Annotated in this window: 61 protein-coding genes (2 of these 61 only partly in view); 29 read left to right on the forward strand and 32 right to left on the reverse strand. The window is 60.6% G+C overall.

The window, feature by feature from the left end; translation table 11 throughout:
• The 3 genes in view from KL786_RS12795 to KL786_RS12805 are tightly spaced (at most 30 nt apart) and all read right to left on the reverse strand, a layout consistent with a single transcriptional unit that may run on beyond the window.
• Positions 1-338 carry the start of a fimbria/pilus outer membrane usher protein gene (locus KL786_RS12795; protein ID WP_215517830.1) on the reverse strand. It extends 2,284 nt beyond the left edge of the window, so 338 of the gene's 2,622 nt are visible here — the first part of the coding sequence; the start codon lies at positions 336-338; its stop codon lies off the left edge, out of view.
• A gap of 30 nt (positions 339-368) precedes the next feature.
• Positions 369-1,115 (reverse strand): fimbrial biogenesis chaperone, encoded by a 747-nt coding sequence (locus tag KL786_RS12800; RefSeq protein ID WP_215517831.1) that lies wholly within the window; start codon positions 1,113-1,115, stop codon positions 369-371.
• A gap of 18 nt (positions 1,116-1,133) precedes the next feature.
• On the reverse strand, positions 1,134-1,697 hold the full coding sequence (locus KL786_RS12805) for a fimbrial protein (RefSeq protein ID WP_215517832.1): 564 nt from the start codon (positions 1,695-1,697) through the stop codon (positions 1,134-1,136).
• Between the two features lie 349 nt (positions 1,698-2,046).
• On the opposite strand from KL786_RS12805, the gene KL786_RS12810 reads away from it, so the two are divergent.
• Positions 2,047-3,582, forward strand: a complete 1,536-nt coding sequence (locus KL786_RS12810) for an EAL domain-containing protein (protein WP_215517833.1) — start codon at positions 2,047-2,049, stop codon at positions 3,580-3,582.
• Between the two features lie 205 nt (positions 3,583-3,787).
• Positions 3,788-4,153 carry a histone-like nucleoid-structuring protein, MvaT/MvaU family gene (locus KL786_RS12815; RefSeq protein WP_029294664.1) on the forward strand — a complete coding sequence of 122 codons (366 nt, stop codon included), beginning with the start codon at positions 3,788-3,790 and terminating at the stop codon, positions 4,151-4,153.
• A gap of 201 nt (positions 4,154-4,354) precedes the next feature.
• Here KL786_RS12815 and KL786_RS12820 read toward each other — a convergent pair whose 3' ends face one another.
• Positions 4,355-4,891 carry a DUF4946 domain-containing protein gene (locus KL786_RS12820; RefSeq protein WP_252193713.1) on the reverse strand — a complete coding sequence of 179 codons (537 nt, stop codon included), beginning with the start codon at positions 4,889-4,891 and terminating at the stop codon, positions 4,355-4,357.
• A 199-nt stretch (positions 4,892-5,090) separates the two neighbouring features.
• Between KL786_RS12820 and gloA the strand changes: the two genes are divergently transcribed.
• Positions 5,091-5,612, forward strand: coding sequence for a lactoylglutathione lyase (gloA, locus tag KL786_RS12825; RefSeq protein ID WP_215517835.1), 522 nt, complete (start codon positions 5,091-5,093; stop codon positions 5,610-5,612).
• A 117-nt stretch (positions 5,613-5,729) separates the two neighbouring features.
• On the opposite strand, the gene ahpF is transcribed toward gloA, so the two are convergent.
• The 3 genes from ahpF to KL786_RS12840 all read right to left on the reverse strand — a co-directional run bounded on the left by ahpF (position 5,730) and on the right by KL786_RS12840 (position 9,042).
• Positions 5,730-7,283: an alkyl hydroperoxide reductase subunit F gene (gene ahpF, locus KL786_RS12830; RefSeq protein ID WP_215517836.1), complete on the reverse strand. Its 1,554-nt coding sequence runs from the start codon at positions 7,281-7,283 to the stop codon at positions 5,730-5,732.
• Positions 7,284-7,413: 130 nt separating this feature from the next.
• Positions 7,414-7,977, reverse strand: coding sequence for an alkyl hydroperoxide reductase subunit C (gene ahpC, locus KL786_RS12835; RefSeq protein ID WP_010210361.1), 564 nt, complete (start codon positions 7,975-7,977; stop codon positions 7,414-7,416).
• Between the two features lie 132 nt (positions 7,978-8,109).
• On the reverse strand, positions 8,110-9,042 hold the full coding sequence (locus tag KL786_RS12840) for a site-specific integrase (RefSeq protein WP_215517837.1): 933 nt from the start codon (positions 9,040-9,042) through the stop codon (positions 8,110-8,112).
• Between the two features lie 196 nt (positions 9,043-9,238).
• Between KL786_RS12840 and KL786_RS12845 the strand changes: the two genes are divergently transcribed.
• Positions 9,239-10,246, forward strand: coding sequence for a DNA-binding protein (locus KL786_RS12845; RefSeq protein ID WP_215517838.1), 1,008 nt, complete (start codon positions 9,239-9,241; stop codon positions 10,244-10,246).
• Here the strand turns inward: KL786_RS12845 and gorA are convergent, their stop codons facing one another.
• Together gorA and galU are read right to left on the reverse strand one after the other, a co-directional pair.
• Positions 10,247-11,605: a glutathione-disulfide reductase gene (gorA, locus tag KL786_RS12850; protein ID WP_215517839.1), complete on the reverse strand. Its 1,359-nt coding sequence runs from the start codon at positions 11,603-11,605 to the stop codon at positions 10,247-10,249. It abuts the gene before it with no gap.
• A gap of 101 nt (positions 11,606-11,706) precedes the next feature.
• Positions 11,707-12,546 carry a UTP--glucose-1-phosphate uridylyltransferase GalU gene (gene galU, locus KL786_RS12855; protein ID WP_029294645.1) on the reverse strand — a complete coding sequence of 280 codons (840 nt, stop codon included), beginning with the start codon at positions 12,544-12,546 and terminating at the stop codon, positions 11,707-11,709.
• A 309-nt stretch (positions 12,547-12,855) separates the two neighbouring features.
• On the opposite strand from galU, the gene KL786_RS12860 reads away from it, so the two are divergent.
• Both KL786_RS12860 and KL786_RS12865 read left to right on the forward strand, forming a co-directional pair.
• Positions 12,856-13,041, forward strand: coding sequence for a hypothetical protein (locus tag KL786_RS12860; protein ID WP_032860603.1), 186 nt, complete (start codon positions 12,856-12,858; stop codon positions 13,039-13,041).
• 145 nt (positions 13,042-13,186) lie between these two features.
• A complete protein-coding gene (locus KL786_RS12865; protein ID WP_065943270.1) occupies positions 13,187-13,468 on the forward strand; it encodes a YgdI/YgdR family lipoprotein in 282 nt (93 codons plus the stop codon).
• A gap of 9 nt (positions 13,469-13,477) precedes the next feature.
• Here KL786_RS12865 and KL786_RS12870 read toward each other — a convergent pair whose 3' ends face one another.
• From KL786_RS12870 to KL786_RS12885, 4 genes are all read right to left on the reverse strand, one after another.
• On the reverse strand, positions 13,478-13,708 hold the full coding sequence (locus KL786_RS12870) for a hypothetical protein (protein WP_032860607.1): 231 nt from the start codon (positions 13,706-13,708) through the stop codon (positions 13,478-13,480).
• A 74-nt stretch (positions 13,709-13,782) separates the two neighbouring features.
• Positions 13,783-14,706 (reverse strand): c-type cytochrome, encoded by a 924-nt coding sequence (locus KL786_RS12875; protein ID WP_032860609.1) that lies wholly within the window; start codon positions 14,704-14,706, stop codon positions 13,783-13,785.
• Complete coding sequence (locus KL786_RS12880; protein ID WP_215517840.1) at positions 14,703-15,353, reverse strand: c-type cytochrome; 651 nt, start codon at positions 15,351-15,353, stop codon at positions 14,703-14,705. Before KL786_RS12880 ends, KL786_RS12875 begins: the two co-directional genes overlap by 4 nt.
• 183 nt (positions 15,354-15,536) lie before the next feature.
• On the reverse strand, positions 15,537-15,887 hold the full coding sequence (locus KL786_RS12885) for a hypothetical protein (RefSeq protein ID WP_029294633.1): 351 nt from the start codon (positions 15,885-15,887) through the stop codon (positions 15,537-15,539).
• Positions 15,888-16,099: 212 nt separating this feature from the next.
• Between KL786_RS12885 and KL786_RS12890 the strand changes: the two genes are divergently transcribed.
• The 10 genes from KL786_RS12890 (at position 16,100) to KL786_RS12935 (ending at position 24,964) form a co-directional block, all read left to right on the forward strand.
• Positions 16,100-16,402 (forward strand): DUF1883 domain-containing protein, encoded by a 303-nt coding sequence (locus tag KL786_RS12890; protein WP_003173824.1) that lies wholly within the window; start codon positions 16,100-16,102, stop codon positions 16,400-16,402.
• A 29-nt stretch (positions 16,403-16,431) separates the two neighbouring features.
• On the forward strand, positions 16,432-16,599 hold the full coding sequence (locus KL786_RS12895) for a hypothetical protein (RefSeq protein ID WP_090293131.1): 168 nt from the start codon (positions 16,432-16,434) through the stop codon (positions 16,597-16,599).
• A gap of 32 nt (positions 16,600-16,631) precedes the next feature.
• The gene (alkB, locus tag KL786_RS12900; protein ID WP_215517841.1) at positions 16,632-17,300 is read left to right on the forward strand and encodes a DNA oxidative demethylase AlkB; all 669 of its coding nucleotides are present in this window, start codon (positions 16,632-16,634) and stop codon (positions 17,298-17,300) included.
• Between the two features lie 86 nt (positions 17,301-17,386).
• Positions 17,387-18,463: a bifunctional DNA-binding transcriptional regulator/O6-methylguanine-DNA methyltransferase Ada gene (gene ada / locus KL786_RS12905; RefSeq protein WP_215517842.1), complete on the forward strand. Its 1,077-nt coding sequence runs from the start codon at positions 17,387-17,389 to the stop codon at positions 18,461-18,463.
• 82 nt (positions 18,464-18,545) lie between these two features.
• The gene (locus tag KL786_RS12910) at positions 18,546-19,610 is read left to right on the forward strand and encodes an NAD(P)H-dependent flavin oxidoreductase (RefSeq protein WP_215517843.1); all 1,065 of its coding nucleotides are present in this window, start codon (positions 18,546-18,548) and stop codon (positions 19,608-19,610) included.
• Between the two features lie 109 nt (positions 19,611-19,719).
• Positions 19,720-20,472: a molybdate ABC transporter substrate-binding protein gene (modA, locus tag KL786_RS12915; RefSeq protein WP_215517844.1), complete on the forward strand. Its 753-nt coding sequence runs from the start codon at positions 19,720-19,722 to the stop codon at positions 20,470-20,472.
• The gene (gene modB, locus KL786_RS12920; protein ID WP_215517845.1) at positions 20,473-21,153 is read left to right on the forward strand and encodes a molybdate ABC transporter permease subunit; all 681 of its coding nucleotides are present in this window, start codon (positions 20,473-20,475) and stop codon (positions 21,151-21,153) included.
• Between the two features lie 5 nt (positions 21,154-21,158).
• Positions 21,159-22,238: a molybdenum ABC transporter ATP-binding protein gene (modC, locus tag KL786_RS12925; RefSeq protein WP_215517887.1), complete on the forward strand. Its 1,080-nt coding sequence runs from the start codon at positions 21,159-21,161 to the stop codon at positions 22,236-22,238.
• Positions 22,239-22,544: 306 nt separating this feature from the next.
• Positions 22,545-24,179, forward strand: coding sequence for an ABC-F family ATP-binding cassette domain-containing protein (locus KL786_RS12930; RefSeq protein WP_215517846.1), 1,635 nt, complete (start codon positions 22,545-22,547; stop codon positions 24,177-24,179).
• A gap of 80 nt (positions 24,180-24,259) precedes the next feature.
• Positions 24,260-24,964 (forward strand): YoaK family protein, encoded by a 705-nt coding sequence (locus KL786_RS12935; RefSeq protein WP_215517847.1) that lies wholly within the window; start codon positions 24,260-24,262, stop codon positions 24,962-24,964.
• A 137-nt stretch (positions 24,965-25,101) separates the two neighbouring features.
• Here KL786_RS12935 and KL786_RS12940 read toward each other — a convergent pair whose 3' ends face one another.
• From KL786_RS12940 to KL786_RS12960, 5 genes are all read right to left on the reverse strand, one after another.
• Entirely contained in the window at positions 25,102-25,455 is a 354-nt protein-coding gene (locus tag KL786_RS12940) for a hypothetical protein (protein WP_215517848.1), read from the reverse strand.
• Between the two features lie 39 nt (positions 25,456-25,494).
• Positions 25,495-25,806 carry an AzlD domain-containing protein gene (locus KL786_RS12945; RefSeq protein WP_215517849.1) on the reverse strand — a complete coding sequence of 104 codons (312 nt, stop codon included), beginning with the start codon at positions 25,804-25,806 and terminating at the stop codon, positions 25,495-25,497.
• Entirely contained in the window at positions 25,803-26,498 is a 696-nt protein-coding gene (locus KL786_RS12950; RefSeq protein WP_032860728.1) for an AzlC family ABC transporter permease, read from the reverse strand. The genes KL786_RS12945 and KL786_RS12950 overlap by 4 nt, the downstream gene beginning before the upstream one ends.
• A 117-nt stretch (positions 26,499-26,615) precedes the next feature.
• Positions 26,616-27,311, reverse strand: coding sequence for an alpha/beta hydrolase (locus tag KL786_RS12955; RefSeq protein ID WP_215517850.1), 696 nt, complete (start codon positions 27,309-27,311; stop codon positions 26,616-26,618).
• A 117-nt stretch (positions 27,312-27,428) separates the two neighbouring features.
• Entirely contained in the window at positions 27,429-27,644 is a 216-nt protein-coding gene (locus KL786_RS12960; protein ID WP_003212603.1) for a hypothetical protein, read from the reverse strand.
• A 176-nt stretch (positions 27,645-27,820) separates the two neighbouring features.
• On the opposite strand from KL786_RS12960, the gene KL786_RS12965 reads away from it, so the two are divergent.
• The 9 genes from KL786_RS12965 to KL786_RS13005 all read left to right on the forward strand — a co-directional run bounded on the left by KL786_RS12965 (position 27,821) and on the right by KL786_RS13005 (position 36,148).
• Positions 27,821-28,177, forward strand: a complete 357-nt coding sequence (locus KL786_RS12965; RefSeq protein ID WP_215517851.1) for a metalloregulator ArsR/SmtB family transcription factor — start codon at positions 27,821-27,823, stop codon at positions 28,175-28,177.
• A gap of 18 nt (positions 28,178-28,195) precedes the next feature.
• Positions 28,196-29,479, forward strand: coding sequence for an arsenic transporter (locus tag KL786_RS12970; protein ID WP_215517852.1), 1,284 nt, complete (start codon positions 28,196-28,198; stop codon positions 29,477-29,479).
• 12 nt (positions 29,480-29,491) lie between these two features.
• On the forward strand, positions 29,492-29,962 hold the full coding sequence (locus tag KL786_RS12975) for an arsenate reductase ArsC (protein WP_215517853.1): 471 nt from the start codon (positions 29,492-29,494) through the stop codon (positions 29,960-29,962).
• Between the two features lie 12 nt (positions 29,963-29,974).
• Positions 29,975-30,661 carry an arsenical resistance protein ArsH gene (arsH, locus tag KL786_RS12980; RefSeq protein WP_215517854.1) on the forward strand — a complete coding sequence of 229 codons (687 nt, stop codon included), beginning with the start codon at positions 29,975-29,977 and terminating at the stop codon, positions 30,659-30,661.
• Positions 30,662-30,778: 117 nt separating this feature from the next.
• Positions 30,779-31,390, forward strand: coding sequence for a LysE family transporter (locus tag KL786_RS12985; protein ID WP_215517855.1), 612 nt, complete (start codon positions 30,779-30,781; stop codon positions 31,388-31,390).
• Positions 31,391-31,699: 309 nt separating this feature from the next.
• Positions 31,700-31,984, forward strand: coding sequence for a hypothetical protein (locus KL786_RS12990; protein WP_083204843.1), 285 nt, complete (start codon positions 31,700-31,702; stop codon positions 31,982-31,984).
• A gap of 208 nt (positions 31,985-32,192) precedes the next feature.
• Positions 32,193-34,907: a magnesium-translocating P-type ATPase gene (gene mgtA, locus KL786_RS12995; protein ID WP_215517856.1), complete on the forward strand. Its 2,715-nt coding sequence runs from the start codon at positions 32,193-32,195 to the stop codon at positions 34,905-34,907.
• 61 nt (positions 34,908-34,968) lie between these two features.
• Positions 34,969-35,316, forward strand: coding sequence for a DUF2493 domain-containing protein (locus KL786_RS13000; RefSeq protein ID WP_215517857.1), 348 nt, complete (start codon positions 34,969-34,971; stop codon positions 35,314-35,316).
• A gap of 25 nt (positions 35,317-35,341) precedes the next feature.
• Positions 35,342-36,148, forward strand: a complete 807-nt coding sequence (locus tag KL786_RS13005) for a PA4824 family protein (protein WP_215517858.1) — start codon at positions 35,342-35,344, stop codon at positions 36,146-36,148.
• A 294-nt stretch (positions 36,149-36,442) separates the two neighbouring features.
• Here the strand turns inward: KL786_RS13005 and KL786_RS13010 are convergent, their stop codons facing one another.
• The 3 genes from KL786_RS13010 to KL786_RS13020 all read right to left on the reverse strand — a co-directional run bounded on the left by KL786_RS13010 (position 36,443) and on the right by KL786_RS13020 (position 38,572).
• Complete coding sequence (locus KL786_RS13010; protein ID WP_215517859.1) at positions 36,443-37,174, reverse strand: DUF533 domain-containing protein; 732 nt, start codon at positions 37,172-37,174, stop codon at positions 36,443-36,445.
• 239 nt (positions 37,175-37,413) lie between these two features.
• On the reverse strand, positions 37,414-37,590 hold the full coding sequence (locus KL786_RS13015) for a DUF2188 domain-containing protein (RefSeq protein ID WP_065943284.1): 177 nt from the start codon (positions 37,588-37,590) through the stop codon (positions 37,414-37,416).
• 73 nt (positions 37,591-37,663) lie between these two features.
• The gene (locus KL786_RS13020) at positions 37,664-38,572 is read right to left on the reverse strand and encodes a LysR substrate-binding domain-containing protein (RefSeq protein ID WP_215517860.1); all 909 of its coding nucleotides are present in this window, start codon (positions 38,570-38,572) and stop codon (positions 37,664-37,666) included.
• 107 nt (positions 38,573-38,679) lie between these two features.
• Between KL786_RS13020 and KL786_RS13025 the strand changes: the two genes are divergently transcribed.
• The gene (locus KL786_RS13025; protein ID WP_215517861.1) at positions 38,680-39,282 is read left to right on the forward strand and encodes a glutathione S-transferase family protein; all 603 of its coding nucleotides are present in this window, start codon (positions 38,680-38,682) and stop codon (positions 39,280-39,282) included.
• 18 nt (positions 39,283-39,300) lie between these two features.
• Here KL786_RS13025 and KL786_RS13030 read toward each other — a convergent pair whose 3' ends face one another.
• A complete protein-coding gene (locus KL786_RS13030) occupies positions 39,301-39,612 on the reverse strand; it encodes a hypothetical protein (protein ID WP_032860640.1) in 312 nt (103 codons plus the stop codon).
• A gap of 112 nt (positions 39,613-39,724) precedes the next feature.
• Here KL786_RS13030 and KL786_RS13035 point away from each other — a divergent pair, with 112 nt between their 5' ends.
• Positions 39,725-40,528, forward strand: a complete 804-nt coding sequence (locus tag KL786_RS13035) for a helix-turn-helix domain-containing protein (protein ID WP_215517862.1) — start codon at positions 39,725-39,727, stop codon at positions 40,526-40,528.
• 237 nt (positions 40,529-40,765) lie between these two features.
• Here KL786_RS13035 and KL786_RS13040 read toward each other — a convergent pair whose 3' ends face one another.
• From KL786_RS13040 to KL786_RS13055, 4 genes are all read right to left on the reverse strand, one after another.
• A complete protein-coding gene (locus tag KL786_RS13040) occupies positions 40,766-43,603 on the reverse strand; it encodes a TonB-dependent receptor (RefSeq protein ID WP_215517863.1) in 2,838 nt (945 codons plus the stop codon).
• Positions 43,604-43,700: 97 nt separating this feature from the next.
• The gene (locus KL786_RS13045; protein WP_215517864.1) at positions 43,701-44,666 is read right to left on the reverse strand and encodes a FecR domain-containing protein; all 966 of its coding nucleotides are present in this window, start codon (positions 44,664-44,666) and stop codon (positions 43,701-43,703) included.
• Positions 44,663-45,169 (reverse strand): sigma-70 family RNA polymerase sigma factor, encoded by a 507-nt coding sequence (locus KL786_RS13050; RefSeq protein ID WP_215517865.1) that lies wholly within the window; start codon positions 45,167-45,169, stop codon positions 44,663-44,665. Before KL786_RS13050 ends, KL786_RS13045 begins: the two co-directional genes overlap by 4 nt.
• 75 nt (positions 45,170-45,244) lie before the next feature.
• Positions 45,245-46,270 (reverse strand): LLM class oxidoreductase, encoded by a 1,026-nt coding sequence (locus tag KL786_RS13055; protein WP_215517866.1) that lies wholly within the window; start codon positions 46,268-46,270, stop codon positions 45,245-45,247.
• A 151-nt stretch (positions 46,271-46,421) separates the two neighbouring features.
• On the opposite strand from KL786_RS13055, the gene gcvA reads away from it, so the two are divergent.
• Complete coding sequence (gene gcvA / locus KL786_RS13060; protein WP_215517867.1) at positions 46,422-47,306, forward strand: transcriptional regulator GcvA; 885 nt, start codon at positions 46,422-46,424, stop codon at positions 47,304-47,306.
• Positions 47,307-47,345: 39 nt separating this feature from the next.
• Here the strand turns inward: gcvA and KL786_RS13065 are convergent, their stop codons facing one another.
• From KL786_RS13065 to eutH, 3 genes are all read right to left on the reverse strand, one after another.
• The gene (locus KL786_RS13065) at positions 47,346-48,197 is read right to left on the reverse strand and encodes an urea carboxylase-associated family protein (protein ID WP_215517868.1); all 852 of its coding nucleotides are present in this window, start codon (positions 48,195-48,197) and stop codon (positions 47,346-47,348) included.
• A gap of 181 nt (positions 48,198-48,378) precedes the next feature.
• On the reverse strand, positions 48,379-48,735 hold the full coding sequence (locus KL786_RS13070; RefSeq protein WP_215517869.1) for a DUF1937 family protein: 357 nt from the start codon (positions 48,733-48,735) through the stop codon (positions 48,379-48,381).
• Positions 48,736-48,791: 56 nt separating this feature from the next.
• Positions 48,792-50,036 (reverse strand): ethanolamine utilization protein EutH, encoded by a 1,245-nt coding sequence (gene eutH, locus KL786_RS13075; protein WP_032860651.1) that lies wholly within the window; start codon positions 50,034-50,036, stop codon positions 48,792-48,794.
• 400 nt (positions 50,037-50,436) lie between these two features.
• On the opposite strand from eutH, the gene KL786_RS13080 reads away from it, so the two are divergent.
• The gene (locus KL786_RS13080; RefSeq protein ID WP_215517870.1) at positions 50,437-51,216 is read left to right on the forward strand and encodes a DeoR/GlpR family DNA-binding transcription regulator; all 780 of its coding nucleotides are present in this window, start codon (positions 50,437-50,439) and stop codon (positions 51,214-51,216) included.
• 3 nt (positions 51,217-51,219) lie between these two features.
• On the opposite strand, the gene KL786_RS13085 is transcribed toward KL786_RS13080, so the two are convergent.
• The 3 genes in view from KL786_RS13085 to KL786_RS13095 are tightly spaced (at most 25 nt apart) and all read right to left on the reverse strand, a layout consistent with a single transcriptional unit that may run on beyond the window.
• On the reverse strand, positions 51,220-52,635 hold the full coding sequence (locus KL786_RS13085) for an FGGY family carbohydrate kinase (RefSeq protein ID WP_215517871.1): 1,416 nt from the start codon (positions 52,633-52,635) through the stop codon (positions 51,220-51,222).
• Positions 52,636-52,660: 25 nt separating this feature from the next.
• Entirely contained in the window at positions 52,661-53,899 is a 1,239-nt protein-coding gene (locus KL786_RS13090; RefSeq protein ID WP_215517872.1) for an NAD(P)/FAD-dependent oxidoreductase, read from the reverse strand.
• Positions 53,886-54,658 carry the 3' portion of an NAD(P)/FAD-dependent oxidoreductase gene (locus tag KL786_RS13095; RefSeq protein ID WP_215517873.1) on the reverse strand. 637 nt of this gene lie beyond the right edge of the window, so 773 of the gene's 1,410 nt are visible here — the last part of the coding sequence; its start codon lies off the right edge, out of view; its stop codon occupies positions 53,886-53,888. Before KL786_RS13095 ends, KL786_RS13090 begins: the two co-directional genes overlap by 14 nt.

The following is a 54,658-nucleotide window of genomic DNA, read 5'->3' on the forward strand; positions in this document are numbered from 1 at the left end:
ACCTTGTTTTGCACGACACCCAGCCGAGCCAGCAGCGGCCAGTCCAGGCACGGGCTCACATCGTCCTGGCCGGGAAGCTCGATAAACGCCAACTCATGACGCCCGGCTGGCTGGCCATTGAGCCGCACATCAACGCGATACGTGCCGGGCGCCAGGCTGTCGTGGCGGTTGAAACGAGAAATATCGACTCCCGGTACCAGACCACTGGAAAACGCTTCCAGGTCAAAGGTAACCGAAGACGCCAGGGCCTCAGGGCAGATAAAAGCCGTAAGGAACTGGCTGAACCCTACGATGACGCAAAGACACAGGGCAGAACGCCTGCCCTCCCACAGTTGCATGTAAAAAAACATAAGTCAGACTTCAAGTCGCTAAAGGGGTGCCCAGCGGGGTGCCGAGAACCCACCGAAATCGTCGATGTACTGGAACTGCACCCGTGCATCGGCGGGCACCACCTGCATCAGGGGAGGCAGAGCAAGGTCCAGGCTGGCAAAGGGCGCGACCATGCCTTGTTGGTCAGTCGCAACCACCTGCCCGCCCATCACCAGCGCCACCTCATGAAACGTCACATGGAATGGCGTCGGGTTGAACACCCGCAGCGCCGCCTGTTTGCCGGTACGCAAGGTCCAGGTCAGTTGCTCGGGTGCATCCTGGGAGTTGCCTGACAAACCCTGGGGCCGGAAAAACACCTTGGTGCGAATGCGAAAGGCAAAACGCAACTGGTTCTGGCGCGCTTCGTCTGCGCTGGCTGGCGGAGACCGCGTCTGGGGCGGCACCTCCAGCACGTTGAGCCAGAACAGTGACTCCTTGTCGCCGGGCAACGACTCCTGGGTGTAGGCCAGGCGTATGGCCTGGCTCTTGCCCGGGTCCAGGCGAAACACCGGTGGGCTGATGCTAAATGGCACATCACTGTGTTCAGCCGTCAGTTGTGCATTACCCACATCCATCCACACCTGGACCAGACGTGCAGCCTGCTGGTCATCGTTGCTCACCCGTACGGTGATTTCCCGACGCGGCTCGGCATAGATCTGGCGCGTGCCACTGATGATCACCCCGGCCTGCGCCTGCGCGAAGGCCAGGCACAGGCAAATCGCAAGGGGCAGACGTACGCAAGGCATGGTTCGCGCCCTCGCTTGTCAGGGAAAGATCACCGAATACTGCACCGCCGTACTCACCAGCCCTACTCCCGCCGCACCGCCAGTGGCAATGTAACGCGCAGCAAAGGGCAAGGTCGCCAGCCCGCCTGTGACAGTGGCGGTGGTCGAGGCATGGCCGGTACGCAAATCCATCGGCTGCAGGGTTGCGCCGTCGAGAATCTGTACTTCTACTTTGGCGGCGGCGGTTTTTGCGGCGGTATTGCGCAAGTTGCCCGTGGCCGGGTTGATGGCCGGGCTGGTGCTTTCATACAGCACGGCAACCTTGGTCGCATCTGCGCAACTGGCGCCACCGCCTACGTAGATAAAGAACGGCTTGGAACTGGCAGTCGCGCCCGCCGTCGACAGGGCACTGGCTTGTACCTTGTCCAGGACGACCGGGAAGTTTGCCCCGGAGCCGGCGACACCGCCGGTTCCGCCACTGATCGTGCAGGTGGTGCCGGTAACTTCACCCGTGAGGGTAATGGTGCCATCGGCGGCACAGGCCACAGAGACGACGAAGCCACTAGCAAGCAACATGACCATCGCCAGGAGGTTGTTTTTCATTACGCAAGTTTCCTAAGTGTTAAGCAGATGCCTCGTCACACGACGCGCAGGCACAAGCCCGCCCGCCAGATTCGGGCTTAGTGATGCAAAAGGGATTGGATCTTGAAGGGTAGGCTGCTTACCAGGACAGATACTGTTCCAAGCAATAACGCAATGGACCAAACAGCCTTTCCTCGTCAAAATGTGTTGCAAAGTTTGGCAAGGTTAAAAAACACACACAACTGGCCAAGTGGCTAGGTCCGCGCGCGAAGCATGCTTATTTCCATAGGCCAACTATCCTCCTGATACTCGACGTATTGCCTGTAGCCATTGCCAGGCGTCTCCCCTCACTTCGCTACAGGCTGCATAAATGCCACTCACCGTCAAAGGCCCGCGCAAACGCGCCGCCCGCTACTTGATCACTGCCCTGTGCGGCCTGCTGCCGATACTGCTGGGGGTGATCATCCTGTACATGCAGGCCCAACGCACCCTGGAGCAAAGTACCGAGCAGACGGCCATCGAGGCCGTGCGCCAGTTCGACCTGATGCTCGACAACACCGCCCTCGCTGCCCAGGACCTGTTGCCACTGGCAGGCAAGGACTGTGACAACGCGGCGCAACTGGCGCTTCGCGAGCAAGTCACCCGACGCCCGTTTGTGCGCGCAACCACGCTGTCCTGGCAAAAAACCATTTATTGCAGCTCGTTGTTTGGCGGCGCGTATGTATCACCGGTCAACCCTGACGACTACGTCAATGGCCGCCTGTGGCTGATGAATGGCAACCCGGTCACGCCCAATACTGCGCTGCTGGTGTACCGCTTGGTGGACGGTGACAAGGCCGCGTTTGCCTCAATTGACGGCTACCACCTGAAGAACGCCCTGCGCCTGATCAGTCGTTATGCTGACTTGGTGTTGCAGGTCGGGCCCAATTGGCTGGGCAGCGACGGCAAAGTCCACAGCACCGCGCTGCCGGTATTTGCCGTGGCCCATCACCAACTCGGCTCCCAGCGTTACGCCTATAGCGTGGAAGCCGGGATGCCCGAAGGTGAAGTGTGGCGCTACATGGAAGCGCGCTACCCGCCCCTGTTCAGCCTTTTGGTGTTCTTTGGCGTGCTGGCAGGCGTGCTCGCGCACTGGCTGCAAAAACGCTCCTACGCGCCCACCCATGAACTGCAGCGGGCGCTGGGCGCCAATGAATTCGTCGCGTATTACCAACCGGTGGTTCGCGGCGACACCCGGCAATGGGCCGGCTGTGAAGTATTGATGCGCTGGCAGCATCCCAAGGAAGGCCTGGTGCGCCCGGACCTGTTTATCCCCCTGGCCGAGCACTCCGGGCTGATCGTGCCCATGACCCGCGCCTTGATGCGCCAGGTCGCCACACAACTGGCACCCCATGCCGCCCGCCTGGGCGACAACTTCCATGTGGGGATCAATATCACCGCCAGGCATTGCCAGGACCTGGAGCTGGTGCAGGACTGCCGGGAGTTCCTTGCAGCCTTCAAGCCGGGCCAGGTCCTGTTGACGCTGGAGTTGACCGAGCGCGAACTGATCGAACCCACCGACGTGACTCGCCAACTGTTCCAGGCCCTGCACGAACTGGGCGTGCTGATCGCCATAGATGACTTCGGTACTGGCCACTCCAGCCTGGGTTATTTGCGCAACTTCAATGTTGACTACTTGAAAATCGATCAAAGCTTTGTCGCAATGATCGGCGTCGACGCACTATCGCGGCATATACTCGACAGCATCATTGAATTATCCGGCAAGCTTGACTTGGGCATCGTGGCAGAAGGTGTGGAAACCCAAGAGCAATGTGACTATCTGGCGGCGCAAGGTGTGGACTTCTTGCAGGGCTACCTGTTTGGCCGCCCGGTACCTTTTGACGCCTTCATTAAGTCTTTGCAGTGAAATTGAATATCCATCTAGCAGGTGAATGAAATATTGTTATTTATACAAAAGACATGATTTACTCGTGACTCATTAACTACTACAATTTTTCCTGCCTGCGCTGAATCGGCAGGAGAGCCACTTTTTACCGAGTCACGCTGAGGCTCTTGGCTTATAGCTTTGTTTGCAGTTGGTATCAGCCAAATACACTATTGGAGTAAAGATTTTGTCCAGACTCGCCGAATTTCGTGCAGCAGAAAAAGCCCTTCAAGAACAGCTCGCCCAGCTGGAATCCCTGAAGAACGACGCTGGTTTGAAGAAAGAAATCGAATTTGAAGAAAAACTTCAAGGGCTGATGAAAACCTACGGCAAGAGCCTGCGCGACATCATTTCCATCCTTGATCCAAACCCAGGCAAATCGGGCATCCAGGTAGCGGCCGCACCAAAAACCCGCCGCGCACGCGTGGTCAAGGTGTATCACAACCCGCACACTGGTGAACTGATTGAAACCAAGGGCGGCAACCACCGCGGCCTGAAGGCCTGGAAAGAACAGTATGGCGCAGCCACTGTAGACTCCTGGCTTCGCGGCTAATACTGGCGCACTAATAAAAAGCCCTGCAGACGCAGGGCTTTTTTGTTTTTGCGCTTCGCTTTCAAACCCTGCGGGTTTCGAAAGTGAATTTTGAAATACATTCCAACGGGTAAAAATCCGCCCAGCGGGCGCTGAGCGCCAATGCCTGATAGTTGTGCGCTAATCGTCACTGAGCCAGGCTAGGCATCTAGCCTTCACCCATCAAAGTTTCAAGCTTGCGCGCACCGAACTGACTTCTTCCTTACTCGCCTCATAAGCATCAGCTTGTCCGGCGTATGAAAAAACATAAGCCTTATTCGTATCAACAGCGCCCACCAGTGTTTGCGAGAGCACATGCCGACCGTTCTCGGTAACGACGCAGGTAGTTTCCAGCGCCTCAAGGCGACTTAACGTGGTCGAGTGCATCTTGTTACAAACACTTTGATAGCCACTGCGGGCAAAGTCCTTCTGGATAGACTTGCGCATCTGGAGCAGCACACCTTGCAGATTGACCACATGCCCAGGCTCGATCGGTGTACCCGTCAGCTCCATGACCATCTGTGTCTCGCCGTTTTCATTGTTCTTTATTGCACGCTGGCGAGACACCGGTGACGGCGTGGCCGCTGCGTCGGCATCCGGCACCACTTCTTCTACCTGCCAGCCGCTAGGCCAATGAATCTCGGGATCTGCCGCCAGTACAGCGGTGCTGGCCAAGATCAGGCACAAGGTGCTCAACAGCGGTTTGTTCGATCGGCTCATTGCGAAAAACACTCGAAGTTCAAGCCGTAAAGTTTGAGCCTGCGCATGGGATGGTCGCAAGGCCCGCGTAAGCTTTTTCATTTGGCGCGGCCAGCGCGGCTTGCGTATCATGGCCCGGCTGCACGGATGCCTGTCAGCCGCAAGCCAAAGGACCGCTCAAGTCACGAGCTGCGTCTGCCCCATTTTTTCTGGAGGGCCCATGAGCCTGCACGAATTGAATACCTTCCCGGGCGTCACCGCCCAACCCGACACCGCCACTTCGAACTTCGTGTTCAACCACACCATGCTGCGGGTCAAGGACATCACCCAGTCGCTGGACTTCTACACTCGCGTCCTGGGGTTCTCCCTGGTTGAAAAACGCGACTTCCCGCAAGCTGAGTTCAGCCTGTACTTCCTTGCCCTGGTCGACAAGGCACAGATCCCCGCCGATGCCGCCGAACGCACCCAGTGGATGAAGTCGATCCCGGGCATCCTGGAACTGACTCACAACCACGGCACCGAAAACGACGCGGACTTCGCCTACCACAATGGCAACACCGACCCGCGCGGTTTTGGCCATATCTGCATTTCGGTGCCGGATATCGTTGCGGCCTGTGAGCGCTTTGAAGCGCTGGGCTGTGACTTCCAGAAGCGCCTGACTGATGGCCGCATGAAAAGCCTGGCGTTTATCAAGGACCCGGATGCCTACTGGGTCGAAATCATCCAGCCAGCGCCGCTGTAAACATCCACAAAAGCTGCACCCACAAAAAACACCCCGTGAAAGCGTAGCCCTCACAGGGTGTTGGGGGTGACCATCTCATTAACCCATGATCGCTCATGGGTTTTTTAGTTGCTGGCCTTACGCCCGGATCAGGTGATCAAAAGCACTCAGGGAAGCCTTGGCGCCCTCACCCACCGCAATCACGATCTGCTTGTACGGCACCGTAGTAACGTCACCGGCGGCGAATACGCCGGGCAGTGAAGTCTCGCCACGGGCATCGACAATGATTTCGCCACGGGGTGACAGCTCCACCGTGCCTTTGAGCCAATCGGTGTTGGGCAGCAAACCGATCTGCACAAAGATGCCTTCCAGGTCGATGGTCTTGAACTCGCCGGTATCGCGGTCCTTGTAGGCCAGGCCGGTGACTTTCTGGCCATCACCCTTGACCTCGCTGGTCAGCGCGCTGGTGATCACGTCAACGTTTGGCAGGCTGTAGAGCTTGCGCTGCAACACGGCGTCGGCGCGCAACTTGCTGTCGAACTCCAGCAAGGTCACGTGGCTGACAATACCGGCCAGGTCGATGGCCGCTTCCACGCCGGAGTTACCGCCGCCGATCACCGCAACACGCTTGCCCTTGAACAGCGGGCCATCGCAATGCGGGCAGAAGCATACGCCCTTGGCCTTGTATTCCTGCTCGCCCGGCACCCCCATTTCGCGCCAGCGCGCACCGGTCGCCAGGATCACGGTCTTGGACTTGAGAGTCGCGCCGCTCTCGAAGCGAATCTCATGCAACTCGCCGGAATTTTTCGCCGGTATCAGGCTGCTGGCACGCTGCAGATTCATGATGTCCACGTCGTACTGACGCACGTGGGCTTCCAGGGCGCTTGCCAGTTTCGGGCCTTCGGTTTCCTGCACCGAGATGAAGTTTTCGATGGACATGGTGTCCAGCACTTGCCCACCAAAACGCTCGGCGGCCACACCGGTGCGGATACCTTTGCGCGCGGCGTAGATCGCAGCCGCAGAACCGGCTGGGCCACCACCGACGACAAGTACATCGAAGGCGTCCTTGGCGCTGATTTTTTCGGCAGCCTTTTCGATGCCGCTGGTATCCAGCTTGGCGAGGACTTCTTCCAGACCCATGCGACCCTGGCCGAAGTTCACGCCGTTGAGGTAGACGCTGGGCACCGCCATGACCTGGCGCTCGTCGACTTCAGCCTGGAACAGCGCACCATCGATAGCGACGTGGCGGATGTTCGGGTTGAGCACCGCCATCAGGTTCAGCGCCTGGACCACGTCCGGGCAGTTCTGGCAGGACAGCGAGAAGTAAGTCTCGAAGTTGAACTCACCTTTGAGGCTGCGAATCTGTTCAATCACTTCGACACTGGCCTTCGAGGGGTGGCCACCGACTTGCAGCAGGGCCAGCACCAACGAAGTGAATTCATGCCCCATGGGGATACCGGCAAAACGCAGGCTGATATCGGCACCCGGGCGATTGATGGAGAACGACGGCTTGCGCCCGTCATTACCATCGGTGTTCAGGGTAATCAGCGTGGTGAGGCTGGTTACGTCCTGCAAAAGAGCAAGCATTTCCTGGGATTTCGCACCGTCGTCGAGGGAGGCGACGATCTCGATCGGCTGGGTGACCCGTTCCAGGTATGACTTCAACTGAGCTTTAAGATTGGCGTCCAACATACGGGCGATTTCCTATTAATTCGGTTTATTGCAGACAAAAAAACGCCCGAGCGAATCTCGCCCGGGCGTTTCGTGGGCGGATGCAGCTTACTTAGTCGGTGCGCAACACCGCCCTTGATACTTCACAGACTTAGATCTTGCCGACCAGGTCCAGGGACGGAGCCAGGGTAGCCTCGCCTTCTTTCCACTTGGCTGGGCACACTTCGCCTGGGTGGGCAGCGACGTACTGGGCAGCCTTGATTTTGCGCAGCAGCTCGGAAGCGTCACGGCCAACGCCGCCGTCGTTCAGCTCAACGATCTTGATCTGGCCTTCTGGGTTGATCACGAAGGTGCCACGGTCTGCCAGGCCAGCTTCTTCGATCAGTACGTCGAAGTTGCGGGAGATGGTCAGGGTCGGGTCGCCGATCATGGTGTACTGGATCTTGCCGATGGCTGGCGAGGTGTTGTGCCAGGCAGCGTGGGCAAAATGGGTGTCGGTGGACACGCTGTAGATCTCGACGCCCAGTTTCTGGAATTCGGCGTAGTTGTCAGCCAGGTCTTCCAGTTCGGTTGGGCAAACGAAAGTGAAGTCGGCTGGGTAGAAGAATACGACAGACCACTTGCCTTTCAGGTCAGCGTCCGACACGTCTACGAAGTTGCCGTTTTTGTAAGCGGTCGCTTTGAACGGTTTTACTTGGCTGTTGATGATAGGCATCGTTGACTCTCCGTCAGGGGTTAGTAAGTTGATGAGTGAATCCTACCCAGTCTCATCGCCGATGGCTCATTGGCAAACCTGATGCTGCCGATTGGTTTTGGCTATCAACACACTGTATTAATAGAAGAAATCTTAAAGCAGCGGATCGCGGGCCTGAGTCATGCCAAGAAAGGGCGTCGCTTCAACATAGCGCATGGCTGACTTCATGTCCTTCCAGCCGACATACGTCATCAACGACTTCAAATCCCAGCCGCTGCGATGAGCCCAGGTGGCAAAGCCACGGCGCAGGGAGTGACTGGTGTACTGCTCGGCGGCAATGCCTGCACGCTCAAGGGCCTGGCGCAGCAACGGGATCACGCTGTTGGCATGCAACCCCTCCTCCCCCAGATTGCCCCAGCGATCAATCCCGCGAAACAGCGGGCCACGCACCAGGGCCGAGGCACTCAGCCATTCAATGTAGGCCTGCACCGGGCACAGGCGCAGCAGCGCCGGGGTTTGATAAGTGCGCCCAAGGTTTTCACGATCACTCTTGCTGCGCGGCAAGTACAGGGTGATGCCCGCGCCCTGCACCGCCTGCACGTGTTCGATCTGCAGCCGGCACAACTCATCGCTGCGAAAGCCGCGCCAAAAGCCCAGCAGGATCAATGCCGTGTCGCGCTTGGCGCGCAACCAGCCCGGGCGATCGCCGGCCGCTCGGGCTTGCTCGCCTTCGCGTTCCAGCCAGCCAACCACCTGTTCCAGGTGCTGGAGCTGCAAGGGTTCGGCCTGTTTTTCCTGGGCGGGATGCAAGGCGCGAATCCCCTTGAGCACCTTGCGCACTACCGGCGCCTTGGTAGGGTCGGGAAAACCCTGGCTGGAATGCCATTGCGCCAGCGCCGACAAGCGCAGTTTCAGGGTATTGACCGATAACGCCCCGGCATAGGCCACCAGGTAACGCGCCACGCTGTCGCTGGTGGCGGGCAGGAAACCACCCCAACTCACTTCAAAGTGCTCGATGGCCGCACGGTAGCTGCGGCGGGTGTTATCGCGGGTGGCGGCGTTCAGGTAGCGATCAAGTTCACTCATACCGCTATCGCCGGCAAGCCGGCTCCTACAGGGATTGGTGTACGGACACTGGGCTGTAATTGAGTCCAATGGGCACTGACACGGGATAATACGCCAATATCCCATCTTATAACTCATCAATTTATACGTTTTATTATTCATGATATAGTACGTATATACATACTACATACCACAGTACTAAATCGACGGAGACCCCATGGCTCGCGGCGGCATCAATAAAGCAGTAGTTCAAACAGCACGCCTGGCAATCCTCGCCCGCGGCGAGAACCCCAGCATCGACGCCGTACGCATCGAGATGGGCAATACCGGCTCGAAAACCACCATTCACCGCTATTTGAAGGAACTGGACGAGAGCGAAACCCGCCTCACCATCACCGAGGCGCCCCTCGATGATGAGCTTGGCGAACTGGTCTCACGCCTGGCCCAGCGCCTGAAAGAAAAGGCCCAGGAGCCCATCGACCTGGCCCTGGCGCAGTTCGAGCAGCAGAAAACCGCCCTGCTCACCCAGGTAGAAACACTTGAAGCAGCACACAGCCAGCTCCAACAGCAATTGGATATCCAGGCCGCCGCTCTGGCGCAAGAAAGCGCCGCCCTGCAAACCGCCAGCACCAGCCTGCAGACCGAACAGACCCGCAACGCCGGGCTCAGCCAGGCGTGCAGTGACTACGAGCTACGGATTACGGATAAGGACGAACAGATTCGCTCACTGGAAGAAAAACACCTGCACGCCCGCGATGCCCTTGAGCACTACCGCAACGCCATCAAGGACCAGCGCGAGCAGGAGCAACGTCGCCATGAAGGCCAACTGCAACAACTCCAGGCTGAATTGCGCCAGGCGCAGCAGAGCGCCATGGTGCGTCAGGATGAAATCACCCAACTGCATCGTGACAATGAGCGGCTATTGATTGAACACCGGGTAACGGCGAAGGAATTGGCCTCCCTGCAAGAGCAAAGCCGCAAGGATCAAGCCCAGCAACTGAAGCTGAGCGAACAGGTGAGCCTGATCGAGAGCGAACGCACCTTGCTCCAGGAGCGTCTGCGGGTTGCCGTGCTGGACAGCCAGTCACGCCAGGACGCGCTGACCAAACAGCAGCACACCCACAAGACTGTGGAACTGGACCTGATCAAGGCCCAGGCCACCATCGAGGCGCTGCGCCTGGCTGCCGTCGTTGCAACGGCGCCAGAGGCAACAACCGAGGACTGATCAGCCAGCCACTGGCGTGCGCATGGTGACGAATTCTTCCGCCGCCGTAGGATGCACGCCGATGGTCTCGTCGAAATGCTGCTTGGTCGCCCCCGCCTTGAGGGCGATCGCCAGCCCCTGGACGATCTCGCCCGCATCCGGCCCGACCATATGGCAACCCAGCACCTTGTCGGTGTCCGCATCGACCACCAGCTTCATCAACGTGCGCTCCTGACACTCGGTCAGGGTCAGCTTCATCGGCCGGAAACGGCTTTCGAAGATTTGCACGTTATGCCCATCAGCCCGGGCCTGCTCTTCGCTCAGGCCCACGGTACCGATATTCGGCAAGCTGAACACCGCCGTAGGAATCATCGCGTAGTCCACCGGACGATATTGCTCAGGCTTGAACAGACGACGCGCCACGGCCATGCCTTCGGCCAAGGCCACTGGCGTCAACTGCACGCGACCAATCACATCACCAATGGCCAGGATTGACGATTCGGCGGTCTGGTACAGATCATCGACCTCGACAAAACCACGCTCGTCCAGCTTGACCCCGGTATGTTCCAGGCCCAGGTTATCCAGCATCGGGCGCCGGCCGGTGGCATAGAACACGCAATCGGCCTCCAGTACACGACCGTCCTTCAAGGTGGCCTTGAGGCTGCCATCGGCCTGCTTGTCGATACGCGCGATATCGGCGTTGAATTGCAGGTCCAGGCCACGCTTGATCAGTTCTTCCTGCAAGTGCTTGCGCACCGCACCATCGAACCCTCGCAGGAACAGATCACCGCGATACAGCAGCGATGTCTGCGCGCCCAGCCCGTGGAAAATCCCGGCGAACTCCACCGCGATATAACCACCGCCAACCACCAGCACACGCTTGGGCAGCGTTTTAAGGAAGAACGCCTCATTGGAGCCAATGGCGTGCTCATGCCCTGGGATCTCTGGGATCTGCGGCCAGCCGCCCGTGGCGATCAGGATGTTCTTGGCAGTGAAGCGCTCGCCATTGATCTCGACTTCATGGGCCCCAGTCAGGCGCGCATGACCTTCGTGCAGGGTCACGCCGCTGTTGACCAACAGGTTGCGGTAGATCCCGTTGAGGCGATTGATCTCGCGATCCTTGTTGGCGATCAGCGTCGCCCAATCAAAATCAGCCTCGCCCAAGGACCAGCCAAAGCCGCTGGCCTGCTCGAAATCTTCGGCAAAGTGCGCACCGTAGACCAGCAGCTTTTTCGGCACACAGCCGACGTTGACGCAAGTCCCGCCCAGGTAGCGGCTTTCCGCCACGGCCACCTTTGCGCCAAATCCTGCGGCAAACCGCGCCGCTCGCACACCGCCGGAACCGGCGCCAATTACATAAAGATCAAAATCGTAGGCCATTTCACTCTCCTCGGCAGGGCATCAGGATACCCGCTTGCGCCCAAAAAACCAGAAAGCCACCCGAAGGTGGCTTTCTTGAGACTCAGCAGGCAATGCTCGAATCAGTAAGCCTTGCCAGTCTTGTAGAAGTGCTCGTAGCAGAAGTTGGTCGCCTCGATGTAGCCTTCTGCGCCACCGCAGTCAAAACGACGGCCCTTGAACTTGTAGGCAATGACGCAACCGTCCTTGGCCTGCTTCAACAGGGCGTCGGTGATCTGGATTTCGCCGCCCTTGCCAGGCTCGGTTTCTTCGATCAGCTTGAAGATATCCGGGGTCAGGATGTAGCGACCAATGATCGCCAGGTTCGAAGGGGCGTCTTCCGGCGCCGGCTTCTCGACCATGTCACGTACGCGAATCAGGCCATCGCCGATATCGTCGCCAGCGATCACGCCGTACTTGTTGGTTTCCGAAGGATCTACTTCCTGCACCGCAACGATGGTGCAGCGGTATTTCTGGTAGAGCTTGACCATCTGGGTCAAGACACCGTCGCCTTCCAGGTTCACGCACAGGTCATCCGCCAATACCACGGCAAACGGCTCGTCGCCGATCAGTGGGCGACCGGTGAGGATGGCATGGCCGAGGCCTTTCATCTGGGTTTGACGGGTGTAGGAAAACGAGCACTCGTCGAGCAGCTTGCGGATACCGACCAGGTACTTTTCCTTGTCGGTGCCTTTGATCTGGTTTTCCAGCTCATAGCTGATGTCGAAGTGGTCTTCCAGCGCGCGTTTGCCACGGCCGGTCACGATGGAGATTTCGTTCAGCCCGGCATCCAGTGCCTCTTCGACGCCGTACTGGATCAGTGGCTTGTTTACCACCGGCAGCATTTCTTTAGGCATGGCCTTGGTCGCTGGCAGGAAGCGAGTACCGTAACCGGCTGCTGGGAACAAGCATTTCTTGATCATAAAAGTCCTTAATAAGGGCTGTGCGTACGAAATTCGGCGCAGTCTAATCAGGCCGCAGCCACCTTACAATGGGCGCTGCTGGCGTTGCGATGTCAACATAGAGAAAAAATGTCGGCGTTAGTTCCGCCCGTGTTCAAACAAGCGGCCCCAGCGGCACTGGAAAAAACCAGCCCGCCCCTGATTTCAAAGGGCCATATCCTTTTTAGCACGCTTTATGGGGTTCGGCACTGACCTGCAACAACTTACGCTCCCCCACGGCATTTGGCGCTATCATTGCCCACTTGAACCAGACCACGAGATTGTTAATCGATGTCAGAACCCAAAGGCGTAAACGGCTACCTGATCACTAAGCGAGCAGACGGCTGGCACCTGATCAATTTTCACGGAGACAGCGTCGCCGGTACCTTCGCAACTGAAAGCCAGGCTATTGCGGTAGCTGAAGTGTTTGTGGACGAGGCCGGTCACGCGTCGAGCAAAAGACCCAAGACCAAGTAAGCCACCACGACTGCGTACAAAGCCCCGGCAAACGGGGCTTTTTAGTGTTTGTCTGTACCTTGATGGCCGTTCGCTATAGTCTCGCTGGAAACGCCCCACACCTGTGTCAGCGCGCCCCTCAACACTTCTGAACGACGACCCTTAGATGAACAAGATCCTGGCACTGACAACGGTCCTGGCGCTCGCCGGCTGCACCACCACTTCCGACATTTATCTGAAAAACGGCGAACAGGGCCTGACCATTGATTGTTCGGGCGAGGCCAACTCCTGGGCCAGTTGCTACGAAAAAGCCGACGCGTCCTGTGCTGGCACCGGTTACCGCATCGTCGGCACCGAAGGCACGCCAGCCTTGAAGGACAGCGAAAAGACCCTGGGCGCGGATGTCGGCAATTTCAAAGGCCGCAGTGTGGTGGTGGTCTGCAAGTAACCCGGGCAGTTACATGTGAATCTCGGCGAACTTGATCCCAAGCCCACGAATGGTGTCGATCAGGTCATCCAGGCGCTCAAAGGATTCAACCTCATCCTGGTCATCCACCAGGAAAAAGCTGCGCCCGCCGCTTTTCTTGAAAAACACAATCCATTCCCCCGAGTTTGCCGGATTTTGAATCACATGGGTCGCAGAGATGTGACCCTCTGCATGCCGCTCTCTAACGCGCTCACGTTTCATAATTGGTTTTCCAGAATGACAATGCCGCTCAAACCCCGGGGTTTGAGCGGCATTTTTTGTGGTCTGCCAATAGTTTAACGGATGCCTTGGCCAATCAGCACGCCATCGACCGTTTGCCCATACAGATTCACGCCGTCATTGGCGTGGAACTTGATGCGCGTTTTCTCCACCGAACCGTCCACCAGGCGGGGGTCCTGCGGGCGCTCGTGGCGGTTGACGTAGGCTGCCACGTCCCAGGCCTGCTGGTCGGTCAAGCTACCGCCTTTACCCAGCGGCATGTTGTGCTTGATAAAAGAGGCCGCCGTGTTGATCCGATGCATGCCTGCCCCCCAGTTATAGGAATCCTTACCCCACAACGGTGGCATCACATAGCTGTCGCCCACCTTCTGCCCCTGCCCTTCGGCGCCATGGCACACCGCACACTGTGCCTTGTATACCTCGGCACCCTGCGCCAGGTTGTAGCCCTTGGCCGGTTGCGGCACCTCGGGGTAACCGCGCCCTGGCAACTCCACACCCAGTGGCGCCTTGCTCGCCAGCCAGTAGGCATAGGTCGACAGCGCGGTAATCTCATGGCTGTCCGCGGCCGGTGGCTTGCCGCCGTTCATGCTGAACTGGAAACAGCCCTGCAGACGCTCGGCGAAGGTGTTGACCTTGTCATTCTTCTTACGATAGGCCGGGTACATCGGGTAAGCACCCCAGAGCGGCGCCGAATTGGCCAGGCGGCCCTGATCCAGGTGGCAGTTGCTGCAGTTGAGGCCGTTGCCGACAAACTGCGGGGCCAGGCGCTTGGTATCGACAAACAACGCATAGCCCTGCATCACCAGCTTGCCGTAGGCGTTGTCGGGCAACTCGCTTTCCTGGGGTGGCTGAAACGCCGTGGCCACTGGAGCCGCAGCTGGCACCTGCAATTGCGACTGATCCTCCATGGCAATCGGTGCCGCCGACACCTGCACACTGATCAACGCAGCCAGCACAGGTACAAATGACAGGTTCTTCATGGCTTGACCTCCTGGCCAGGCAAGGAGGCGAAGTAGTTGGCAATCCCCTGCACTTCATCCTCCGTGAGGGATTTGGCCACATGCCCCATCAGGTCATTGGGATCATTGTGCCGGGTGCCACTGCGCCAGGCATTGAGCTGGGCGACCAGATAGGCGGCAGATTGCCCGGAAAGCGGCGGAAACGCCTCGCCAACACCGATACCCGACGGGCCATGACAGCTCACACACGCAGGAATCTGCCGCTCCCAGGCACCTTGTAGCGCCAGTTTTTCGGCGGGATTGGTCGGGGTGGCACTGCGATGGCCGGCAGGCACGACCGGCGCCGGCATCGCCGCCAGTGTCTGGCTCACCGCCGCGATTTCTGCCTCGGTAAGCGCCTTGGCCAGCGACGTCATCACCGGATTGCTGCGCGCGCCACTCTTGAAGTCATGCAGTTGCTTGCTCAAATACGCCGCCGGCAACCCCGCCAGCCTGGGGAAACCCGCCGCGGCCAACCCCAGGCCATCAGCACCATGACAGGCCATGCAAGCGGCCGCGCCAGGCTGCGCGCCACCTTCATTGAAAACCTTTTTGCCCTCCAGCGCCTGCGCGCTGCCCAGCATGAGCAGCAGGGCGCCACCCATCAACACTCTCTCCACAGACATCATCACGACTCCATTTTTATAGTTATATGCTTAGACCTACAATGCATAAGCCTACAAATGGTAGGGTAATGAGCTGACAGTCACAACCGCCGCGTAAGAAATCTCAGACAATAAAAAGCCCGGCACTACAACCGCAATGCCAGGCTTATTGATCGGAGCTGATCGCGTATGAGCGGCGTCGTGGGCTCAGCCGGAAATGCAGTCTTCCGCAGCTTTCTTCACGTCACCCGGACGAATCGGCACATTGGACATGCTCTCGTAGAGCTTGATGCTGCTACCGCTGGAGCGGTCTTCAATTTCAAAAATGGCGGATGGGTCAGCAGAAAACTTCTGCGGCACAATCACGCGCACACCTTCCTTGTGAGGCTCGATCTGCGACGGACGCCGGGTCGAAGACAGCTTCTGCACCACACATGCCGCGTATTCCTGCGGTTTTTTCCCGGAGATAACCGCCAGGGTTGGCGGTGTCTGCTTGATGTCTGAAACCGAAGCACATCCACCTATTGCCAGGGCCAGAACCAATACACTCCACTTCATACAAAACCTCCGATAAAGACCCTACGACAGCGGAGATGGTATTTTTCTCCCGCCCACGTAGGATTTATCCCTGATATATCGGTAAATAACTGTTTTAAATTGTCGAAGACGTCGACGACGACCCGATAATAAACGTGCTGGGGCTGATAAACTCCATCTTAACCTACGTATCGTTCTGATTTTTCAGAAAAAGCCCTTCTGGAGACACCCCCATGAAATTCATCCACCAGCGCGAACACTTGAACGAAGGGGACATTGTCGTCATTGAATGCTCGCAGACCTGCAATATCCGCCTGATGAGCGATGCGAATTTTCGCAGCTTCAAAAATGGTGGTCGCCACACTTATCACGGTGGCGCATTCGACAAGTTCCCGGCCAAGATCACCGCGCCCAGCACCGGGTTCTGGAACATCACCCTGGATGTGGTGACGCGCCGTGCCATCAGCGTTACCCGTAAGCCGGCCTTGTCCCATAAAATCCGCATTGTCCGCCGCACCAGCACCAAACTGAGCTGATTGCGCTGCCCCAAGCCACAGGAATGACCGTGACTCAAACCACCAAATACGTCATCAAGTACAAACTCAACGGTGAACGCCGTTTCGAATTTGCCCAGTTGCACGCGGCCAGCGTCGAAGAGGCCCAAGAGGCCTTGGCGAAAATTCACGATGCCAGTGATGAAATCACTGAAATTACCGTGAGCAAGGCCCTGTAAAACCATTACCGACGACGGAGTGATTCTGCAAGATGGACACTCATTCCACCGCCGATCTGTTCAACGACGATGCCCTGCAACAACCGGCCGGTCGCGAACAAATCGGCGAACAATCCTACGTTTTCAGAGGCTATGCCCTGCCCTGGCTTGAGCGTTTGTTGCCGGAGTTGCGCGCAGTCCTGACCCAGTCACCGTTCCGGCACATGGTCACCCCCGGCGGGTTTACCATGTCGGCAGCCCTGAGCAGTTGCGGTGAACTGGGCTGGACCACCAGCCGCCTGGGCTATCGCTACAGCCCCATCGACCCCGTGCGCCAACTGCCCTGGCCCAAGTTGCCGGATGGGCTGCGCGAGTTGGCGATAACGGCTGCCGCCGCCGCAGGGTTTGATGGCTTTGCGCCTGACGCCTGCCTGATCAACCGCTATGTACCCGGCGCCAGGATGTCGCTGCACCAGGACAAGAACGAGCGCGACTTCAGTGCGCCCGTGGTCTCGGTGTCCCTGGGGTTGCCGGCGGTGTTTTTGTTCGGCGGTCATCAGCGCAGTGACAAACCGCGCAAGATCTCACTGTTCCATGGCGACGTGGCGGTATGGGGCGGCGTCGATCGCCTGCGCTTTCATGGCGTGCTGCCAATCAAGGAAGGCGTGCACCCGCGCATGGGGCCACAACGGATCAACCTGACGTTTCGCGCGGCTGGCTGACCCGGTGAATTCAACCGCAAGCAACGGAGTGTCCGGCCGCACCGTAGCGATTATCCTGGCCACTGATCCCTTGCCGAGCTACTGCCATGAGCACTGAAGATGACCTGCGCTGGGCGGCCATTGTCGCCCGCGACCCCGCGGCCGACCAGGCCTTCGTCTATGGGGTCAAGACCACCGGTGTGTACTGCCGGCCCAGCAGCAGCGCACGCCAACCGCTGCGCAAAAATGTCGAATTCTTCGACACGCCACAGCAAGCCGAAGCGGCCGGGTACCGCCCCAACAAACGCACCTCGGCCGATCAAACCCAGGTTGCACAACGCCATGCACACTTGGTCGCCGCCGCCTGCCGTCACATCGAGCAGGCCCAGACCCTGCCCTCCCTGGAGGACCTGGCCAACGGCGCCGGCTTGAGCCCGTTCCACTTTCACCGGGTGTTCAAGACTCTGACCGGGCTGACGCCAAGGGGCTACGCCCACGCCCATCGCTCACGCAAGGTGCGGGCCCATCTGCAAGACAATCAGTCGGTGACCGATGCGCTGTACGACGCAGGCTTCAACTCAAACAGCCGCTTCTATGAATCAGCCAACCAGTTACTCGGCATGAAACCCAGCGACTACAAGGCTGGTGGCACCCATAACGATATCCACTTTGCCGTCGGCGAGTGCTCCCTGGGCGCGATACTGGTGGCGCAGAGCAATCGCGGGGTCTGCGCGATCCTCCTGGGCGACGACCCGGACCAACTGGTGCGCGACCTGCAAGACCAATTCCCACAGGGCAATGTGATCGGTGCCGACCCTGGATTTGAACAGTTGATCGCCCAGGTGGTGGGGTTTATCGAAGCGCCAGCCCTGGGCCTGCACCTGCCCCTGGATCTGCGCGGCACCGCTTTCCAGGAGCGAGTCTGGCAAGCACTGCGGGAAATTCCGGTGGGCAGCACCGCCAGCTATGCCGACATCGCCAAGCGTATCGGCGCACCCAGCGCCTTTCGCGCCGTGGCCCAGGCCTGCGGCGCCAATAGCCTGGCCGTGGCGATTCCCTGTCACCGCGTGGTGCGCAGCGATGGCCATCTTTCGGGCTACCGTTGGGGCGTGGAACGCAAGCAGCAGTTGCTCCAGCGCGAACGTCGCACCCCGCATGAACAGCCACCTGCGTCCAGTGAATAATACAAACTGGCCTTGTCCTGGCCGCCCCTGTTAAAAATGCCGGGCAGTCCTTCCTGAGCATTCCACCCTGGAGAAGCGATCCATGAGCACCTGGCCAGACACCCGGATTATTGACCTGCTGGGCATTGAACTGCCGATCATCCAGGCCCCCATGGCCGGCAGCACCAGCCCGCAGATGGTGATCGCCGCCAGTGCGGCCGGCGCCTTGGGCTCGATGCCAGCGGCCACGTTGAATATCGAACAACTGCGCCAGGCCCTGATCACCATTCGCCAGGCCAGCGACCGCCCGTTGAACGTCAACTTCTTCTGCCATCAGCCGCCAGCCCCCAACCCCGAGCGCGACCGCCAGTGGAAGAACCTGCTGGAGCCTTACTACCGTGAGTTGGGTGCCGACTTTGCAGCGCCCACCCCGGTCTCCAACCGCGCCCCCTTCGACAATGCCAGCTGCGAGGTGGTGGAAGAGTTCCGCCCCGAAGTGGTCAGTTTTCACTTCGGCCTGCCAGAAAAAGCCCTGCTGGACCGGGTCAAGGCCACCGGGGCGAAAGTAGTGTCGTCCGCCACCACCGTCGAAGAGGCCATCTGGCTGGAACAGCATGGCTGTGACGCAATTATCGCCATGGGTTACGAGGCCGGGGGGCATCGCGGGATGTTTCTCAGCGACCGCCTTGCCAGCCAGATCGGAACAATGGCCCTGGTGCCGCAAATCGTCGATGCCGTCAGCGTGCCGGTGATCGCCGCCGGTGGGATTGGCGATGCGCGGGGGATCGTCGCTGCATTCGCCCTCGGGGCCTCGGCGGTGCAGATCGGCACGGCGTACCTGTTCACGCCCGAAGCCACCATCACGCCCGCCCACCGCCAGGCGTTGCACAGCGCCCAGGCCAGCGATACGGCACTGACCAATCTGTTTACCGGGCGCCCGGCGCGAGGAATTATCAACCGGGTGATGCGCGAACTGGGGCCGATCCATCCCACCGCCCCAGCGTTCCCACTGGCTGGCGGTGCCTTGATGCCATTGCGCGCCCTGGACGAGGCAGGCTTCAGCAGCCTGTGGGCCGGCCAGGCACTGCGCCTGGGGCAAGACCTGACAACCCGCGAACTGACCCTGGACCTGGCCCGGCAAGCCCTGGTGCAACTCAACAAGGGCTAAGCCCCTGAGACAACTTTGCACTGTACCGACGATGGCGAACCGCTATATATTCCCGTACATAGCGATTAACTATAACAAGCCGCCACGTCGGCCCCCCAGGAGCTGCTTCATGATGATTCGCGCCTCACGCTTGGCCACCCTGATCGCCCTGTTCACCCTCGGCTCGGCCCATGCCGACGAAGTGCAAGTGGCGGTTGCCGCCAACTTCACCGCACCGATCCAGGCCATCGCCGTCGACTTTGAAAAAGACACCGGGCACAAACTGGTCGCCGCCTACGGGGCCACCGGGCAGTTCTATGCCCAGATCAAGAACGGCGCGCCGTTTGAAGTGTTCCTCAGCGCCGACGACACCACCCCGCAAAAGCTCGAAAGCGAAGGCGACACCGTCAAGGGCTCGCGCTTCACTTACGCCGTGGGCACCCTGGCACTGTGGTCGGCCAAGGAAGGTTATGTGGATGCCAAGGGCGCTGTGCTGAAGAAAAATGACTACCAGCACCTGTCGATCGCCAACCCTAAGGCTGCACCCTACGGACTCGCCGCCACCCAGGTGCTGGCCAAGCTGGGCCTGACCGAACAGGTCAAGAGCAAACTCGTCGAAGGCCAGAACATCACCCAGGCCTATCAATTTGTGTCCACCGGCAATGCCGAGTTGGGTTTTGTCGCCTTGTCGCAGATCTATAAAGACGGCAAAGTCAGCAGCGGCTCGGCGTGGATCGTTCCCGGCCAGATGCATGACCCGATCAAACAGGACGCGGTGATTCTCAACAAAGGCAAGGACAACCCGGCCGCCAAGGCACTGGTTGACTACCTCAAGGGGCCAAAAGCTGCCGCGGTTATAAAATCCTACGGTTATCAATTGTAAATGCCGCTATCGAGTGCCGACTTCTCCGCCATTTGGCTGACCCTGAAACTGGCGTCGCTGACCACCGTGATCTTGCTGGTCATCGGCACTCCGATTGCCCTGTGGCTGTCGCGCACCCGCTCATGGTGGCGCGGCCCCATCGGCGCGATCGTCGCCCTGCCGCTGGTGCTGCCACCCACTGTGATTGGCTTCTACCTGCTGCTGACCATGGGCCCCCATGGCTACCTCGGGCAGTTCACCCAATGGCTGGGCCTGGGCACCTTGACCTTCAGCTTCGCCGGCCTGGTGATTGGCTCGGTGATCTATTCCATGCCGTTTGTGGTGCAACCGTTGCAGAACGCGTTCTCGGCCATCGGCAACCGCCCCCTGGAAGTCGCTGCCACGTTGCGGGCCAATCCTTGGGACACGTTTTTCACGGTGATCCTGCCCCTGGCCCGTCCCGGTTTTATCACCGCGTCGATCCTCGGTTTTGCCCATACCGTGGGCGAGTTCGGCGTGGTACTGATGATCGGCGGCAATATCCCCGACAAAACCCGCGTGGTCTCGGTGCAGATCTACGATCACGTCGAAGCCATGGAATATGCACAAGCCCACTGGCTCGCCGCAGCCATGGTGGTGTTTTCTTTCCTGGTGTTGCTGGCGCTCTACTCCAGCCGTAAAACCAAGGCAGGCTGGAGCTGATGTCGATGATTGAGGTACGCCTGCAACTGAATTATTCCGGGTTTGCCCTGGACGTCGACCTACAATTGCCGGGGCGTGGCGTGACCGCGCTCTACGGGCATTCCGGCTCGGGCAAGACCACCTGCCTGCGCTGTATTGCCGGGCTGGAGCGAGCCAGCGACGGCTTTGTGCAAATCAACGATCACGTCTGGCAAGACAGCCGCAACGGCGTGTTTGTACCACCGCACAAACGCGCCCTCGGCTATGTGTTTCAAGAGGCCAGCCTGTTTCCCCACCTGTCGGTGCTGGCCAACCTGGAGTTCGGCCTCAAGCGTATCCCCAAGGCCCAGCGCCGCGTCGACCTGGCCCAAGCCACGCAGCTGCTGGGCATCGGCCACTTGCTGGAGCGCCATCCACAGCATTTGTCCGGCGGCGAGCGTCAACGCGTCGGCATCGCCCGCGCCCTGCTCACCAGCCCGCAACTACTGTTGATGGACGAGCCCCTGGCCGCACTCGACAGCCAACGCAAAGGCGAAATCCTGCCGTACCTGGAACGCCTGCACGATCAACTGGAAATCCCGGTGCTGTATGTCAGCCATGCCCAGGATGAAGTGGCACGCCTGGCCGATCACATTGTCCTGCTCAGCGAGGGCAAGGCTCTGGCCAGCGGCCCGATTGGCGAAACCCTGGCGCGGCTCGACCTGCCGCTGGCCCTGGGCGACGATGCTGGCGTGGTGGTCAATGGCACGGTCAGTGGCCATGACGCCCACTATCAACTGCTGACCCTGCAACTGCCCGACAGCCCGCTGCAAATGCGCGTAGCCCATGCCCCGCTCGACCTGGGCAAACACCTGCGGTTCAAGGTCCGGGCACGGGATGTGAGCCTCAGCCTGCAACCCGGGGAGCACAGCAGTATCCTCAACTGCCTGCCCGTGACCGTGACCCAGGAAATCCCTGCCGATAACAGTGCGCATGTACTGGTGCGGCTCGACGCAGCAGGGACACCATTGCTGGCGCGGATCACCCGTTACTCGCGCGACCAATTGCAGGTGCATCCCGGCCAGGTGCTGTGGGCACAGATCAAGGCGGTCGCGGTATTGGCTTGAACGGGAAGAGGTGGGGCTGGCGATGTTTCTTGAACAACTGTAGGAGCGAGCTTACTCGCGAAAAACTTCAGAGCGCCGCGTTTACCCTGCATACACGCGTTATCGTTCACGCCCTTCGCGAGCAAGCTCGCTCCTACCGGTGGCCTTGCCACAGGCGTAGGAAATATGACGCAACTGCGCTAGGCTAGCGGTCCTTCCCTATCGCAGGACGACCGCCGACGTGAACCACTAAGCCTTCCAACATGTAAACGCAACGAGCCGCCCGGCGCGCTTGTTGGCTTGTGCCACATTGTTCTGGAGGTGCTGATGACTGACGTCAACCGGCTGCCTGTACTTGTTTCCTTGCATCACGTGGGTTTCCAGTTCGCCAATGGCGAGACGCTGTTGGAAGACCTCAACCTGTCTATCGATCACACCCCGACCGGAATTGTCGGCCGCAATGGCATGGGCAAGAGTGTGTTGGCGCGCCTACTGGCCGGCGTACTTCTTCCTTCCAGCGGCGTTATCAAATCCTCGGCCCGTATCGCCTATGTCCCACAAACCATAGCGCTGTTGCCAGGGCAGACCGTGGCCCAGGTCAGCGGTTGCGCGCCAATCCTGGCGGCTCTTGAGCGCCTGGCCAAAGGGCAAGCGCTGGCTGAAGACCTGGAACTGATCGATGATCGCTGGGACCTGGCTGAACGCCTGCGCCAGGCCCTGGACGGTGCCGGCTTGCCCGAGATCGACTTCCATCAGCCCGCCGAGCAACTCAGTGGCGGCCAACTGGCCAGGGTCGCCCTGATTGGCGCCCTGCTGTATGCGCCACAGTTGCTGATTCTTGACGAACCCACCAACCACCTCGACAGCACCGGCCGCGACTGGCTGCTGGCGACCCTCGGCGCCTGGCGCGGCGCCCTGGTCGTGGTCAGCCATGACCGACACCTGCTCAACACCCTGGGGCGGATCATCGAATTGTCACCCCTTGGTGCCCGGCTGTATGGCGGCAACTACGACGACTATCGTGCGCAGCGTGATGCCGAACAGCACGCCGCCCAGGCGGCCCTGGAGCACGCCCGGCTGGATCGACGTCGCGAGCACCAGCGCCTGAAAAAGGACCTCGACAGCTTCCAGCGCCACGCTGCCAGCGCCCGTAAACATGCCGAGACCGCCAATGTCGATGCCTTCACCAAATCCAGGTGGAAAGGCGCCGCCAACGAAATCGTCAGCCACGTACGCAGCGCCCATGTGCAGCACAAACAGGCCTTGAACGAGCGTGTGCGCTCGGCCCATGAACGAGTGATCGACGAAACGCCGACCTTCCTCGCCTTGCCCGGCATGCCACTGCCGGCGGGCCGCCAGGTCGCAACCCTGGTCGACACCCAGTTGCCCTGGCTCGATCCCCACGCGCCGAGTACCTTGATCAACGCTAGCCTGTGCGGGCCAGTTCGGGTCGCCGTCAACGGGCCGAACGGCTGCGGCAAATCCACCTTGCTCAAGCTGTTGGCCGGCCAATGGCAACCCATCAGCGGCGAATGCACGGTTCACGTGCCCTGTGCCTATCTCGACCAGCAGTTGAGCCTACTCGACGACCGCCAATCAATCCTCGAACAACTGAGGCTGATGGACACACCACTGGCCGAAGCCGAACTGCGCACCCGCCTGGCCCTGTTGCACCTGGACGCCTTGCGCGTGACTCAACCCATCGGCCAGCTCAGCGGCGGTGAACGCTTGAAGGCCGCCATGGCGGTTGCCTTATGGCGCAATATCCCAGCGCAACTGTTACTGCTGGACGAACCCACCAACCACCTGGACCTGGAGTCGGTCCTGGCTTTCGAACAGGCTTTGCAAGGATTTGCCGGCGCGCTGATTGCGGTCTCCCATGATGCGGCGTTTCTCAAGGCGCTCAAGCCAACTCACGTCCTGACCTGGGCAGCCGCTGGATGGCGGTTGGAGGTGAGTTGAAGGATATGCCAGGTCATTGCAGTCCGCAGGAAAGCGTCCTACGGTAGTGGCCGGATAATCTCATTGAGGAACCTCTCGCCGTGCTGCCCTCCTCCCCTAAACCCATGGTCAATACCGCCCTGCAACACCAGCACAAATGGCGCGGCCGCATCGGGCTGGCACTGGTGGCCAGCCTTTCGGTGCTGGCCGGTATGACCGACGCCATCGGCTTTATGGCCAGTGGCGACTTTGTCTCGTTCATGAGCGGCAACACCACCCGGCTGGCAGTGGCAATCAGTGAAGGCGACTTGGGGCTGACCGGTCGCCTGACGCTGCTGGTGGCGACGTTTATTCTGGGGAACGCGCTGGGCGTGATCATCAGCCGTCTCAGCAAGCGCCACGCGTTGCCGCTGTTGCTGTGTATTGCCACCCTGTTGTGTGGGGCGGCGGCGTGGCCGATGGCCGAGCAGTTGCCGGCCGTGCTCGCCGCAATCATTGCCATGGGCATGCTCAACGCGGCCGTGGAACAGGTCAATGGCCTGCCCGTGGGGCTGACTTATGTGACCGGCGCGTTGTCGCGTTTCGGTCGCGGGCTGGGGCGCTGGATGCTGGGGGAGCGCCGCAATGGCTGGCGTGTCCAGTTGATTCCCTGGGCCGGGATGTTTGTCGGCGCGGTAATCGGCGCCTTGCTGGAGCATCAGATGGGGATCAAGGCACTGCTGGTCAGCGGCCTGCTGTCGGCGCTGCTGGGCCTGGCGTCGCTGAAGATTCCCAGGCGCTGGCACTTGGGGTATATGCCACGCTGAAAAGGTGCTTGCCCGACATTAAGGCCTCGACGTCCATGTACTGGTAAAGAGCCATTATGTCGGGCAAGCGCAGGCATTTTAAGGCAAAGCCGGCGATGTGTCCGCCGGGTATTTCTGAAGAAATCTAAGGAAACAACTTACAGGCAGGTCGCCAAGGCTGCCAGGCGACGCTTGGTGGCCCAATTGTCCTCGGCGGCGTAGTAACGGACCGTGGTGCTGGCGCCAGCACTCTGTACATCGACAAAGTAGTTACCGCCCGTGGTGTAGACCGTATGGCCACCGCCTTGCGCCGGCTCCATGAAGCCGCCGGCATCGACGCCGAACACCGCCTCGTCCTGCCAGCCGAACTGAATGCACTGGGCGACAACCAACGCGGCCTTGTCGGAAGCCAGGGTTTTATAGGGCGCGCCAGAGCGTGCGTCTTTCATCTTCGAACCTGCGCAACCGGCCAACGCCGCCAGGACCAACGCACCTATCACCACCTTCCGCATGCCATCACTTCCTTGAAAAAAACGCGACTGTACCACTGCCTACAACAACCAGCGAAACAGATAGAACAGCGCCATGCTCAACAACACCGTGATCAATACGCTGCGGGTCCAGAACATCAGGGCCACCGCACAGATACCGGCCAGCAGGTAGGGATTGGTGGGGCTCAGGTTGAGCTTGTGCTCGGCCAGGAAGATGATCGGCCCACAAATCGCCGTCAACATACCCGGCACCGCGAACCCGAGAAACTCCCGCGCGCCGCGATTCAGGCGCACTGGCAAACGCGGTTCCAAAAACAGGTAACGATTGAAAAACACCGCCAGGCCCATACCGATAATCATCACAAAAATCATCGCTGCCCCACTCCCAAGCGTTTGCAGGCATACCCTGCACTCATCCCCAGCAACCCCGACACCACCACCGCCGACTCCCAGTGCCAGTAGCTGAGCAGCACCGAGAACAGCAAGGCCACCGCCACGCACACCACCGTCGGCACATCGCGCACTACCGGGGTGATCAAGGCGATAAAGGTCGCGGCGATGGAGAACTCCAGGCCCAGTTGATCCAGGTTGGGGATGCTTTTGCCGAGCACGATACCGGCCAGGGTAAACAGGTTCCAGGCCACGTAGAACGTCAGGCCCACACCCAATGCATACCAGCGGTTGAAGGTCTGGCGGTCGTACTGGCTGACCAGGGCGAAGAACTCGTCGGTCAGTAAAAAGCCCAGGCTCATGCGCCACCGCGCCGGCAAGGGCGACAGGGTTGCGCGCATATGCATGCCATACAGCAAGTGCTGGGAGGTCAGCAGCAAGGTGGTGAGCAAGATGGCGATCAGGCTGGCACCACTCTTGACCATACCAATCGCCACCAACTGCGCGGCACCGGCAAACACAATGGCCGACAGGCCCTGGCTTTCCAGCGGGGTGAACTGGGCGTCAATCGCCAGGGAACCGGCCAGCAGGCCCCACGGGGCACAGGCCAACGACAGAGGAATGATCGCAATCGCGCCACGGGCGAAAGCGTAATGCGGCAAGGCAGTAGGCATGGACAACAGGCTCATCGACAGACAGTCGACAAGCATGGCAGCGCTCACCAGGATTGTCTTGAACGATCTTGCAGTGGGCAACACTCCTGCTCGGGGAAGGAATGTTGCCCACCGGTTTTACTGCTGCAGGGCCGTCGCCGCCTTGTCAATAAATGCCGCCACTTCAACTGGCCTGGAGGCCAGCGAGGCGTGACTGGCGTCCAGGGTGAGAGTCTCCCGGGGCTTGATGCGCGCGGCCATGCGCACCTGGTTATCGGGGTGAATCATGTGGTCCTGGGTGGACACCTGATACCACGACGGTTTGTTCTTCCAGGCCGGGTTGCTGACTTCATCGCCGAAGGTACTGGCCAGCGGTGCCTTCTGCGTGATGCCCAGCACATCGCCCTCTGATTGCGACAAGTCCTGGCAGAAACTTTCATGGAACAACTCGGGCTTGACCCACAGGTAGCCATCGCTGTCCGGGACCAGGTTGGCGGCAGCCTTGGGCAAATGCGCCTGGGTGATTGCGCCCGGGCTTTCGCCCGCATCCGGAGCAAAGGCGGCAATGAACACCAGGCCCTGGACGTTGGGCTCGTTGCCCGCCTGGGAGATGACCGCCCCCCCATAGGAATGCCCGACCAACAGCACCGGCCCCTTGATCTGAGCCACCATCTTGCGCGTACGTTCGGCGTCTTCGGCCAGTGAGGTCAGGGGGATTTCCACCGCATGCACGTCGCGATAGCCCTTTTTCTGCAGCTCGACGATCACTCGGCTCCAATGCGCTGCGCCGCCCCAAAAGCCGTGTACCAGGACAATTGCCGGTTTTTCACTCATTCGATGACTTCCTGTGGATTGAGCATGAGGGTCTCACGGACAACCGTGACCCTGCCCAGTGTCGACGCAGCCGACGCAATCGTCACCCCCCAGTCGCCGGACGGTCACGCGCCGCTATCAGGCGAGTTTGACCGACACCCGCTCTACCGCATCCCGGGCTTCACGTAGTTCGTGGGCATCCTGGTTAAGGCGGTGGATGGTGTTGAGCAGGCGCTGACGCAGCACTTCATCGCTGAGTTTTTCGACGGCACGCATCAAGTCGAAGGCCGCGGTTTCGTTGTTGTCCGCGACAGAGTCGAGGGTCTTGCGCAGGTTGCGAGTCGCACGGGTCACACCGTTACTTCCTTAATCACCAATGGCGGGCACTTTAGGACAGTTGTGTTTCAGTTTAATTTCAAGCACTTGGCAGCAATGCCCAAGGCGTTGATCCAGATCAACAGGATCTGGGCTTGCCTAATACATATGTATATCCGTATATTCGAATAAGCATATATAGAGCCACGACAATCATGACTGATCTTTTCTCTCCTCCCGATGTATTCAAATGCCTGGCCGATGCGACTCGCACCAGGCTGGCCTTGTTGATCCTGCGCGAAGGCGAACTGTGCGTCTGCGAACTGATCCATGCCCTGGATGACAGCCAGCCGAAAATTTCACGGCATTTGGCACAACTGCGCAATTGCGGGCTGCTGATAGACCGCCGCCAGGGCCAGTGGATCTACTACCGTCTCAACCCGCAATTGCCGCAATGGGTGAGTACGGTGCTGGAGACCACCTTGCACGCCAATCAACCCTGGCTGCAAAACGACGCGCAGCGCCTGGATGCAATGGGCGACCGACCACAACGAGCCAGCACCTGCTGCTGACTCCTGGAGAAGAGCCTCATGCTGATCGCTGCCGCGATTTTTCTAGTCACCATTGTGCTGGTCATCTGGCAACCCAAAGGCCTGGGCGTGGGCTGGAGCGCCTCCATCGGTGCAATCCTCGCCCTGGCCTGCGGGGTTATCAGCCTGGCAGACATCCCGGTGGTGTGGCAGATCATCTGGAACGCCACCGGTACCTTTGTCGCATTGATCATCATCAGCCTGATCCTCGACGAGGCTGGTTTTTTCGCCTGGGCCGCGTTGCACGTTGCGCGCTGGGGGCGTGGTCGTGGCCGCCGCCTGTTTGCCTATATGGTGTTGCTGGGGGCACTGGTCTCGGCCCTGTTCGCCAATGACGGGGCGGCCCTGATCCTGACGCCAATTGTCATGTCGATGCTCTTGGCGTTGCGCTTCTCCCCTGCGGCGACCCTGGCGTTCGTGATGGGCGCAGGCTTTATCGCCGACACCGCCAGCCTGCCGCTGGTGGTGTCCAACCTGGTGAACATTGTCTCGGCGGACTACTTCAACATCGGCTTCAACGAGTACGCGGCGATCATGGTGCCGGTCAACCTGGTCAGCGTCGCCGCGACCCTGGCGGTGCTGCTGTGGTTCTTCCGACGTGATATCCCACAAAGCTATGACCCCGCCGACCTGCCCGACCCCTCCAGTGTGATTCATGACCCCGCGACCTTCCACGCCGCCTGGTGGGTGCTGGGCATCTTGCTGATCGGCTGCTTTGCCCTGGAGCCGCTGGGCATTCCCATCAGTGCTATCTCGGCCGCTTGTGCCCTGCTACTGCTGGTCATCGCCGCCAAGGGCCACCGGATTTCCACGCGCAAGGTGCTCAAGGAAGCTCCCTGGCAGATCGTGATTTTCTCCTTGGGGATGTACCTGGTGGTGTATGGCCTGCGCAACGCCGGCCTGACCACTTACCTGGCCACCTGGCTCAACACCTTCGCCGAATACGGCGTGTGGGGCGCGGCGCTGGGCACCGGGTTGCTGACGGCGCTGCTGTCTTCGGTGATGAACAACCTGCCGACCGTGCTGATCGGTGCACTGTCCATCGAAGCCAGCCATGCCGTGGGCGTGGTCAAGGACGCGATGATCTACGCCAATGTGATCGGCAGCGACCTGGGCCCGAAAATCACCCCTATCGGCAGCCTGGCGACACTGCTCTGGCTGCACATTCTGGCGCGTAAAGGCATTCGTATCACCTGGGGCTATTACTTCAAGGTCGGCATCGTCCTGACCCTGCCGGTGCTATTGATCACCCTGGCCGCGCTGGCCCTGCGCCTGAGCCTTTAACGGAGAGTTGTCATGAAAGTCCTGTTCATCTGCACCGCCAACAGCTGCCGCAGCATCCTCAGCGAAGCCCTGTTCAACCACCTGGCCCCACAAGGGTTCCACGCCGTCAGTTCCGGCAGCGTTCCCAAGGGCCAGGTGCTACCCCGCACCTTGAGCACATTACAAACTGCCGGCATCCGCACCGAAGGTTTGTACAGCAAAGGCAATGACGCGTTTGAAAGCAGCCCGCCAGACATTGTGATCAGCGTGTGCGACAAAGCCGCCGCCGAAGCCTGCCCGGTGTACTTCGGCCCGGCGATCAAGGCGCACTGGGGGCTTGAAGACCCATCGGACAAAAGCGGCGATGAAGCGCACATGGATGCCGCTTTCCAGGCCACTCTAAAGATCATCGAAGCCCGCTGCCGGGCGCTGTTCGCCCTCCCGTTCAGCCGCCTCGACGCGGCACAGGTCAAGGCTGAACTTGATCGCATCGGCCTGTTGTAAACGGAGAATGTCATGACCACCCTGCCCAACCTCGACCTCACACTGTTCACGCCACTGCACTTGGATGCCGAACAACGACCACGGATTCTCCTGCTGTATGGTTCCAATCGCGCGCGCTCTTTCAGCCGATTGCTGGTGGAAGAAGCCGCACGCGTGCTTCAGCATCTGGGTGCCGACACGCGGATCTTCAACCCGTCGGGCCTGCCAATGCCCGACGACGCCCCGGATGACCATCCAAAAGTCCAGGAGCTATTGGCCCTTATGCAGTGGTCCGAAGGCCAGGTGTGGTGCTCGCCGGAACGTCACGGTTCCATGTCGGCAGTGTTCAAGGCGCAAATCGACTGGGTCCCCCTGGCACTGGGCGCCATCCGCCCAACCCAGGGTAAGACACTGGCGGTGATGCAAGTCTGCGGCGGGTCGCAGTCATTCAACACCGTCAACCAGCTGCGCGTACTGGGGCGTTGGATGCGGATGCTGACCATCCCCAACCAGTCATCCGTGCCCAAGGCTTTCATGGAGTTCGATGAACAAGACCGGATGAAGCCTTCCGCTCTTTATGATCGGGTCGTGGATGTCATGGAGGAACTGATCAAGTTCACCCTGCTGGTGCGTGAGCGTCCGGACCTGGTGCAGCGCTATTCCGAGCGCAAGGAGAATGCACAGGAGCTCTCTGAACGGGTCAATCAACGGTCGATTTGAACGCCGCTGAACGCGTATGCTTTGCAGCAACCGCCGCCACTGAGCCCGCATCAGACTGACCTGTAGGAGCCGGCTTGCCGGCTCCTACATGAATTACCGGTTAATTTTGGGGGTGTGATGTTGACGATCTTTTTTTCCGCGCTGGTGTTCGGCTTTGTGTTTTGCCTGTCTCCTGGTGCCGTGCTGGCAGAGACGCTACGCCGTGGCCTGCTGCATGGGTTCACCCCTGCGTTGCTGGTGCAGGTAGGCTCGCTGGTGGGTGACGCGACCTGGGCGGTGATCGGCCTGACCGGCATGGCCCTGCTGATCCAGCACGAAGCGGTGCGCGTGCCCCTGACGGCCCTTTGCGCGTTGTACCTGGCCTGGCTCGGCCTGCGCAGCCTGCTGGATGCCTGGCGCCTGCCACAACCCGACAGCGTCCCGGCCAGCAGCGGGCGCAATGCGCTGGTGGTGGGGGCTACCATTTCATTGGCCAACCCGAAGAACATCGTCTACTGGGGCGCCCTGGGCAGTGCCCTGTCAGGCATCGTTGGCGCCACCCCGAGTCACGGCCAGACATTGATGTTCTTCGCCGGCTTCATGCTGGCTTCAATCCTGTCGTGCTTTTTGATTGCGGCGTTGGTCAATATCTTGCGCAAGAACGCCTCGGCAACTTGGCAACGCATCAGTCATGGTGCCTGTGGCTTAGTGTTGATTTATCTCGCGTTACTGGCGGCATACAGTCTATGAACTTATATATCCAACACTGCCAACCTGAATAAACTCTGAACATACAACAAACAGGCTCATTATATATTGACATCCAGTGCCTGCCTGAGTAGATTGCCCGTGCCTGCAACTCGGGCCTTTTTTCAACCTCACAAAAGAAGCCAATGGACACAGTATCTAGTCGCTGTCCTTCACCCGCGAATGCGGGGGCCGGACGCCAAACCCAGAGTAATGACGGGACTCGCCTTCAAGGCCGGGTAAGCTGCGCTAGAGCTTGATGCTCCAACGTAACTGCCTTGAGCCGGCGCCAGTCCGGTCCCGAGGTGTGTTATGAATTTCCAGACCCTTGTTCTACCTGATGTACGCACGCTGGCCTCGGTCCTGCGTGCCAAGCTGTGCCGTGGCTCCCTGGGTGTTACCCCCGCACGCACGGCCTTTGCCTCCCCCTCCCCGCGTATCAACCCGGTGCACCTCCAGGCTCACTGGCGCCTGTGCCCCACCACCGGCCATCTGGTCCAGCACTGGGACCACGCCGACCCTCAAGATCCGCAGAGACGGAGCGTTTTCAGCCTGCTTGCCCAAGCGCGCCTGATGCTCAACGCTCGCGCGGCATAAGCTGACTGAAAACAGCAACTTCCTGATTATTGGTTAATTAATTAACTGGCGTTCCTTGCGAACTAAGCCAGCCGTAGTTTTCTGCGCGCCCGTTAATTAACTCGCCTATTTAAAGTTATTCAATTCGATCGCATAAATTGCGACTCGGCCTACTTGCGCGCGCCTGTCTGTCAGGTCAGCCACAAGTAGGTCGACAGGAGTACTCACAATGAGCGCCGTAAAAACCACGCAACTGCCAAACAAAAACAGCACCGCTGCCGACACCAAACTGTCGATGCGTGCTGCCCGCGAAGCGCAAAACGGCCTGGCGGCGACCCTGGCCAACGTCCGGGCGACCAAGGACGGCCTGAGCGAACTGGATGCCAGCGCCCGCCTGCAACGCGAAGGCTATAACGAGGTGGCCCACGATAAGCCGCCACATGCCTTCGTGCAGTTCCTCCAGGCCCTGAACAATCCCTTCATCTACGTCTTGCTGACCCTGGCGGCGATCAGTTTTGTCACTGACTACTGGTTGCCGCTGCGCGCCGGTGAGGAAGTGGACCTGACCAAAGTCATCATCATCATGACCATGGTCGCCCTGAGCAGCCTGCTGCGCTTCTGGCAGGAACACCGCTCGGCCAAATCCGCCGAAGCACTCAAGGCCATGGTGCGCACCACCGCAACGGTGCTACGCCGCGAGCAGGTCGGCGCCAAGCCGACCCTGCGCGAAGTGCCGATGCGCGAACTGGTGGCCGGCGATATCGTGCAGTTGTCGGCCGGCGACATGATCCCGGCCGATATCCGCCTGATCGAGTCCCGCGACCTGTTTATCAGCCAGGCGGTGCTGACCGGTGAAGCCTTGCCGGTAGAAAAGTACGACACCCTGGGCGATGTCACGCAAAAATCCGCCACGGTTCAGGCGGCAGACCAGAGCAACCTGCTGGACCTGCCCAACATCTGCTTCATGGGCACCAACGTGGTCAGCGGCCGCGCCCTGGCGGTGGTGGTGGCGACCGGGCCGCGCACTTATTTCGGCTCGCTGGCCAAGGCCATCGTCGGCTCCCGGGTGCAAACCGCCTTCGACCGCGGGGTGAACAGCGTCAGTTGGTTGTTGATTCGCTTCATGCTGGTGATGGTGCCCATCGTGTTCTTCCTCAATGGCTTCTCCAAGGGCGATTGGGGCGATGCCTTCCTGTTTGCCCTGGCGGTGGCCGTGGGCCTGACCCCGGAAATGCTGCCGATGATCGTCAGCGCCAACCTGGCAAAGGGCGCGAACGCCATGGCCAAGCGCAAAGTGGTGGTCAAGCGCCTCAATGCGATCCAGAACTTCGGCTCGATGGACGTGCTGTGCACCGACAAGACCGGCACCCTGACCCAGGACAAAATCATCCTGGAGCACCACGTCAACGCCTTCGGCCAGCGGGATGACCAGGTGCTGTCCCTGGCCTGGCTCAACAGCCATCACCAAAGCGGCATGAAGAACCTGATGGATCAGGCGGTGCTGGCGTTCTCCCAGCACAACCCCAAGTTCCAGGTACCGTTTGCCTACAGCAAGGTCGATGAATTGCCCTTCGACTTTGTACGCCGACGCCTGTCGATTGTGGTCAAGGACAACCACGGCGATCACCTGTTGGTGTGCAAGGGCGCCGTGGAAGAAATGCTCGAAATCGCCACCCATGTGATGGAAGGCGATAGCGCCGTGGCCCTGGATGAGCAGCGCCGCCAGGCGTTGCTCAACACTGCCAACGAGTTCAATGAAGACGGTTTCCGCGTGCTGGTGGTGGCCACCCGCAACATTCCCAAGGCCTTGGCGCGTCAGCAATACACTCCCACCGATGAACGCAACCTGGTGATCCACGGCTTCCTGACCTTCCTCGATCCACCGAAGGAAACCGCCGGCCCGGCGATTGCCGCCCTGCAAGAGATCGGTGTCGCGATCAAAGTGCTGACCGGCGATAACGCCGTGGTCACCCGCACCATCTGCCGCCAGGTCGGCCTGGAGCCCGGTGAGCCACTGCTGGGCGTGGATATCGAAGCGATGGACGATGCCACCCTCAAGCACCAGGTCGAACAACGCACGGTGTTCGCCAAACTGACCCCGCTGCAGAAGTCCCGGGTGCTCAAGGCCTTGCAGTCCAATGGTCACACCGTGGGTTTCCTCGGCGACGGCATCAATGATGCACCCGCCCTGCGCGATGCCGACGTGGGTATTTCGGTAGACAGCGCCACTGACATTGCCAAGGAATCGGCAGACATCATCCTCCTGGAAAAGAGTCTGATGGTCCTCGAAGAAGGTGTGCTCAAAGGCCGTGAGACCTTCGGCAATATCATGAAGTACCTGAACATGACGGCCAGCTCCAACTTCGGCAACGTGTTCTCGGTGCTGGTGGCCAGTGCGTTCATTCCTTTCATGCCGATGCTGGCGATCCACCTGCTGCTGCAAAACCTGATGTATGACATCTCCCAACTGGCCCTGCCATGGGACAAGATGGACAAGGAATACCTGGCCAAGCCGCGCAAGTGGGACGCGCAGAACATCGGGCGCTTCATGATCTGGATCGGGCCGACTTCGTCGATCTTCGACATCACCACCTTTGCCCTGATGTGGTACGTGTTTTCGGCCAACAGCGTAGAGATGCAGACCCTGTTCCAGTCCGGCTGGTTCGTCGAAGGGCTGCTCTCGCAGACCCTGGTGGTACACATGCTGCGTACCCGCAAGATCCCGTTCTTCCAGAGCACTGCCGCCTGGCCGGTGCTGATGATGACCGGCATCGTCATCGCGCTGGGGATCTATGTGCCCTTCTCGCCCCTGGGCACGCTGGTGGGCCTGCAACCGTTGCCTTGGGCCTACTTCCCTTGGCTGGTCGGCACCCTGCTTGCCTACTGCTGCGTCGCGCAACTGATGAAAACCCTCTACATCCGCCGCTTCAAGCAGTGGTACTGACCGACCAGGCGCGGGCTCTCACTCGATGGCCCGCGCCTGGGCAACACAAGGAAATTCCAGCATGCGCGTGTTGATCTGTGCGGGTCGTCATTACGCCGATAGCAAAAGGTCCCGCCAGGTCCTGGATGCCTGGCATCGCCTGCACCCGGTGCAGGTATTGATCCACGGTGGCAGCCAGTTCCTGGGCAGCGATATAGAGGATTGGGCGCGAGAAACGAGCATAGACGTTGTGCGCTACCCACCCAACTGGCAGCGCCATGGCAAACAGGCTGAACGCCATCGCAACCAATTCATGCTGAGCGACAGCCGCCCCGACGTGGTCATCGCGCTACCCGGTGGCGATGACACCTCTGAACTGGTCAGCCAGGCCAAGGCCTGCGGCATCCAAGTGCTGACCGTCGACAACTGACATCTATTCTTTGGAGCATGTAGCCATGCACAAACACACCTCGCGGCGCCCGGACGGCTTTGCCAAATACCGTCGCCGCCAACAACACCAATCCCTGACGGCCTTTGCATTGCTGCCTGCATCGCGGCGGCGGGCATTGCGCCGCAACTTGATCTTTGTCGGCGCGACCCTGGGCGGCATCCTGGTCCTGGGCCTGCTGTCCAAGGCCTTTGCCGCAGGAGGTTCGTATGTGGTCGATGATGCGGCGATCAATGCGCCGGGCGAATGCAACCTTGACGCCTGGTACACCCGCAACCGTCATGACTCGTCCACCCACCACAGCAGTTTATCCGCAGCCTGTACCGCCCGTGGCTTGCCGACAGTGCAATGGGGCGCAGCCATTGAGGATGACCCGGACCAGACGCAGGTCAGCCCGCAGATCAAGGCATCGCTGTGGTCCTGGGATGACGCGGGCGTGGAAATTGCCGTGGCCGGCGCAGCGCATATTGCACTCAATCGCCGCCATGCTTTCGACGGTGCCGACCTGACGGTGCCACTGACCTGGCAACCGTTGCCAGCCCTGCGCCTGAACCTCAATACCGGCTGGGCCCACGCTTATGATGACGGCGAGCAGAATCACCGCCTGACCTGGGGTACGGGACTGGAGTACAGCGTGGCGGATTCACTGACGCTGGTGGCTGAACGTTACGGCCAGCAACGTGGCGACCAGGCCTGGCAAGCCGGGCCGCGCGTGCACTTGGGCAAGCAGGTGGATGTGGACCTGGTGATCGGCCGCAACCTGAACGGCGACCGCGATCAGTGGCTGACCACGGGGGCTACTTTACGGTTTTGACGATCCGTTTTAGCCAAGGTGGGAAGTGACCCATGTCGCGCCCCAAATCCCCTGTGGGAGCTGGCTTGCCTGCGATGGCGGCCTGCCAGCCACCATATGCAGTGACTGAACCACCGCTATCGCGGGCAAGCCCGCTCCCACAGGGGGTCTCGGCGAAGCAGAATTTTGGGTACGCCACAAATCAAATGTGGGAGCTGGCTTGCCTGCGATAGCGGCGTGCCAGCCACCATATGCAGTGACTGAAACACCGCTATCGCGAGCAAGCCCGCTCCCACAGGGGATCTGCGCCTGGCGTCAGGCCGCTTTGGCTTGTTGCTCCAGATGCACTTGCAACTCGGGATCAATGTTCAGGACCCCCGCCAGCTCATCCAGATAGTTGCGCTCGGCATCCTGCTGGTCATCCACCAGCAGGACACTGGCCAGGTAGACCTCGGCAGCCATCGCCGGGTCTGCGGCGCAATCGGCAAAGTCTGCCGCATTCAAGGGTTTGGCGACTTCAGCGTCCAGCCATTGCTGCAAGTCGGGGTCATCGGTATGACGGCCAATCTCAGCCGAGATCCTCTCTTCTTCCTGCGCGTCAATCCGCCCATCCGCCTTGGCCGCCGCAATCAACGCCCGCAGCAGCGCATGGCTATGCTCCTCGACCGCCGGGCCGGACAGTTGATCCACCGTCTGCAACGCCTGTTGCGGTGCCGAAGCCTGTTGCTGTTGCCAGGCTTGATACGCCTGGAACGCCATCATTCCCAATGAGGCCAGCGCCGCATAATTGGTGCCGCCTGAGCGCGCTGGGGTCGCGCCGCCGGATGCGGTACCGCCCAGCATCCCGCCGAGGCCACCGAGCAAATCACCCAGGCCGCCGCCGCCCGACGTTGCACCACCCGCGCCGGCGCCACCGCCCCGCAGCAGACCACCGAGCAAACCGCCCAATCCACCGAGCCCTCCGGCTCCGCCTTGAGGTGCCGCTGAACCGCCTTGTGGCTTGATCGCCGCCTGTAGCAGTTGTCCCAGTAGATCGCTGGTGTTCATGGTATTGCCCTCCTGTGGGCTGTGCTCCAGACCAGCAACAATAGTCGCTGCTGCCTATAACGCCAACACCCGTTGGCCAGGGTATTTTTGTCGGCCGGCCTGCGCCTCAACAAACCCGGTCCCGCGCTGTAACGACCGTGAGAATTCTTCAGATTAAGGGGTATCAGGATCAAGCCTGAGAGCAGCCAGCCCCCTACATTACCCTCTTTGTAGAGGCTGGCTGACCGGCGCATACAGGGTCAGGGTCGCGGGCGGACCTTGTAGCCCGGTAACGTCGCGGCATAGGCCAGTGCCTGCTCACGGGAACCAAAGGAAGCCAACCGATCATCCTTGGTGCACACGCGCCACGGGCCGCTGTTGACCCGGACAATGTCATAGCCATTGAGATGCATCTTGTTCAACAGGGGAACGCTCATAGTCACCTCTCCTTTTCCAGAGATAATCCACGGGTTGCCCGATCCACCATACTCCCGATCCAGGCAGCGTGGCCTACCGAACGTCGCGGATGCTGGCCAATTGCGTCATGTAGCACTGCACTTCCCCATACAACCACTCGGAAAACACCCGCTGTTTATTTTCCGAGCTTTCCCGAGGTGGCCAAACCAACCAATACGGGTAGGCATACGGCGCGCTGATGTCGCACAACTGCACCAGCTCCCCGCGCACGATGGCCTCATGCACCAGGCTACGCCGCTCCAGGGCGATGCCCTGCCCCAGCCGGACCGCTTCCAGCACCAGGTTGGAGTCATTGGTGCACAGGCCTTTGCGTTCGGTGCTCATCTCAATGCCTGCGGCCTGGCACCAGGGCTGCCAGGATTCATTGCTGTAGATGATCGGGCTGTGCACGATTTGCTGCGGAGTTCGCGGCAATATCCCGCCATTGAAATGCGGGGCGGCAACGACCACCATTTCGTCGTGGAACAACAGCTTGCGCTCCACCCCTTCCCAATCGCCCTTGCCCATGCGGATGCCCACGTCCACCGATTCCTGGTGCAAGTTGGTGATCGCCAGGGTGGCTTGCAGGCGAATGCTGATATGCGGGTAGCGGCGCTGGAAATCCGGCAGCCGTGGCAGCAACCACGAACGCGCGAATGAAGGCAGTACCGCCACCACCAGCTCATCGCGCTTGGGCTGGGCCTGGATCAGGCGCGTGGCGTCGGCGATATCCCCCAGGGCCTGGCGGATCTGCAACGCATACAGCCGACCATCTTCGCTGATGCGCAAGCCACGCCCTTCACGCACGAACAGCGTGAGGCCGACGATCGCTTCCAGCACCTTGATCTGCTGGCTGATGGCCGAGTGTGTGACATGCAGCTCTTTGGCCGCGAGAGTGACGCTACCCAGCCTGGCGGTGGCCTCGAAACTGCGCAGGGAGGTCAAGGGAGGAAAGGCACTCATGTAAGCCTGGCTAACCTTTTAAGGTAAAAAATATGAATATTTAAAGGAGTATCACCGCTATAAAGTAATCCGTAATTAACAATCACACCATCGAGAATGGAGGCTTCATGAAACTGGTTGGCATGCTGGACTCACCTTATGTGCGCCGCGTAGCGATTGCCCTGGAGCTGTACGGCGTCGATTTCGAGCAGCAATCGCTGTCGGTCTTCAGCACATTCAAGGAGTTTTCCCGGATCAACCCGGTGGTCAAGGCTCCGACACTGGTGCTAGACGACGGGACGGTGTTGATGGACTCCAGCCTGATCCTGGATTACTTCGAAGCCTTGGCGCCGGCCGAGAAAAAGCTCTTGCCCCAAACCGCTGCGGCCCGTGCACGGAACCTGCAAGTGATCGGCCTGGCATTGGCCGCCTGCGACAAGAGCGTGCAGATTTACTACGAGCACAACCTGCGGCCTGCCGAGAAACTGCATGAGCCCTGGCTCGACCGGGTAACCGGGCAGTTGCTGGCGGCCTACTCAGGCCTGGAACAACTGCTGGCCAACCCTCAAGGCGAGTCATTGAACCAAGCGTCACTCAGCGTCGCGGTGGCTTGGTCCTTTTCCCGATACGCCGTGCCCTCGGTGGTCAAGGCCGAGGCTTTTCCCAACCTGCAGCGCCACGCCCGGCTGGCCGAGCAACACCCGGCGTTCGGCAAATACCCTATCGAATAGGCAGCAACGCAACGCCGATCATCTCCGCCCCCTGGCAAAGCCGTTGACCACGATATACAGCAGCGGCCCGACCGAGACGAACACCATTGTCAGCAACCAGTAAGGCATGACACTGGCCAGGGACTTGCCCTTGGCGCGTGCGTCGCGGTACATCCACACACACGCCAGAGCTGCCATCAGGTACAGGTCAATCACCACCTGGGCGGTGTCTGGCCTGGATAACAGTTCAATGCCGAACGCCAGCAGCGACTGCTCGGCCCAGAGCAAGGTGCCCAGGGTGTACAGCGAAAACGCCAACAGGCTGGCAAGGGCGATATAGGGTCTGTGCATGGGGTCCACCGTGCAGGATTGGGCAAGCCGCAGATTAGTGATAACGTCGCCGCCATCTCAATGACCTGCGAGGTCATGGACGCCCCTCGATCCGCCCTGCCAGAGTCAACCCATGAGCCGCCCACCTTTCCCCCGCGCCACTCCCGATACCGACGCCGGCACACAGCTGCGGCTGTTGCGCCGCCAGGCCAAGCTGAGCCAACTGCAACTGGCGCTGATCAGTGGTATTTCCCAGCGCCACTTGAGCTGTATCGAAACCGGCCGCGCCAAGGCCAGCCCTGGCACGCTGCATAACCTGCTCAGCGCTCTCGATGTGCCGCTGGAGCACTGCAACAGCCTGTTCCTCGCCGCCGGCTATGCCCCACGCTACGAAGCCACGCCGCTCGCCGCGCCGTCGATGGATGCCATTCGGGACGCGATCAGCCATGTACTGAAGGCCAACAACCCGGCACCGGCCATCGTGCTGGGTAGTCACTGGGAAGTGCTTGCCGCCAACGCCAGCACCCAGGTCCTGTTTGATCTGGTGGGGTTGGCGCCGGACGCCGCGCAGGGTCTGAACCTGCTGACGACACTGCTGCAACCGGGGGGCTTGGGCGACTATTTGCTCAATGCCGAGGAAATCCGCAACCTGGCCTGGCAACGCGCCGCCCGTGAAGCCCTGGGCAATCCGACCCTGGCCACACTGTTGGAAAGCCTGCCAGTGCCCCAGGGTTCGAGAGCACCGGCCAATGACCTGCCGCCGCTGGTGCTGACGCGCATTAAATCGCGCCAGGGCGAGCTGGACTTCCTGTCCACCTTCACCACTTTCGGCATGCCCCAGGACATCACCGTCACTTCATTGCGAATCGAACACCTGATCCCGGCCAATCCCCATACCTGGCAAGTCATGACTGCGGCCTACGAACAGTCCCTGTAGGCGCTGGCTTGCTTGTGATAGTGGTTATTCAGCCAATAAATTCGGTGACTGACTCACCGTCATCGCGGGCAAGCCCGCTCCCACAGGAGGTCTCAGCGAGGCAGAGTGTTTGGTACGCCACAAATCAAATGTGGGAGCTGGCTTGCCTGCGATGACGGCTTGCCAGCCACCGGATGTAGTGGCTGAACCACCGCTATCGCGGGCAAGCACGCTCCCACAGGGGAATATCACCAGCCGCTAGAACTTGGTCACCAGCCCCATACGCAACGTGCGGCCCGGCGCCGGCATGAAGCTCTGGGCCAGCGGGTCCAGGTAATAGCGGTCCGTCAGGTTCTGCAGCGACAGGTTAACGTGGGTGTGATCCTGCCATTTGTAGTTGAGGAACAGATCAAACAGCGCCACTTCGCGGTAGACCAACTGCGGCGTGGTGGCGCCGGTTTGCCAGTTCTTGTCAGCCGTCACGGTCGGGCCGGAGGTATAGGTCAAGCGCCCGCCAACGGTCAATGTCTGGTCAAAGAAGCGCAACCCCGTGGTCAGGTTGCCGGAGGCCCGTGGCGGGTTCTGGGTATTGGTGTATGAGCCCATGAAACTGCCCGGTGTGCAATTGGGCGTGGCGCTCAGGTCATTCCAGCGGGTACTGCTGGCCCGCAGGCGTGCGGCGAAAGCCGAGTCACAGGTTTCGGTCTTCAGATAGTAGGTCGCGGACAGGTCGGCAAACACCCGCCCGGCATCGTAGTTCGATTGCAGCTCCAGGCCGCTGGTCTTGAAGCTGTCGGTATTGCTGAAGTTCATCAGGCCATTCTGGCCAGGGGTTGGGTCGTAATAGCGGGTGATGTAGTTCTTGATGCTGTTATTGAAGTACGCCAGCTTGATCGCCGCCGAGTCGTTGTCGGCCAGCAAACCTTTTTGCATTGTGCTCGCGCCGATTTCCCAGTTACTGGAGCGCTCGGGTTTGAGCCCCTTGCCTGGCAGGGTCTGCAAAGTGCCCAGGCTGCTTTCGAACAACGAGGGCATGCGCAGGCCCTGGGTGTAAGAGGCATAGAGGAAGGTATCTGGCGCCACTTCGAAATTGACGCCAAAGGCCGGAGAAAATGCACCGGCACTGTCACTTTGCTTCTTCGCGTACGTATAACCGGTGACCACCTCACCGACACTCGCGGGGAAGACTCGCGTACCCGTCCCGCCATAGTCGTTGTACGGTGTGCCTTCGAACGGATGGTTGGTGTTACTGAAGACAATCCCATTGTTCAAGCGCGGGTCCGTGGCATCGGTGTATTGCCCGTTCTCGTCGGGGAACCACATCATGAAATCGTAGCGTCCAGGCTTGATGACGTTCACATAGCGCGCCTCACGCTCCTCGCGTTGCGCAGTGGAATGCATCATATGGTCCTGGGTGCGGTAGTAGAGGTAGCGCCCGCCGCCCCACAGTGTCAGCTCATCGACCGGCTTGTACTCCAGCTTGCCGTTGAGGCTGAACTCTTGCCGGGAACCGTCACGCAGGCCACGGTTGGCGTTGATATCGTGCTGGGTCGTGACCACGCCTTTTTGCGGACGCAGTTCCTCGACCTGGAACCCACCGCCCAGGTCCAACTTGAAATCGCCGTGTTCGGTCACGAAGCGCGAGGTATTGGCCAGCTCACCGCCAATGCGCCGGTTGGCCTGGCGGGTCCAGTTACGGTCCGAACGATAGGCCTGGGATGCCGGGGCCATCACCGAGGTCAACTGGCTGGTTTTGGCATCGGTCATCCACAGGCTGGTCGTCAGGTCCACCAACATGTTGCCTGTCGGCAAGTAGTGGTAACGGGCGGTATAGGTGTCGATCTCGGTACGCCCACGAGGGTACTGATAAATCCCGCCCGTGCCGAAACGGAAGATGTCCGACGGCATGATCTCACCCATGCGTCCGTCGTAGCGGATGTAGCCGAAGTCGAATGTATGGTCGTCCGCAGGTCGCAGTGTGGTCTTGAGCAGGACCGATTCGGTTTCGGCCGATGAATTCAGCACCTCCTCACCTGCGTTATAAGTGGTGGCGACCGTCGAGTCTTCACGGCCCCATTTGTTATAGGTGCGGTAACGGTCCTGGCCTTTGGTACCGGCAAAGTAGTTGCCCTGATTACGATGGGCATAGGCCGCCACTACATCAAACAGATCGTGGGTATAGGCAAACGCCGCACTGCCTGACTCGGCGTCGGAGCCAAACAGGCCACCACGGCTCTGATGCGGCTCGGCGTACAACTCCTGGGTCGCCGAATGACTGCTGCGCGAGGCCGGCGACACGCCGTTGTTCCACACATCGCCCTTCAAGCGCAGGCCCACGGTCTTGCCATCACGCAGGATGTCATCCACACCCAGGGTGCGGATCGCCACCTTGCCGCCGATGGCGCTGGAGTCCAGGCTCGGCCCCTTGTCGATGGACACATCGCTGATCAGGTCGGGGTCGATGTAGCTACGCTGCTGCGTGCCCGCATAGCCACGATAGACATCCAACGCCTGTTGCGAGCCGTCGACCGTGACCGCGACCCGGCTCTGCCCCTGGATCCCGCGAATGTTCACATCCAGGCCACCGCCATTGCGGCTGTCACCGACCTGCACCCCTGGCAGGCCCTTGAGCAGGTCACCGACGGAGATCACGCCAAAGCGCTGGACTTCTTCCGGGGAGAGATACACAGCCGAACGGGGTGCCGAATAGACGGCTTTCTTATCGACGTCATCGCCGATGACCTTCTGCGACGGCAACACCACGGCACTGGTTGCCGGATGCAACTCGAAGCTGCCGTCGGCCTGGCGCTGGAAACTCAGGCCGGTGCCCGCCAGCAACCGCGCAAGACCGGCTTCGGTGCTGAAATCCCCGCGCAGGCCATTGCTGCGCTTGCCCGCCGTCAGCGTCGAGTTGCCCGCCATACTGATCCCCGCCTGCACGCCGAAACGCGAGAGCGCCTGGTCCAGGGGACCGGCGTCAATACTGTAGGGCTGGCGCTCGGCCTGGGCGAAAACCGCCGTGCTGTACAGCGGTTGCAGGCTGAGTAACAACAAACCCAATGTGCGGGTGCGCAAGACACTTGCGGGAGAAATCATGCCGGGCTCCTAGAGGTGAAGGCCCACCTGTTTCGGTGGGTTATTCCTAGAGGCCAAGCGAGTTTTGAAAAGCTGCGGCGAGCACACAAAAAAAGTTTCAGGCGGGCACCACTGTCACCCAATAGCGGGTGCGTCGTTCGATGCGCACCGGCAACGCATGGGCCACCAACGCCAACGCAGCATCGGTATCGTCCAGTTGAAAACTACCGGTCACGCGCAACGCCGCGACCTGCTCGCTGCATCGCAAGACGCCCGGACGATAACGGGAAAGCTCGGCCAGCAGCACATCCAGGCGCATGCGCTCGGCGGGCAGAATGCCGCGCAACCAGGCCTGGGCCAGAAACCCATCGGTTTGCCGTGGCGTGCCCACGCCGTGGCGGTCCACCTCGGTCTGCCACCCCGCCGCTACCGACACTGGTGACAGGCTGCGCGGCGAACTCACGGCGGCCAGGCCACGCAATACAGTAATCCGCGTGCCCTGCTGATCGTGACGCACCAGCAGATTGGCGTCCTGACTGCGCACCACCGCACCCGGCGTGAGCAGTTGCAGTGGGCGCGACTCGACTCGCGCATCCAGCGCCACCTCGCCCTCGATCAACTGCACGCTGCGCAGGTGTGCGCTGAGTTCCAGGCTGACGGCACTGGCGGTGTTCAACCACAGTGAACTGCCATCGGCCAGCGTCCACCGGCGGCGCTCGCCGGTCGCCGTGCGGTAAGTGGCAAAGGCTGCGCGCACCCACGTCGAATCGGCGCCCTGCCAGGACAAACCGCCAAGCAGGCCCACCCCCAACAAACACTTGAGTACTTGCCGGCGCCGCGCCGGATCAACCCCGGCAGATTCCAACGCCCGCCGCGCGGTGACATCAGCCAGCAGGTTGGCCCCGGGCTGGAGCATCAGCGGCAAGCTGGCGACGCGTTGCCAGGCGTATTCGTGCTCGGCACGCGCCAGGCGCCACTGCTGCAACGCCTGGTGATCGGCCGGGCTCATCGTTCCGGACTGAACCCTGACGATCCAATCAATGGCCGTCTCGCGGACTTTCGGCGCAACCACCGTGCCATTCATTCAAAACGGCTCGCGTAGCACACGCTGAAGGCCTTGCCCATCGCTCGCTGCACCTGGGCCACACTCAAGCTCAACTGCGTGGCGATCTGCGGGTATGTCAGGCCATCGAGCTGGGACAAGAAGAAAATCTTGCGCACTTGCATCGACAACCCCACCAACAGCACGTCGAGCTGCAGCAGGGTTTCGATCATCAAGTAGCGCGTTTCGGGCGAGGGTTCCTCTGCTTCGGGATGCGCGGCGAGCGCCTCAAGGTAGGCCCGTTCAATGGCCTGGCGACGCCAGCGATTGATCAGCAAGCCATTGGCGATCGTGGCCAGAAACGCCATGGGCTGGCGTAACTCACGCACGTCCTGCTGGGTGCGCAACACGCGGATAAACGTATCGTGCGCCAGGTCTTCGGCGTCGGCGCTATGCCCCAGCCGCCGATGCAGCCAGCTGCGCAGCCAGCGATGATGGTTGGTGTAAAGCTGTTCGACGGGCGAGACGAGACTGTCGTCGTACATGTCAAGTCCAATGAGCGGTAATGATAATACTTCTCATTTTAGTAGTTGGACCTGACGCTTGTACAGTGCTCGCGGTTACCACTGCTGCAAATGAGGCTCCGGGCCTGGCAGTGCCGGGAACAGCGGCAACACCTCCTGGGCCAACTCCTGGATGATCTCGGCCACCGGGCGTTGGGCCATCTGGATCCCCAATGCGGCATGGTTGACGCCCGCGTCGCGCCACTCACCGAGCAAGTCGATCAGGCCCTTGCGCCCGGTCTTGAGTACGTAGCCACCCTGCATGGGCGTACGCGGGAAGTCCGGGTCGTCAGCCAGGTCGATCCATTCATTGGTCATGTGCGGGCGGAACCCACCGCCCGGTATGCCATCGCGCCAGGCGCGGATTTTTTCCGCCAGGCGCCGCGGCCCCATCACGTTGTGGGTGCTGTCCGGATAGGTCAGCCAGCCATCGGCATGCTCCCCCAGCCACTGCATCGACTGGCGGGACGAGCCGGTGACGATCAAGGGAATACGTCCCGTCACTGGTTGGGGTAGCAGGTACGCATCACGCAACCGCCCAAGCGGTGAGTGAATATTCGGTGCAGTGCTTGCCAACAATTGCCGGAAGTAATCCACCGACTGCGCAAAGCGCTCGGCGCGTTCGCCATGTTCCAGGCCATAGGCCGGGAACTCCACCGCACGGTCGCCCGAGGCAATGCCCATCACCAGCCGCCCGCCGGACAATCGATCCAGGGTCGCGGCAGCCTTGGCCAGGTCAATCGGATGACGCAGCGGGAACACCGCGCTGCCGGTGACCAGAGCAATCTGCCGGGTCTGCGCCGCCAGGTAGCCCAGGTAGGCAAAGGGATCAAACACCTGGCCCGCGTCGCCAAACGAGGGGTCGAACAACGGTACGTCACGCACCCAGATTGCAGCAAACCCCAGGCGGTCGATTTCACTGACCCATTGCGCCTGGCCGGCGAGGACCGCCATATCGCCCTCGTAAAAGCGCAGCGGCAGGAACAGCCCCAGGGTCAATTGATCCGGTGCAAACATGCGACGGTAGCCAGGGTGGCTGGCAAAGGCGGCGGCGCTGGCGCCACTGGTCACGGTGGAGTTCATACAGGTTCCTTACAGAGCGTTGACGGATCACTTGAGCAACGCTAACTTTCGCGTAATTGCTTGAACCTGATGGTAGTGAGATAAAACCTGGCCTGGAAACGATACGTTTTCGCCAATAGCATTAGATTTTCTAAACCAAGGATAATCACCGATGGGTGCCGTGCTCCCCCTGCTGGCGCTGCGCGCCTTTACCGAAATTGCCCGCCTTGGCAGCCTGAAGGCCGCGGCCGAACGCCTGGGGGTGACACCCGGCGCGATCAGCCAACAGTTGCGCCTGCTGGAAGACCGGCTCGGGGTGTCATTGTTCGTGCGCAGCCGCCAGGGGGTGTACCTCACCGAGGCCGGCGCGCGCCTGCACCCAGGCCTGATGCGTGGTTTCGACCAGATCGAAAAAGCCGTCGCCACGCTTGCAGCCAGCAGCGCCGACAACACCCTGACCCTCAGCACCGTGCCCTCCTTCGCCTCGACCTGGCTGGTGCCCCGGCTTGGCCGTTTCAATGCACGCCACCCGGACATAGAAGTGCGTGTGGAGGCGTCAGCCAAGCTCGTGGATTTCCAGCGCGAGCGCATCGACATCGCCTTGCGCCATGGCCTGGGCCACTATCCTGGCCTGGAGTCGACCTTGCTGATGGCCCCGGTCTTGCTGCCAGTGGCCAGCCCGGCCTTGCTGGCCGCAGGACCACCGATCCTCAGCCCACAAGACTGCCTGCACTACCCACTGCTGCAAGATGCCGACCGCGCCGATTGGGGGCTGTGGCTCCAGGCCCATGGCATCGAGGCCGACAGCAGCGCCCAGCGTGGGCCGAGTTTCGATGAGGATTTTTTGTTGCTGCGCGCGGCGGCAACCGGCCAGGGCATTGCCCTGGTGCAAGACCATCATGCCCAGGAAGACCTCGACGCCGGCAAACTGGTAATCGCCCTCGACAAACCCTGGCCGGCACGGTTTGCCTATTACGCGGTAACCCGCCCGGAATCGATGAAACGCCCGCAAGTACGGGCGTTTATCGAGTGGATCAGAGAAGAAGCCCAGGTGTAATACACACATCCCGCTCCCACATAAAGCACTACTGCATCATTACTTTTCCCACTCGGCCTTGGGAATCAGCAAGCCATGGTTGCCGTTGTACGCCGCGCGCGCAGGTGATTTCCAACCCTCCAGCAACGCATCGTCCAGCCGGTAGATTTCCACCCCCAGCGGGCGGCATACCGTCAGCGGGTCCTGGGCATCCGGGCCCCACATCGGCAGCGACAGGTCGCCGCCCGGGCAGGTGGACAACGCACACAGCAAGTCGATCTCGGCAAAGAACTCCAGGTAGTCACCTTGCTTGGCCGGGCACGCCTTCATGAAGTACATATCGTCGTGATTCAGGCCGGTGCACTGGAAGATATTCAATACATCATGCACGTCAAACTCGGTCAGGCCATGGGGCAATACGGCGCGGGTCAGGTTGGAGTGGCAATGGTGATGGAAGTCCTCGCCGGTCAGCATCTTGTTCACATAAGGATCACAGCGCGTGCCCAGCAGATCATGCAGGCGCCCGCCATGTTCATCGATACCGTAGCCGGCCAGGCTGTCATCGGTGATGGTGACCATCGGACGCAGGAACGGCAGGTTCGACCACAGGCGGTCATAGGTACTGACGTGTGCGCCTTGCAACTGGCGGGTGCGGGCCGCCCACATGCGTTCGCGTGGATCATTGGCATTCCACACATTGAAATCACCGACCTGGGGGCCGATCGGTGTGGTCACGCGAAACACATGCCCAGCCGGCACTTTCCAGGCGCGACCGGTACGGATCGGCACTTCGAACTGCTCGACCAGGGTGCGCCCTGCCCCGGACTCGCGCACACGATCGTAAAACGCCTTGTCGACCTGCAAGGCAGCGCCTTTGCTGACTTGGTAGGCGGCGGGATAGTCCTTGTACATGATGGGATCCTCGTTGGCAGGGTTTGGCAAAACCATACAACGGGGCGGGCGTGACTTGAAGAGCACACACAAACCAATGTGGGAGCGGGCTTGCTCGCGAAAGCGGTCGATCAGCCAATACATTTATCGACTGATACACCGCTTTCGCGAGCAAGCCCGCTCCCACAAGGGCGGCGCGTTGTCAGATGAACTCGTTAGAAACTTCCGACCACAGGCTGACCTTCTGCCCGCGATTCTTGAAGAACTCGATTTCACGCTTGATCCCCGAGCTCAGGTCCCAACCCGGCAGGTCGAGGATGATCAGTTCCTCCATCATCTCCATGAACAGCGCGTCCACCGGCGCCCACAGCTTGCCGATGGTTGCACTGTCCTTGCCTTCAAACGCCTGGTTGATCGGGTGCGACATCGACACCTGACTGAAAACCCCATGGCCCGACTCGATGATTGTGGCCGCCACTTTGTTGCACTGGATAAAGCGCTCATGGGTGACCGACGCATCAGCATGGCTGTAGGGGCAGGCCAGAAAGATCTTTCTCATTGTTACCTCAGGGCAATGCAAGGGCTTGCGCCCTTGCGGGGGTTAAAGAGTTAGCGTCAGACCGCCTGGGCGGCGGGCACGCCGGATGCTTGGGCCTCGTCGCGCTCACGCTCCTGTGCTTCGTAGCGCTGGGCGGCAGGCACGGAGATCTTGATCGCGATTGCTACGGCGAGCAGGCCGCCAAACAGCTTGGCGAGCAGGATCGGCATGATCAGCGTCGGCTGGAAGTTCGCGGTAAAGGCCAGGTGATCACCGATGGTGGCCTGCGCGCAGACGCCCAGGGCCACACACAAGACCTTGTCCCGGGCATTCATTTTCTTGAACAGGTGGTAGACCGCGATGATATTGGCAAACACCATTACAAACGCCGCCGCGCCATTGGCCGACAACCCGATGTGCCTGCCGAGCACTTCCATGGGCTTCTTGCAGTAGCGGTTGAACAGGTAGCAGATCGGGAACGTGCCGGCGAGCATGATGCCGATGTAGCCAGCAATCTCGATGGCCCGGAACAACTCCTTCTCGTCGGCGAACATCGGGTCGAAGCCCCACACGCCGAAGTTTTTCATGAAGAAGCCCGTGAAGTGCTCGACGATGGCCAGCGCCAGGACGATCTTGATAAAGGCGTCCATCAGTTTGCCGAACACCAGGAACCCGGCCACCATCCACGAGGCCCGATAGCGCAAGCCGGCAGCCAACAGGAAGCAGAACACAAACAGTGGCGCGAGCAAGCGCACGCAGTCGACAAAACCCAGGCTCAGGTAATGCAGGGCCGGCGAGGTGGTGGACACGATGTCACGCACCGGCAGGTTGAAGGCGGTGATCATCATCAGCGACGCAAGCACGGCAAACGGGATGCTGATCAACCCGGCCATGGCCCCCAGCGCCAGGTATTTGTGGTCCTTGCGTTCGAGCATCATCAGCCCGACCGGGATCAGGTAGACGATGGTCGCGCCGGAGGTGTAGCCGACGATCATCGCGGTGATCCACATGTCGCGGTTCGCCGCCAGGGCGTCGGCGAGTTGGTAGCCGCCCATGTCCACGGCGATGATCGACAGTGCCGCAATGGAGACGTCAGAACCCATCGCACCAAAGTACGGCCCCAGTGCGACCTCGATGAATTTAGACAGGTATGGAATCGCCACCATGATGCCCGCCTGCGCCAGGAATACCGGGCCGATGGAGTGGATGCCGTTGACAAACTCCTTGCCCAGGCCACTGTCCGGCTTGATCACGGAGGCAAACGCGCCGACCACCGCGCCGATCATGATCAGATAAATAACGTAGTTCCCGAATTCCGCCATTGCTTTCGCTCCATCTGTACTGAATCAATTGTTGTTGTAGGAGTACGTCCCAGTCCGGTCGCTCCATTGGCCAAACGTTGGCACCCATGAGTGTTTTACCGCCTCATTTACGGCGCTTTCACACCCTATTACTAACCACTTCCCATGCCAATCGTGTGTTTTTTGTGGTTTTGCGGGTTAAACACACTGGAATCGGTCAATTCTATTGCGTAATCTCTAGCCATACCTTTCAAGGCAGCGGACTCTACGGCCGTGAACGGCAAACGCCAATACCAAGTTCACGCCACCGGTGCTGGTGCCCCAGCGCCCCAACGCGCGCGGCTGCGGCATCATTTGAGTGCCTCGGTAACAGCACTGCGCACCTGTGGCGCATTCACGTAGCATCAAGAGGATGATTCCCATGCGCCCCAATGAAAGACGCCAACATATCCTTGAGCTGCTACGCCAGCGTGAACGCATTTCGGTCGACGAGTTGGCGCGCACCCTCAGCACTTCGCAGGAAACCATTCGCCGTGACCTCACGGCCCTGGCCGAAGAAGGCCAGGTCACCAAGTTCCATGGCGGTGCCTCGCTGCCACCCAGCGGTGAACATGAGAACGCGTTCCAGACCCGGATGAATGAATTCTCCCAGGAGAAACGTGCGGTGGCGCGGTTCGCCGCCGGGCTCTATGCGCCGGGCGACAGCCTGTTGATCGATACCGGTACCACCACCCTGTTCTTTGCCCGTGAACTGGCAAAGCTCAACCGCATCACTGTCATCACCAACTCCTTGTTGATCGCCTCCGCCATTGGCGCCAGTGGTAATCGCGTATTCATGATCGGCGGCGAATACCGCCCCGAGTCGGAACAGAATATCGGCGCCCTGGCCATGGAGCAGATTGCACGCTTCAACGCCGAACATGCCGTGGTCACGATTGGCGCCCTGAACACCGACGGCGCCTTCGACTTCTCCATCGACGAGGCCGAAATCACCCGCGCCATGATCGCCCGCACGCGCTACCTCACGGTCATTGCCGACTCCTCGAAGATGGGCAAACACGCGCTGTTCCAGGTATTTCCCCTGGAGCGCATCGATCGCTTGATCATCGACCGCAAACCCCTGGGCGAGCTGGCCAAGGCCCTGGCACAGGCCCAGGTTGAAGTACTGGAGGCCCCTGCCCTGACCCGGCCTGAGTGGTGACGGTCAGCGCCAATCGCGGCAGCGGGTGACCGCATCACTGAACGAGGCACGCCACTGCCGGGCTTGCTCGGCACTGACTTTGGGGTGAAAGGTGGTACTGGTGTTACGCGGTGGCTTGAGTGCCACGCCGAGACCTTTGGCTGCCAGCGCCGCGCAGCCAAATGCAGTCAGCTCATCAAAACGCTGGGTGACAATGCAACGCTGCAAGGCATCGGCGAGGAACTGCGCGAAATACGGGCTGCGCGCCAAGCCACCATCGATGGACAGGTGATCGGTCACGCTGAGAAATTCGTCCATCGCCGTGATCACTTCGACACTGCGCAACGCCACGCCTTCGAGCACCGCCTGGCACATATCCTGGCGCGTGGTGCTGCCATTCATGCCCACCCACAGGGCCGCCGCACTGCGATCCCAATGCGGGCAGGCCAACCCGGACAACGCCGGCACAAAGGCCAACTGTCGACCAATCGCCGGTGGCTCGTCGAACGCTGCCAGCTCCGAAAAATCGCTGAACAAGCCGAGCCGCCCGGCCCACTCCACCGCCGCGCTGGCATCGTAGACGCCACCGTCCATGGCATAGGTGGGCTTGCCGTCGATCTGCCAGGCAATGGTCGCCAACAGGCCCTTATCCGGCGCGCGGATGATCTGCTCGCCGGTCAATGTCAGGGCAAACGCCCCGGTACCGAAGGTGATTTTGGCGTCGCCCTCATTGCGGCAGCCATGGCCATACAGCGAGGCTTGCTGGTCGACAATCGAGGCGGTAATCGGCGTAGCGCCGATCTCACCAAAGTGCCCGACGGTGTCGCGGATCTGCGGCAACGTTTCCATTGGCACGCCAAACAGCTCGCAGAGCTGGCTGTCCCACTGCCCGGTCGCCAGGTTCATCAGCGAGGTGCGCGAAGCGGTGGTGACGTCAGTGGCAAAGACCCCGGTCAGGCGGTCGAGGAAATACGCATCGGTGGTGCCCAGGCGCAGCCTTCCGGCCCGCAAGGCGCTCTGCGCGGCCGGCAGATTGCGGATGATCCAGGCCAGCTTGCTCGCCGAAAAGTATGGATCCAGGGGCAACCCTGCACGCTCCAGGGTCAGGGCCTCGCCGCCATCACCACGCAGTTGGGCGATCTCGGCCGAGGTGCGATTGTCCTGCCAGACAATGACCGGTGATAACGGCTCACCGGTCTTGGCGTCCCACGCCAGGCAACTCTCGCCCTGGTTGGCCAGGCCGATGGCATCTACCCGGCCGGTGGCCTCCAGGCAGCGCTGCAGGTTATTGAGCAACTCCAGCGGGTCGTGCTCCACCCAACCGGGGTGGGGATGATGCTGCTGGTGGCGTAACGAGAGCTGGATATCAGCAGACCCGTTTTGGCTCACCACCAACACACGGGTGCTGGTAGTGCCTTGATCGAGCGCGGCAATGCGCATAGTGAAGACTCCTCGGCAGGTCTTGTTATTGGCCGACAAAGTCGACTTCGAGTTGCTGTACGCCCTGGGGCAGGTTCAGGCTGGCGATGGGGATCAGCAGCCTGCGCTCGGGCAGCGAACTGCCGGCGCGCGACCAGATTTCCTTGCCATCGGCCCGCACCACCAGGCGCCCTTTCACCGCACGGCTGACACGCAGTTGCAGGTGCTGCATGCCCACCACAGAAGAGTTGCTCAAGCGCTGCGGCACGCACAGTTTCAAATCGCCCTTGCAGGCAATCTCGATACTCGGCGTGGCAGCCGGCAACTGCCCCTGCAGATCGCGGGCGATCATCGTAGCGATCTTATGGCCTTCGCGAAACGACCAACCTGCCGTCTCGACCGGGCGCAACAGATTACCTGCGGCAAAGTAGGCGGGGTCGCTACAGCGCCCGTATTGATCGATATGCGGGCCGCCGCTTTTTGGGTCGAGCCGCAGATCGCTCAGGCGCACCAGGCTGGATTCGGGGGTGAACTGACCGGTGAGCAGCACGCCGTCACAGTCGAAGGTCCTGGTCTGCCCGTCGGCCAGGCGCACCGTCGCGCCCTCCACCCGCCCGGTGCCGTGGATTTCCAACAGCTGCGCGCCGAAATGCATCGGCACCCCGCACAGCCGTGGGAACAGCGACAGCGGCCAGCGCGCCGTGGCCCGCAGATTGGCTTCGATCATCGCCACCGGCTTGATCCCCGCGCGTCGGCAACTCATGACAGCCGACAGGCTGACCAGTTCGGTACCGACAATCAGCGGGCGCTCAAAGGGCTTGAGGTGTTCCAGGTACAGATAGGACTGGAACGCGCCGGTATTGATCACCCCCAGCGGGCGATCGCCGCCCAGCAGGCGTGCCGAGCGCGGCGTTTCCCGCGCACCGGTGGCGATCAGCACCCGGCGTGCCTGGATCACCTGGGCGCCGTCAGGGCTCACCACCTCCAGGCGCCCGCCCTGGCCCATCTGCGTCACCGAGTGTTTGACGCGGATCTGCACCCCCGCCTTCAACGCCTGCGCGACATTTTTGCGCGCATACGCAGGCCCGGTGTAAATCCGGCCATATTCGCGCAAGCCAAAGGGTGGGTGCCCACAATGGCGCGGGATGCCGCCAGCCTCAGGCTCACGTTCGAGCACCACGACCTTGTCGACGCCCAGCTTGCGCAGGGTCATCGCCGCCGACAGCCCCGACGGCCCGCCACCGATAATCGCGACATCAATGTTTTCGACTTCAATGGGCTTCATGACAAACACCTGTTGCAAGGGGAATGGCCAGGTGGCCAGCGCTCAGCTCGGCTACCCGCGCCCCACAATAAAAACCCTGGCAGCGCCCCATGCAAGCCCGCGTACGGCGCTTCAACCCGCCCAGGTCACCGGGTGGCAGCGCGCTGGCCAAGGCATTCTCGATTTCCCGTAGCGTTACCATTTCACAATGGCACACGATTTCGCCGTAGCCCGGGCGCTGGTAATCGCGCGGAAGATGTTCGGCGAGATTGGGCAGCGTCGGCCATTGCAGGATGGGTGCGGGTACCTGCGTGTGCTCGCCCTGATACAGGCTGAACACATGCCGGGCGATGCCCAGCGCTGCCGTCAGGCCGGTGGAGCGGATGCCTCCTACGCTGATCCAGTTCTTACCTTCGACCCGCTGTACCCGATATTCTTTCTTTTCCGTGGCCGGCCGCAGCGCGGCATAAGTAGCGGTGACCGGCATGCCTTCGAGTGCCGGAATACGCTCGACTGCGGCGTCCACCAACTGGCGCAGCACGTCGCTGTCGAGGCCTGCGTGCAGGCGGTCGTCCTGTTCTTCAGCGGTAGGCCCCACCAACAGGTTGCCGTAGACCGTGCGAGTGAGGACGATGCCCTTGGTGCGCTCATTGGGCACCGGCAGGATGATATTGCCCAGATAACGTGCGGCCGCCTTGTCGAACACCACGAACTGGCCTTTGCGCGGGCGGATGGAGAAGCTCGATGCACCCAGCAATTGTTGCTCCAGCACATCGCCGA

The organism is Pseudomonas sp. TAE6080, assembly GCF_018732265.1.
Classification (GTDB): domain Bacteria; phylum Pseudomonadota; class Gammaproteobacteria; order Pseudomonadales; family Pseudomonadaceae; genus Aquipseudomonas; species Aquipseudomonas brenneri.

Excerpts from the sequence above, each read along its gene's own strand:
- KL786_RS13040 (WP_215517863.1), bottom strand. The coding sequence starts at position 43,603 with ATGATTTCTCCCGCAAGTGTCTTGCGCACCCGCACATTGGGTTTGTTG.
- modC (WP_215517887.1), top strand. The coding sequence starts at position 21,159 with ATGATTGAGGTACGCCTGCAACTGAATTATTCCGGGTTTGCCCTGGAC.
- KL786_RS12820 (WP_252193713.1), bottom strand. The coding sequence starts at position 4,891 with ATGAGCCGATCGAACAAACCGCTGTTGAGCACCTTGTGCCTGATCTTG.
- KL786_RS12910 (WP_215517843.1), top strand. The coding sequence starts at position 18,546 with ATGAGCACCTGGCCAGACACCCGGATTATTGACCTGCTGGGCATTGAA.
- KL786_RS13090 (WP_215517872.1), bottom strand. The coding sequence starts at position 53,899 with ATGAAGCCCATTGAAGTCGAAAACATTGATGTCGCGATTATCGGTGGC.
- KL786_RS12810 (WP_215517833.1), top strand. The coding sequence starts at position 2,047 with ATGCCACTCACCGTCAAAGGCCCGCGCAAACGCGCCGCCCGCTACTTG.
- KL786_RS13005 (WP_215517858.1), top strand. The coding sequence starts at position 35,342 with ATGCACAAACACACCTCGCGGCGCCCGGACGGCTTTGCCAAATACCGT.
- KL786_RS12865 (WP_065943270.1), top strand. The coding sequence starts at position 13,187 with ATGAACAAGATCCTGGCACTGACAACGGTCCTGGCGCTCGCCGGCTGC.
- arsH (WP_215517854.1), top strand. The coding sequence starts at position 29,975 with ATGACCACCCTGCCCAACCTCGACCTCACACTGTTCACGCCACTGCAC.
- KL786_RS12940 (WP_215517848.1), bottom strand. The coding sequence starts at position 25,455 with ATGCGGAAGGTGGTGATAGGTGCGTTGGTCCTGGCGGCGTTGGCCGGT.
- ahpF (WP_215517836.1), bottom strand. The coding sequence starts at position 7,283 with ATGTTGGACGCCAATCTTAAAGCTCAGTTGAAGTCATACCTGGAACGG.
- eutH (WP_032860651.1), bottom strand. The coding sequence starts at position 50,036 with ATGGCGGAATTCGGGAACTACGTTATTTATCTGATCATGATCGGCGCG.
- KL786_RS13045 (WP_215517864.1), bottom strand. The coding sequence starts at position 44,666 with ATGAATGGCACGGTGGTTGCGCCGAAAGTCCGCGAGACGGCCATTGAT.
- KL786_RS12885 (WP_029294633.1), bottom strand. The coding sequence starts at position 15,887 with ATGAAGTGGAGTGTATTGGTTCTGGCCCTGGCAATAGGTGGATGTGCT.
- KL786_RS13080 (WP_215517870.1), top strand. The coding sequence starts at position 50,437 with ATGCGCCCCAATGAAAGACGCCAACATATCCTTGAGCTGCTACGCCAG.
- KL786_RS13085 (WP_215517871.1), bottom strand. The coding sequence starts at position 52,635 with ATGCGCATTGCCGCGCTCGATCAAGGCACTACCAGCACCCGTGTGTTG.
- gorA (WP_215517839.1), bottom strand. The coding sequence starts at position 11,605 with ATGGCCTACGATTTTGATCTTTATGTAATTGGCGCCGGTTCCGGCGGT.
- KL786_RS13000 (WP_215517857.1), top strand. The coding sequence starts at position 34,969 with ATGCGCGTGTTGATCTGTGCGGGTCGTCATTACGCCGATAGCAAAAGG.
- alkB (WP_215517841.1), top strand. The coding sequence starts at position 16,632 with ATGGACACTCATTCCACCGCCGATCTGTTCAACGACGATGCCCTGCAA.
- KL786_RS12945 (WP_215517849.1), bottom strand. The coding sequence starts at position 25,806 with ATGATTTTTGTGATGATTATCGGTATGGGCCTGGCGGTGTTTTTCAAT.
- KL786_RS12875 (WP_032860609.1), bottom strand. The coding sequence starts at position 14,706 with ATGAAGAACCTGTCATTTGTACCTGTGCTGGCTGCGTTGATCAGTGTG.
- KL786_RS12990 (WP_083204843.1), top strand. The coding sequence starts at position 31,700 with ATGAATTTCCAGACCCTTGTTCTACCTGATGTACGCACGCTGGCCTCG.
- KL786_RS13030 (WP_032860640.1), bottom strand. The coding sequence starts at position 39,612 with ATGCACAGACCCTATATCGCCCTTGCCAGCCTGTTGGCGTTTTCGCTG.
- KL786_RS12805 (WP_215517832.1), bottom strand. The coding sequence starts at position 1,697 with ATGAAAAACAACCTCCTGGCGATGGTCATGTTGCTTGCTAGTGGCTTC.
- gcvA (WP_215517867.1), top strand. The coding sequence starts at position 46,422 with ATGGGTGCCGTGCTCCCCCTGCTGGCGCTGCGCGCCTTTACCGAAATT.
- KL786_RS12840 (WP_215517837.1), bottom strand. The coding sequence starts at position 9,042 with ATGAGTGAACTTGATCGCTACCTGAACGCCGCCACCCGCGATAACACC.
- KL786_RS12970 (WP_215517852.1), top strand. The coding sequence starts at position 28,196 with ATGCTGATCGCTGCCGCGATTTTTCTAGTCACCATTGTGCTGGTCATC.
- KL786_RS12870 (WP_032860607.1), bottom strand. The coding sequence starts at position 13,708 with ATGAAACGTGAGCGCGTTAGAGAGCGGCATGCAGAGGGTCACATCTCT.
- mgtA (WP_215517856.1), top strand. The coding sequence starts at position 32,193 with ATGAGCGCCGTAAAAACCACGCAACTGCCAAACAAAAACAGCACCGCT.
- KL786_RS12860 (WP_032860603.1), top strand. The coding sequence starts at position 12,856 with ATGTCAGAACCCAAAGGCGTAAACGGCTACCTGATCACTAAGCGAGCA.
- KL786_RS12955 (WP_215517850.1), bottom strand. The coding sequence starts at position 27,311 with ATGAGTGAAAAACCGGCAATTGTCCTGGTACACGGCTTTTGGGGCGGC.
- KL786_RS12845 (WP_215517838.1), top strand. The coding sequence starts at position 9,239 with ATGGCTCGCGGCGGCATCAATAAAGCAGTAGTTCAAACAGCACGCCTG.
- KL786_RS13015 (WP_065943284.1), bottom strand. The coding sequence starts at position 37,590 with ATGAGCGTTCCCCTGTTGAACAAGATGCATCTCAATGGCTATGACATT.
- KL786_RS12880 (WP_215517840.1), bottom strand. The coding sequence starts at position 15,353 with ATGATGTCTGTGGAGAGAGTGTTGATGGGTGGCGCCCTGCTGCTCATG.
- KL786_RS12975 (WP_215517853.1), top strand. The coding sequence starts at position 29,492 with ATGAAAGTCCTGTTCATCTGCACCGCCAACAGCTGCCGCAGCATCCTC.
- KL786_RS12950 (WP_032860728.1), bottom strand. The coding sequence starts at position 26,498 with ATGCCTACTGCCTTGCCGCATTACGCTTTCGCCCGTGGCGCGATTGCG.
- KL786_RS13055 (WP_215517866.1), bottom strand. The coding sequence starts at position 46,270 with ATGAACTCCACCGTGACCAGTGGCGCCAGCGCCGCCGCCTTTGCCAGC.
- KL786_RS13010 (WP_215517859.1), bottom strand. The coding sequence starts at position 37,174 with ATGAACACCAGCGATCTACTGGGACAACTGCTACAGGCGGCGATCAAG.
- KL786_RS13020 (WP_215517860.1), bottom strand. The coding sequence starts at position 38,572 with ATGAGTGCCTTTCCTCCCTTGACCTCCCTGCGCAGTTTCGAGGCCACC.
- modA (WP_215517844.1), top strand. The coding sequence starts at position 19,720 with ATGATGATTCGCGCCTCACGCTTGGCCACCCTGATCGCCCTGTTCACC.
- KL786_RS12800 (WP_215517831.1), bottom strand. The coding sequence starts at position 1,115 with ATGCCTTGCGTACGTCTGCCCCTTGCGATTTGCCTGTGCCTGGCCTTC.
- KL786_RS13070 (WP_215517869.1), bottom strand. The coding sequence starts at position 48,735 with ATGAGAAAGATCTTTCTGGCCTGCCCCTACAGCCATGCTGATGCGTCG.
- KL786_RS12985 (WP_215517855.1), top strand. The coding sequence starts at position 30,779 with ATGTTGACGATCTTTTTTTCCGCGCTGGTGTTCGGCTTTGTGTTTTGC.
- KL786_RS12890 (WP_003173824.1), top strand. The coding sequence starts at position 16,100 with ATGAAATTCATCCACCAGCGCGAACACTTGAACGAAGGGGACATTGTC.
- KL786_RS13025 (WP_215517861.1), top strand. The coding sequence starts at position 38,680 with ATGAAACTGGTTGGCATGCTGGACTCACCTTATGTGCGCCGCGTAGCG.
- ahpC (WP_010210361.1), bottom strand. The coding sequence starts at position 7,977 with ATGCCTATCATCAACAGCCAAGTAAAACCGTTCAAAGCGACCGCTTAC.
- KL786_RS13050 (WP_215517865.1), bottom strand. The coding sequence starts at position 45,169 with ATGTACGACGACAGTCTCGTCTCGCCCGTCGAACAGCTTTACACCAAC.
- modB (WP_215517845.1), top strand. The coding sequence starts at position 20,473 with ATGCCGCTATCGAGTGCCGACTTCTCCGCCATTTGGCTGACCCTGAAA.
- gloA (WP_215517835.1), top strand. The coding sequence starts at position 5,091 with ATGAGCCTGCACGAATTGAATACCTTCCCGGGCGTCACCGCCCAACCC.
- galU (WP_029294645.1), bottom strand. The coding sequence starts at position 12,546 with ATGATCAAGAAATGCTTGTTCCCAGCAGCCGGTTACGGTACTCGCTTC.
- KL786_RS13065 (WP_215517868.1), bottom strand. The coding sequence starts at position 48,197 with ATGTACAAGGACTATCCCGCCGCCTACCAAGTCAGCAAAGGCGCTGCC.
- ada (WP_215517842.1), top strand. The coding sequence starts at position 17,387 with ATGAGCACTGAAGATGACCTGCGCTGGGCGGCCATTGTCGCCCGCGAC.
- KL786_RS13035 (WP_215517862.1), top strand. The coding sequence starts at position 39,725 with ATGAGCCGCCCACCTTTCCCCCGCGCCACTCCCGATACCGACGCCGGC.
- KL786_RS12930 (WP_215517846.1), top strand. The coding sequence starts at position 22,545 with ATGACTGACGTCAACCGGCTGCCTGTACTTGTTTCCTTGCATCACGTG.
- KL786_RS12965 (WP_215517851.1), top strand. The coding sequence starts at position 27,821 with ATGACTGATCTTTTCTCTCCTCCCGATGTATTCAAATGCCTGGCCGAT.